This window comes from Desulfobacter curvatus DSM 3379, assembly GCF_000373985.1.
GTDB classification, from domain to species: Bacteria; Desulfobacterota; Desulfobacteria; order Desulfobacterales; family Desulfobacteraceae; genus Desulfobacter; species Desulfobacter curvatus.
The window spans coordinates 1-53,601 of sequence record NZ_KB893062.1 but is presented as its reverse complement, the minus strand read 5'-3'; the positions used below and the strand labels follow the sequence as shown (position 1 = coordinate 53,601).

Sequence of the window (53,601 nt, the reverse complement as noted above, 5' to 3'; positions counted from 1 at the left end):
GGAACAGAATTTATGCACTCAAAAAGCATTTATTGATATAAAAAAACCGGACAAGATAATTGACGCGAACCGGACAAAGTAATTGACATTTGATAATCATATCGAGTTTTCCATTTCTCACGTACAGAGATATTACATAAAATGTAAGTTCCAATTAATGAAAGAATGATAGCAAAAATTATAATATATCTATTACGCCAAAACGTAGCAGCAAGCATTAAAATTGCAGGTAGGATTAAAGATAAATACCACCAAACATTATATTTTGCAGCGATCATTTCTTCCATGGTTTAAAAAATAATCGCGGTGCTGACCGGCGCTGTGCGCCGATCAAGCAAACGATAGTTTGATTGATCGGTGTGCAGTGACCGGTCCAGTACCTTGTTCAGGCGCCAGAGGCGACTGGACAAGGTACTGGACGAAGTCAGCACCGCGATTCACGGCGGCGGAGCCGCCGTGAACAAGTGATTATGTAGTTTTTTTTCTGTATAACTCCAACAAATAACATGTACAAACCCTTTATCAATAAAGGATAAAATTGACAATCATTTTATACCAGTGTTATAAAATTTTCTAACGGGATAACATTCAAATTGTGGAGTTAAACAGCAAATGGCATTAATTCAGATTAATCAAAATGTGCTGGCCGCTTATAACCGGGAATTGATTTTCAGAAATATCCCGGAAAATGAGCACTGGCACTATGTGAAATGGTTGAGGTACTATCTGGATTTTTGCAATAAATACAAGTTCAATCCTGCTGACGTCGGTAGTGTCCCCCATTTTATTGAAAAATTACATTCAAAAAGGCAGTCGACGTTTCAAAAGCAACAGGCACAAAAAGCAATAAAAATATATTTCGGGCTCATTACCCGGGAACAACAAAGCAAGCAGACTTATCTAAACTCTGATGCAGGTAAAATAATCCGCGATAAAATTAATGAGGCTCCGCAATCATATCAGGGTGAAGTTCAAGGTAATCGTGCCGTTTATTCACCACAGCCTGAAATACAGTCTGCGATCACACCATCAAACCCTGCTGTAAAGCCTGATGCAATCAGTGATATGGAAACAGGACAGTCATGGGAGGCTGAATTTAAACAATTGGCTGATGAAATCAATGTCCGCCATTATTCCTCTAAAACATTAAAATCTTACCGCTTATACGTGCGACAGTTCCAGACATACACCCGATCGAAATCTCCATCGCTCCTGAATGTCAATGATGTGAAAGGTTTTTTAACCCATCTTGCCGTTGAAAAAAAGTATCGGCTTCATCACAGAACCTGGCATTCAATTCATTGCTTTTCTTTTTTCGGCACGTGATTCAAAAAGAGTTCGGAAAAATTGATGGCGTGGTTCGAGCGAAAAGACGACCATATATACCGGTGGTCTTGTCTATAGAAGAAGTGAACACAATTATTTCGGTTCTGAGGCACCCTTATGATTTGGTTGTGAAAATGCTTTACGGATGCGGTTTGCGGCTGTTCGAATGTCTGAACTTACGGATTAATAATTTCAATTTTGATGCTGGAATATTAACGGTCCATGACGGAAAAGGGAAAAAAGACAGAACGATTCCCATACCACAAGTTCTGTATGATGAGTTAAAGCATCAGATTGATAACGTACACGCGCTGCACCAGAAAGACCTTTCCGATAAGTACGATGGTGCCTTTATGTTTGATAGTATCGAGAAGAAATATAAAAATGCAGGAAAAGAATTTATATGGCAATGGTTTTTTCCGGCTAAAACGCTTACAGAAGTGGAGGGTAGCCATGAAATCCGAAGATACCACCTCCATGAATCCCACGTTCAGAAAGCTATTAAAAAAGCAGTCAACAAAGCAAGGTTAACAAAAAGGGCAACTGCACACACCTTCCGGCATAGCTACGCCAGTCATCTACTTCAGGCAAATTATGACATCCGAACTATCCAGGAGCTTTTAGGCCATAGTGATGTCAGAACCACAATGATTTATACACATACCGTGAAATCCAGAACCATCAAAGAGCGCAGAAGCCCACTTGACTTTTAGATCTCTGGCTATCGACAAACGAGGTGAGCAATCATGGTATCAAAGTTGACCGACCCTGATCCCCAAGCAGGCAGAAATAACGAAAGTAGTCAACGTCGATCCAATAAAGATTTGGGAGTTAATAAGACCTACGTCGCTCTATTGCGTTAAGGGAGTTTACTGTTTTTTAATACGAAAAATTAATACAAACAAAATTGTTGATTTCTTCAGGTGGTTATAATGGCAAAACTGGTTAACTTTTTTTAAAAAGTTAACCATAATTTTAAAGAACTATCCCTTCCCCCCCAAAAAAAATTGTCCCCGGGATTATTTTACCCTTTTACAACGCCGAGAGGGCGAAGCTTATGCAGGGGCTTGATCAAATCGAGCTGTGCTTCAATTACGGTTTCAATATTTTTATATGCCTGGGGTGCTTCCCCAAGGTCGTACATCCCCTTGGCTTTGCCGCGCCTGACCTTACTCCAGCGGTCGTAAACGATGCCTTGCATGGCCTGGTCACAGTTTTCGGGTGTGAGTTCTCTGGTTGCCTGCAGCCGCCCCAGGACCCGCCCTGCACCATGGGAACAGGACATGAACGACTCAGGATTACCCAAACCTTCGACAATGAAGGAAGGGGTTCCCATTGAACCGGGAATAATTCCGGTCTCTCCTTGTTTGGCTGAGGTCGCCCCTTTTCTATGGATCCACACATTCTTATTGAAATGATTTTCCAGGGCCGCATAGTTATGGTGAATATTAACTTCATTTCCAAATTCAGTCCCGGGGAAGACCTCCGTAAAGGCATCCTTAAACCGAGTCATGATTTTTCTGCGGTTTTCCCGGGCATAAGAGAGTGCAAAATTCATATCATTGATATAATTTTGTCCTTCCGTTGTATCTGTCGGCAGGAATGCCAAGTCGGTTCCTGGTGTATCTGCGTGCCACTTTTGATTCAGTTTAACAGCGATGTCATTATAAAAGCGTGCTATAACATTGCCCAGATGCCGGGAGCCGGAGTGACTCATCAGCCAGATCCGGTCGTCATCGCCGGCCTGGATTTCAATAAAATGGTTGCCGCCGCCAAGGCTGCCTAAATTTTTAAAGGCAAGTTTTTTAACATGGGACGAGTACCATCCTCGTTCCTCATACGCTTCTATATCATCAAGGTTTTCCCATGTCTGTGGTTCTTTATGGGCGTTGCCTTCCCCACAGGGAACATATTTTTTAACCAATGTAACAACCTCTCTTAAGTTGTTCCGGCTGGTTTCGGACACTGGGAGGTTGGTTCTTATCGATCCCATGCCACAACCGATATCCACGCCCACGGCATTAGGGATAACAGCATTGTCTGCGGCAATTACGCCGCCGATGGGCATGCCGTAACCCGGATGACAGTCCGGCATCAGCGATACATGGTGGAAAATAACAGGGTGCATGGCCAGGTTTTCGGCTTGTTTCATTGCAAGTTCTTCGATATTTGAACACCAGGATTTAATAGGGACTTTATATTTATCTTCTTTTTTTACCCATTCCATTTTTTTATTCCTCTTTATTTCTCAACTGATATCTGCCAACGGCGCTCATCAATTTCTGCGCAGTTGATATTCAGATCTAAAAATTGTTTCACTACTTCAATGTTTGTCATTGTATGACGGCTGGGTGGCTGGGTAATGAATGTGCCGCCACCGGCCATGGCCAAAGGGATTAACAACTGGTCCGCAAGATGTTTCCCCACAGGGGCATCAGCAGCCAGATAACTTTTCACCTGACCCACACATCTTTTGGCGACTTTTTCAGCGGTAACCCCTTTGACCCCAAACCCGGTAAACACCTCCGTTAGATTTTCGCTTTCCACGGACAGCGTCAACACGTTCCCCGGTCCATGTGAGTAGGGGATGTTCACAATCTCACAGTCTTCCCAGCCCAATAGCTTTTTGACTATTTTAATTTCTCTTGCTGCAATATTTTCTGGCAGGTTCGCCACAAATGCCTTCGCCGTTTTATTTAAGATCTCACCCCGCTGGGTGAGATCTATTTCCCCAAGCGGGGAGGGGGTAATCTCTACTTTAATTTTCCCTCCACCGGCCGGGTAGAAACCGGGGCGAATCAACGACGCTGACACGGTCGGCCCCATCTCGTTGATGAGCCTGAGGAATGTCTGATCGAGAAAATCAAAAGGAGGGGCAAACGGGTTATGGGTGCCTCCTTCCAGTATGACCTCTGACGGCCCATCTGCCACCAGCAATGCCGGTAATATTGCCTGAAGTACCAAGGTGCAGCTTCCTGCTGTTCCGATGGCAAAATTATACTTGCCGGGAGTTATGGCGCGTGGCTCAAATTTAAGAGACTGTGAGCCGATGTTCGCACCTTCTGCCTTTGCATTGCCCACCTTGACTGCGGCATTGACACAGGTCAGGTGCTGCCGCATCAGTCCCGGCTTTTTTCTCCCGGCCCGGATCTCTTTTATTATAAAAGGGTTGCCTGTAACCAGGGATAGGGCAAGGGATGTCCTCAAAATTTGTCCGCCACCTTCTCCAAGCATTCCATTAATACTCAGCATGATATTTTCCTTTTCACTGCTTTAAAAGCGCTAAGATCACAGCAGGTTCACAACACGATCCGCAAGCCCTTTTTCTCCAAGCACAACACTCATTTTTGAGTTTGATACCACCTTTTTTAAAGTAAACCAATTACCGGAGCAGGAATCGAACCTGCAACTCTCGTGTCCTTTGCACGATGCTCTACCCATTGAGCTATCCATTCAGATGCCGTTCCATCGGCAGAACCCATGTCCGGAACACTCAGTATTTACAACTTTACTTGAATACTGTGTGCCGCTGGCCCGGTGGCATCTGCTTTTTGTGTAAAGCAACGGGTGTGCCAGTTACTGAAAAAATATTTACTGAAATTATAACTATCTGAAAAATAATGATTATAACGAAATTTAGAGAGGTTCGAAACTTGACATGGTATATCGGTTTTCTGTAAAATATAGATAATTTTATATACAATATAGATAAATAGATATGAAAAAGACAGTTGTAATCGGGATTTTAGGCCCCGTACTTGATAGAGGAGAAAATGCATCACGGTGGGAACACTGGCGGCCAAGTGTGGCGATATGCCAACACAGCGATTTTTTGGTAGACCGCTTTGAGCTCCTTTACCAGAAAAGCTATACCCGCCTGATGAAGCGGATAAGAGACGATATCCGGGATGTTTCTCCGGAAACGGAAGTGATTCCCGTTGAAACCGATTTCACCGATCCGTGGGATTTTGAAGAGGTTTATGGTGTGTTGCACGATTTTGCCAAAGGGTATCACTTTGATCCTGAAAATGAAGATTACCTGATTCATATCACCACAGGAACCCATGTTGCCCAGATATGTCTTTTCCTCCTCATTGAATCAAACTATCTGTCGGGCCGGTTATTGCAGACAAGTCCTCCCCCAAGAAAAAGGAACCATGATCTAAGCGGGGAATATAGAATCATTGATTTGGATCTTTCCCGGTATGATCAGATTGCCATGCGATTCGAGCAGGAGATGAAAGATGATATCTCCTTTTTAAAATCCGGCATAGAAACACGGAATCCATCGTTTAATAATCTGATTGAACAAATCGAACGTGTCGCCATCAATTCGGTTGACCCGGTTTTGATAACAGGTCCCACCGGTGCCGGTAAATCCCGTCTGGCCAGAAGGGTGTATGAATTGAAAAAAGCCAGACGCCAGTTAAAGGGGCGTTTTGTGGAGGTCAATTGTGCGACCTTGAGAGGTGATGGGGCCATGTCCGCTCTTTTCGGGCATAAAAAGGGCTCCTTTACAGGGGCGACCAGCGACAGGGACGGCCTTTTGAAAACAGCAGATAACGGCATGCTGTTTTTAGACGAAGTCGGCGAACTTGGCCTGGACGAGCAGTCCATGCTGCTCCGGGCTGTTGAGGAAAAACAGTTTCTTCCTGTGGGGTCCGATACCGAGGCCCATAGCAACTTCCAATTGATTTGCGGGACCAACCGGGACCTGTTTCAAGATGTCATGGAAAAAAGATTCCGGGAGGATCTTCTTTCCAGAATAAATCTATGGACTTTTGAAATGCCGGGGCTGAATAAGCGGCCTGAAGATATTGAGCCGAATTTGAACTACGAACTTGACCGTTTTGCCGAAAGAACCAAGCGGCACATTACATTCAATAAAGAGGCCCGGGGTATATTTCTAAAATTTGCAACCTCCCCCGAAGCGCTTTGGCCTGCAAATTTTCGAGATCTTAACGGCGCCGTTACCAGAATGGCAACGCTTGCACCCGGCGGCAGGATCACGGACCTGGTCGTCAAAGATGAAATTCATAGACTATCCGTTAGATGGGGGTCAGCTCAGAAACAAATTGATGACGGCATATTGGTGGATCTGATCGGGGAAGAACGAACGGCTGCGCTTGATCGATTTGAAAAAGTACAACTTGCCGATGTTATCCGGACCTGCCAAACTTCCAAGAATATTGCCCAGGCGGGCAGGACTCTTTTTGCAGCCTCAAGAAAAAAAAAGGCACGTTCAAATGATTCGGATCGGCTGAGAAAGTATCTATCAAAATATCAAATCCAATGGCGGGATATACATAATCGTTTTTAAGGAAGTGCATTAATCCCGGAAAGCCCATTTTGGGATCAAAATGGGCCGCCGAGGTTTGTTTTGATAAATCTTTCAACACTCGTTGTGGGCTCAGTCTGGGTATCGATAGACCAGGTCGGCCAATGACCGTTATTTTATTGCAACAAGTTCAACAGTGAAAATTAATGTCGAGTACGGTTCAATCGTTCCCCCACTGCCGGCTGATCCATAGGCAAGTTCAGATGGAATATACAATTCGTATTTTGATCCCTCAGCCATAAGCTGAAGCGCTTCCGTCCAACCTTTAATGACACCATTGAGGGGGAAAGTTGTTGTTTGTTCACGTTGGTACGAACTGTCAAAGATTTTACCATCAAGGGTCTTGCCTTCATAATGCGTTTCAACGGTATCTGTGGCAGCCGGCTTTTTTCCGGTACCTTCAATGATCACTTTATACTGAAGTCCGCTTTCAGTGGTTTGAACCCCCTCTTTTTTACCATTTTCTTCAAGAAATTTGTTCCCGGCTTCAATATTCTTTTTTTCTGATTCCATCCGTTTTGCCTGTTTTTTGTCTTCCATTGCCCTTTGAAAATTTTGCATAATGTGCCGCATTTCACCAACAGGCATTTCTGATTCTTTGCCGTTAAACGCCTCAATAAATGAATCCGTAAAAATTTTAGGATCAATTTCAAATCCCTGTCTTCTAAAATCGCCGCCTACACTTTGTCCAAGCACATAACTGACCTTATCTAAATCAACTTTCATTTTAATTCCTTATATGTTTTCTGGATAAAAATTCGATTAATATACACAAAAAGCGATCCGGTTGCATTAAGTAAAAATCCGGCCTGAATTATTCCGATCCGCTACAGCTAACGGATTATAGCCCGTCTGTGCGGCCCAAAGGGGAGGGTAGGCAGATTATCTTTTAAAGCGCACTTTGCCGTCTACCATTGTCAAGAGGACATCCGAAGCCCTTGCGGCATATACTATCCCTGAATAGGGGTCATGCATGGGGGTCATGTGAAGACCGGTTGTGTCTACCACGATGATGTCCGCAGCCTTCCCCGGGCGTATGGAACCTGTTACATCCCCCAGTCCCAGGGCCGTTGCCCCGTCAATGGTAGCCATTTTCAGGCAGGTACGGGCATCCATAACGCAGGGATCCAGGCGCACCGCCTTATGCAGTTTGGCGGCTGTGTCCATTTCGGAAAACATGTCCTGGTCGTTGTTGGACGCGCACCCGTCCGTGCCAAGGCCCACGGTCAGACCGGCTGCGGTCATGTCCGGCACCGGTGCTACCCCGGATGCCAGTTTCATGTTGGATTCCGGGCAGTGGATTACCCCGCACCCTCGCTTGGCAATAACTTCAATGTCCTTTTCGTCCAGCCACACACAGTGGACTAAAAGGGTGTCCGGATCAAGGATACCCAGGCTGTCCAGATAGGCGATAACGGACAGGCCTCTGCTCTCTTTGATCATACCCGGCTCGGCCCGGGTCTCTGCCGCATGGATCTGGAACAGGACCCCATTATCCCGGGCAAGGTTTTTTCCTGCCGTAAGCGTCTGTTTTGAGCAGGTGTAGGGGGAATGGCAGAAAATTGACGGGGTCACCCGGGGAGAGAGGGCGCGGGTTTTTTCGATAAAGTTTTTGGCATGCGCAATGTTGATGGAAGGATCAGGGACGCCCGGGGCAGGGTAGTCAATCACGCCCTGGCCGGCCACGGCCCGGATACCGGCGTCTGCCATGGCCTGGGCCGCATGGCTTTCAAGAAAATAGCCGTCACAGCATGTGGTGATGCCGCCGGCCAGCATCTCCCGGCAGGAGTGGGCCGTCCATTTCGCCACGGATTCCGGGTTTATCTCCCTTGCCTCGGCAGGAAAAATATGCTCATGGAGCCAGACATCCAGGGGCAGATCATCGGCCAGCCCCCGGAACATGGACATGGGGGTATGGGTATGTCCGTTCACAAGTCCGGGCATAATGATCCCGCCGCCGGCATCAATCAGGGCCGCCCCCTCCCAATTCCGACCGGGAACAGCCGGGCCGCATTCAGCAATTTTATCCCCTTTGATACGGACAAAGGCGTTTTTAATGACAGGCAACCCCTGTTCCATGGTCAAAAGCGTACCGTTATGTATGACAATTTCATTTTCCATTGTATGGCTTCCTAATGTATTCTTAAGAGAACAGTTGACATCGGTTGTATAATGACAAAATTTGGTGCCGACTTTGTCATGAAATGTGTGTTTATTACGGTACATGACCTCTGCCGGGCCTCAATTGATGCAACCATAACAAACATATCATTTGAAATCATATGAAAATAAAAAAAGTAACGGTTTTCAGGGAAAACCTGGAATTAACGCGGCCTTACACCATTGCCTATGATACCTTCACCCATGTGGAAAATTTGTTTGTTCTCCTTGAAACTGACACGGGGCTTGTGGGCATCGGGGCAGGGTCTCCGGCTGAAGATGTCACCGGTGAAAGTATTGATGCCTGTGAGAAGGCGTTAAACGAACAGGCATGCGCCCTTTTTGAAGGCATGGATTTGGCAGATGCCGTTTCCCGGCTTAAAATCATGGAAACAAAGATGGCGGCAACGCCTGCAGCCATGGCAGCCATGGATATTGCCCTGCACGATCTCATGGGCAAGGCCTTGAACCGCCCCCTGGTGGAGATCCTGGGACGGGTGCACACCGCCATGCCCACATCCATCACCATCGGCATAAAAAGCCTTGACGAGATGCTGGCCGAAGCGGATGAATATACCGGCCGGGGATTCAAGATCCTCAAGGTAAAAACAGGCATGGATGTGGATCAGGACATCGAACGGGTCTGCCGCCTTAAGGCATACGTCAATGCGGATGTCCGCATCCGGGTGGACGCCAACCAGGGATACGACGTGGAGCAGTATAAAAAATTTCTGGCAGGCACGAAGGGAACGAATCTGGAATTTGTGGAGCAGCCCCTCCATGTGAACAAAACAGCGGCCATGGCAGATCTGTCCGAAGATGAGCGGAATTTTTCCATGGCTGACGAAAGTCTGCACAAACCTGCCGACGCATACGCCCTGATCCATCCACCCCTGCCCTTTGGGCTGTTCAACATTAAGCTGATGAAATGCGGCGGTATTGCACAGGGCCTGGAAATTGCCCGGATCGCCCGGCACTGCGGCATCAAACTGATGTGGGGGTGCATGGACGAAAGCCGTGCAAGCATTGCCGCCGCCCTTCATGCTGCCTTTGCAAGCCCTGCCACCCGATACCTGGATCTTGACGGCAGCCTGGATCTTGCCAAAGACATGGTGGATCAAGGATTTATCATTGAAGATGGAGTGATGCGTCTGACGGATCGGCCGGGCTTGGGAGTCCGTATCCTTTAACAATTAACACAAAAAAGATTAAATGATACCATGAACCAAACTCAGATAGAAAATAGTAACCAGACTTATATGGGAACCGCCGTGGTCCTGACCCGGGGGCTGTTCCACCTTAATGATGCCAAAACCGCCCACGGCCTTGTGCGGGGAACGGAACGGTTCAAGATCTTGGGCGTCATTGACGAGGTCAATTCCGGAAAGGATGCCGGCGTTGTGCTGGACGGTATTCCAAGGGATATTCCCATTTTCCCCAGTGTCCGGGCATTCACCGACGCCGGCGGTATAGCCCCGGATTATGCAGTCATCGGGGTGGCTCTGTGCGGCGGACGGCTGGATGAAGATTGGCAGAGGCTTGTTCTGGCTGTCATGTCCCAGGGGATTTCCATTGTAAACGGACTGCATATGCCTTTATCAGATATCCCAGCGTTTAAGACAGCCGCCGAAAAATACAATGTTGAGATCATTGACTTCAGGCGCAGCAAACCCTTTGACCAGCTCAAATACTGGACCGGAAAAGTCTTTGAGATCGCCACGCCCAGAATCGCCGTACTGGGGACGGATTGCGCAGTGGGTAAACGCACCACCAGCCGGATGCTCATGCAGATGTGCCGGTCAAAGGGGATTAAAACGGAATTTATTTTCACCGGGCAGACCGGTTGGCTCCAGGGCTCCCCGTATGGATTTATTTTGGATGCTACACCCAATGATTTTGTTTGCGGCGAGCTTGAAGCGGCCATTGTAGAATGTGCGGAAAAATCCAATCCGGACCTCATGATTCTGGAGGGGCAGTCTGCTCTTCGCAATCCTTTAGGTCCCTGCGGCGCGGAATTTATTGTGTCCGCTGGCGCAAAGGGGGTGATCCTGCAGCATGCGCCTTTCAGAAAATTTTTTGACACGGTGGAGGCCTTTGGTTGCCGCCTGCCCACGGTCGAAGATGAGATCAAGCTCATTGAAATGTACGGGGCCAAGGTGATTGCTGTGACATTGAACGGTGAAGGCGGCAGCCGGGAAGACCTTATTGGGTATACAGAGCAATTGAAGACAACCACGCAACTGCCGGTGCTTGATCCCCTGAATGATGATCTGTCAACGCTTTTGCCGGTCGTCCGTGCGTTCATTGATCATTATGGTACCGGGAAACGATAAGCCTCGGGTAAAAGATCCATGGATTATTCTTATCGATTCAGACCCGCCATACCACATCTGCCTTGACACTTGATTACCTGTTAAATAGGATGGCCGTAATGCTGTCCGAAGGCAGCCGCTACGCAGTGTTTGTTCGACATACAAAATCCTAAGCCACGAAGGCGACCGAGATCCTTTTTAATTTAAAGGCGTCGGACCTTTGCGGCTTTTTTTATTTCAAGGAGTTAACATGAAAACAAAACTTGCATTGGTATGTGCCGGCCTGTTTTTGATGTTGTCTGTTTTTCCGGCAAATGCAAAAGACATTTTGGACAGCATGGGTAAAACAGTAGTGGTACCGGACCACGTCAGCCGCATTATCTGCTCGGGTCCGGGCGCCTTGCGTCTGATCACCTATCTCAATGCCCAGGATCTGGTGGTGGCGGTGGATGATATGGAAACGGCCAGGAATCAATTTGATGCACGGCCCTATGCCATTGCCAATCCCCGGTACAAAACGCTGCCGGTATTCGGTGAGTTCAGGGGAAACGATGATCCTGAAAAAATTTTGGGGCTTTCAACACCGCCCCAGGTTATCTTTAAAACCTATGCGGGCATGGGGTATGACCCGGTTGAGTTATCACAAAAAACCGGTATCCCGGTGGTGGTGCTCGGATATAGCAATCTTGCCGCTCAAAGGGATGTTATTTACAACAGTCTACGGATCATCGGCCGGGTGCTGGACCGGGAAGAGCGGGCCGAGGCACTGATCGGCTTTTTTAACAACCAGATCGCTGAACTCAACCAGCGCACCGCAGCCATTGAAAATAAAAAGACGTGTTTTGTCGGTGGCATTGCCCATAAAGGCCCCCATGGGTTTTTGTCCACAGAACCTAATTATCCGCCCTTTGAGTTCGTGAATGCCGCCAACATTGCAAGGACATCTGAAGTTAAAATGCAAACCCTCACCCAGTCAACGTTTTCCAAAGAGAAACTGCTGGAGGAAAATCCTGACGTTTTGTTCCTGGACCTTTCCACCCTGCAGATGGGAGAAGGCCATGGCGGGCTTTATGAACTGAAAACAGATCCTGTATTCCAGGCATTGGATGCTGTGCTAAATGGCCGGGTATACGGGGTGCTGCCCTATAATTGGTACACCCAGAATTTTGGTTCCATCCTGGCCGATGCCTGGTATGTGGGAAAGGTGCTATATCCGGACCAGTTTGCCGATGTGGACCCGGCCAAAAAAGCAGACGAAATTTATGATTTTCTGTTATCCGCCAACGTATATGCAGACATGGATGCCCTGTTCCGGAACACGGCATTCAAGCCGGTTGATTTGGGGTCAAAATAAAGGGCATGCATTTTGATCATGGCGGTGTGCCCAAGGCCTATGTCGGGTATATTCGTAAAAAATCCTGGTTGCTTTTTGCCCTGTTCAGTCTGATGGTCGGACTGTTTCTCATCTCTTTGTCCAAAGGGGCCGTAAAACTTCCCCTGCTGGACGTGGTGCGGACATTGATGCTGGAGGCGCCGTCCCGAAAGGCGGATCTGATCGTATGGCAAATCCGGCTGCCCCAGACGGTCATCGCGATTTTAAGCGGGGCGGGCCTGGCGGTTTCCGGTGCCGTGATGCAGTCGGTATTGAAAAACCCCTTGGCCTCACCTTTCACCCTGGGCATCTCCCATGCGGCCGCATTCGGGGCGGCACTGTCCGTGATCATCATGGGCACCGGGGTGATGGCATCATCCTCCGGTGATGCCGTGGCCATTTCAAGTCCGGTGATCACCGTGGCAACGGCTTTTTCATTTTCCATTCTCACCGCGTTGATCATCATCTTTATATCCGGCAAAAAAGGGGCATCCGCCCAGGTGATGGTGCTCACCGGCGTGGCATTGGGCTCCCTTTTTATCGCCGGAACCATGCTGCTGCAATTTTTTGCCGATGATGTGCAACTGGCAGCCATGGTGTTCTGGACGTTCGGGGACCTGGCCCGGGCGGACTGGAATGACATTGCGCTGGTGGCCCCGGTTGTGTTTGTACTGCTATGTTTTTTCCTGGTAAAATCCCGGGATTACAACGGCATGGCCCTTGGGGATGAAAGCGCCAAAGGCATCGGCATACGGGTGGAATGGGTACGGCTTTCCGGTATGCTGGCCGCCTCTTTGACGACTGCTTTGATCATCAGCTTTGTGGGCATTATCAGTTTTGTGGGCCTGGTTGCCCCTCACATTGTGCGGCGCATCATCGGCGACGACCATCGGTTTCTGCTGCCGGCATGCATTCTGGCCGGGGCCTTGATTCTTCTGGCAGCAGACATGACGGCGCGCCTTGTTATGCTGCCCCATGTGCTGCCGGTCTCTATTTTTACCGCATTTTTAGGGGCACCGGTTTTTATTTACCTTATTACTAAAGGCGATCCCAGATGATCCTGAACGTGGACCAAATTGGTTTTAAGTATAAATCCGTTAAAATTCTTGAGGAGATCAGTTTTTCCATCCCCCGGGGTGAAATCACCGTAATTTTAGGGCCCAACGGCGTGGGAAAAACCACACTACTCAAATGCCTAAATAAAATTTTAACCCCGTCAACAGGCCGGATTCATGTAAAAAATAAATCTTTAAAAGCCATGGATATTCGCCAAATTGCCAAAGAGATCAGCTACGTGGCCCAGTATAATGAAGCAGGCAAGATTACGGTGTTTGACGCTGTCCTCATGGGGCGATATCCCCATATGCGGTTTACAGCCACCAAAGAAGATTTGGCAAAAGTCGGGTCGGTGCTGGCGCATCTGAACCTGACCCACATGGCCCTTAAAAACCTGTATGAACTTTCCGGCGGAGAGTTGCAGCAGGTGGCCATTGCCAGGGCCCTGGTCCAGGAGACCGATATCCTGCTGCTGGACGAACCCACCTCCAGTCTGGACTTAAAAAATCAGACGCGGATTTTAAGCCTTGTCCGGGATATTGCACAGGACCACAACCTTGCGGTGATCATGACCATGCATGACCTGAATTCGGCCCTTCGATATGCGGACCGGTATCTCTGTTTAAAAAATCACACGGTGTTCGGGGCGGGAAAAATTGAAGAGATCCGCTCAGACCTGCTTACAAAAGTCTACGGACTGCCGGTTGAAATTATCCGGCATAAGGGCTACCCCCTGGTTGTTCCCCTTGAAGACGCCTCCAAAGCAGCATAGGCGCTTTTAGATCGTATGTTAGAATTGTATTAGATGTGAGCATTGTGGGGCATTTTAACGGTGTATCCGGGACTGTCAACGTTTTCCTTTCCCATGAAATGTGGTACATGTGACTGCAAGAAAATGGATTTAGCCCATTGGCCTTGCAGGTTCTTTAGATAGATCCATATTGACATAATTGTGCAACAAGGTGCTTTTTGAAATCAATTCACCCGGACATACATGAAAAAGAGCGGCAACGGTTTAATGTCTGTATTACCACTGAGTTAAATGCCACACAAAAAGAGTGGATAACCCGTCCAGAAAGCGTCTATCCCCGGCAGGGGGCTGTTCTGGCGGTGCACTGGCATCCGGAATTCATTCCCATTGAGTTCATCCGGGAACGGGTGAACCACCTCTATCCCAATAGACGGGAGGAGTTGGTCATCCCCACCCAGCACAACCAGATCATGGAATATGGCGGGCATGCCGGCGTGGAGGTAGACTGCTATTCCAGCGGGTTTCACAGCAAGGTTCAACTGTTGATCCATTTCCGAAAAGACACGCTGGCGCAGGCCTCGGTTTTTAAAAATATCCTTAAACACACCTTTACATACAGATCTTCCCAGCTTTTTAATTATTTGCGTGCATTGACCCGGCCCGATGACCAAATTCTGCAATGGGCAGCCAGGGAAACCGGTGCCACACCGGAGGTCATCAAGCTGGCCAGACACCAGGCCCGGCAACTGGAAACACTGCTGGACGAAAACTACGATACAGTGCCGCCTGCGTTTATCAAAAATAAGCTCATTCGCGATTATGTGGATCTTTTGAGAACGGATCATGACCGTGATTTGATTGATCGTACCCAAACTTTTTTGCGGGCTGTTAAATATAAGGTGAAAGAAGGGTTCCCGTTAAGCTATTTTTACCGCACAAGTGAAGTGATTGAAGAGGCAAGGGCGTTGGGTGCCGGCATTGTCATTCCCCATCCGGAACAGTTCTGGCCCATTCTTCTGGCAGACTATGATGTGGACGGATATGAAGTGTGGAACCCGCAGTCCCAGGAATATACGGAGTTTTTGGTGACGGTTTTAAACCGGCGTAACAAGCAGGTGAATAATTCAAGGCCGTTGCTGGTGTTCATGGGCGATGACACCCATTTCAGTGAAAAGGTAAGAGATCCTGAAGCCAGGGACCGGGAAAAAGCCGCCAGGGAGATAGGATTTCAACCGGCATGGGAAGATATGCAGATTCAAAAGCAATTGCTCAAGGCCGGTATGGACCGGACCTGGGTCATCCGGGAGTATGCTGCCCGCCTGAAGGGGTGAATTTTATATGAAACTAGAGACAAGAAACAAGAGGGCGAAGCGCCTGCGGCGCCTATTTTAGCCTTGCATTGTTGGTGTCTTTAGTTTCATTGTTTGTTGTGGGCTTGCGGCCCGTGGCCGTTATACGAAAATAGACATGGAAAGTTATATATATGGCAAAACAAAAATTTTCATATGATTCGATCCAGGATGTCGCTTCTGTACGAAGATATCTGAAATCGATCATCCGCTCCATTGATGAAGGCAAAATCACCCTGACCTCAGAGGATGACTGTATTGATCTTAAAATACGTAATCTGCTTCATTTTTCCATTGAAGCACGCAAAAAAGGGAATAAAAACAGGTTGACTCTGGAAATGCGGTGGACGGATAAAAAAGAGTTTCAACTCGAGGATGATGCCAAGCCTGTGAAAATTTCTTCCTGATGAACCGGATCAATCATGGCCATTGAACCCAAGGCAAACCAGGATATTCATTTTCTTCTTATTGAGGTGATGGGGCAGGTGGCAACCACCGCGTTTTATCTCAATAGCTTTGACCAGACCCATGGATTGCGGGTGCTGGAGCGTGAAGGCTATATTGACAACCTGAAAGTCACGGTTGAAAATGGCTATTTTTCACTGATCCTCACCCAGCCGGATCGCGGACAAAACGAGGTGAACAGGGCCAGGGCGGTTCATGCCATCAGTACCAACCTTCAGCAAATTTCAAGCTTCAGCGTTAACATTGTTCGCCAGGTGGAATATCTGTTTGACCGTTCCCTGTGGCTGACCTTTGATGCCAAATCCATGTTTGGCCTTATTGAAAAGTGCCTGGAACAGGTACTGCCGGCCCTGGATGACAAGGACATCGGCCTTGCATTGAGTATTTGCCATTGCGAGTATGAAATAGACCGGCTTTATCTGAAAAATTTTAAACGCATCATGGCTGAACTCCGTGATGGAGAATCCATAGAATCATATATCACCATTCTTTTTATTTTCAGGTATATGGAACGAATCGGGGACGCTTTGCTCAAGATCGGGGAAGCCATCCTGTTTGCCATCCTTGGCGAAAAGATCCGTATCCGGCAATTTGAAGCCCTGCAGCAGACCCTTGCCAAATCCGACATGGATATCTCCCTGGACCGTCTCAGCCTGCACTCCTATTGGGGGACAAGATCCGGCTGTAATATAAGTAAAGTGGCCAATGAACCCACCAGCGTGGCAACAGGCCCTGCAAAACAGGCCATATTTAAAACAGGCAGCTTAAAAAAAATTGGGCAGGAAAAGGAGAACCTTGACAGGTGGCAGGGTATCGCCCCGGGACTTGCACCCAGGGTCCTGACCTTCCACCAGGAGGACGAAAATACAGGCGCGTTACTGGTGGAATTTTTTTCAGGCAATAATCTTCAGGAAATTGTCCTGGGTGACAACAGCAATTTGACCGGCAATGCCTTGAACGCGTTACGTAAAGTGTTGGGAGAAAAAGTCTGGCCATCGACAAAAAAAGTCGGCGCCATGGAAACTTCGTATATGGATCAGGTGCTTAAACGGCTTGATTCCATTCTCCAGGTGCATAGTTATCTGCGCAGGCAGCAAACTTTAGGGGACCTTGAAGTTGACTCCACCGCCACCCTGGTGGAAAAGTGCATGCGCATTGAACGGCTGCTGCCGGCCCCTTTCAGTGTATTTATCCACGGCGACTTCAATGTCAATAATATTATCTATGATGAAAATACAGATACCATACATTTCATTGACGTCCACAGGTCCAAAAGCGCAGACTATATCCAGGATGTGGCCGTGTACCTGATCTCCAATTTTCGCCTGCCTGTATTTGAGTCACCGGTGAGGGACCAGATTAATATGGCCATTCGCGATTTTTATGGGTTTGCGAAAACCTTTGCCCATGAACATCATGACACCACCTTTGATGTGCGGCTGGCCATTGCGCTGGCACGGTCCTTTTATACCTCCACCCGGTTTCAGCTTAACTCAGAATTTGTAAAAGATATGGTGATGCGCGCCAATTTCCTGCTTGAAAAGGTGATTGTTTTCAATGAGGGACAAGAAAGCTGGCAGGCGTTTCTTTTCCCGGAGGAGGTGTTGTACCTGTGATATCTGAGCTTTATCTATATGTCTGTGAACTGCCAGATGACATGCTGTCCGACGAACAAAAGCGGGTAGGCCAACGGGTGGGTGCCTATCTTGCCGGACAAAAGATCCCAATTAATAGGGTGTTGTACCAGAACGCTGATGTGTATGAGGAACTTGCCCATAAGCTGACAAAGGCCATGGGAAAAGGAACGTACCTGGCAAAACGCGTGGACATGGGCAATTGGCAGGATTTTAATCAGGTAGTCACGGCAATCACAAAAGCCGGAGAATCGGACAACAATATTCTGGTGATTGGATCGCATGAGAATTTACCGGTTGTGCAGACAGATACGTTGGTCCGGCTGAAAAACATCCAACCGTCTGTGACATCCGGCAAGTGGTCAACACAGCTTTCAATTTCCTGTGAAGATCTGCCGGCGCTATTCCCCTTTCCTTTTCCCGATGGCCCGGAACAAAGGCCACGTCCTGCTTATTATTATACCCAGTCAGCCGTGATTCCCTTTGAACAGACGGACCAGGGGCTGCAGGTTCTGGTAATCGGGTCAAGCAAACGAAAACATCTTGTGGTGCCCAAAGGGATTCATGAGCCGGGACTTTCTGCCCAGGAATCGGCAGCCAAAGAGTCCTTGGAGGAAGCCGGAGTAATGGGCCCGGTATCTGAAAAAGCCATTGGCAGTTACACCTATCCCAAGTGGGGCGCTGAATGCACGGTTTGTGTGTATGCGCAACAGGTGGCCGAGGTTCTGCCGGAATCCCAATGGCAGGAACGGCACAGGGGACGGCAATGGATGGCGCCCAAACAGGCGGCAGCAAAGGTAAAGCAGCCTGAACTTGGACAGATGATAGAGCGGTTGGAACAGTTTCTACGTGAGGAGTTGAAATGAAAATTGGTGTTGTGGGCGTAAAGGACGGATGGTCATCCAAAGCGCTGGCAGATGCGGTGGCCCAGGCCACAGGCTTCGGATTACTCATCGACATGGCGCACGTCCGTCTGGATATGCCTTCGGGGAAGGCGTGGTATGAAGACATTGATTTAAGCACATTGGATGCGCTGATCATAAAAAAGATCGGCACGGCCTATTCCCCCCAATTACTGGACCGGCTGGAAATCTTAAGGCTTTTAGAAGAAAGGGGGCTGCCCATATTTTCCAGCCCGGCTAAAATTTTAGGGGTTCTTAACAGAATTTCATGTACCGTAACGCTTCAGGCCGGCAATATCCCCATGCCTTTGACCAGCGTTACCGAAGATGTGGATATGGCAGTGGATGCTGTGGATACATATGGCCAGGCCGTGTTTAAACCGTTGTTTTCCACAAAAGCCAAAGGGATGTGTGTCATCAAAAAAGGTGATGCCTGCCGTGGGAAAGTTCTTCGGTTTCAACAGGCGAACCCTTTGATGTACATCCAACAAAAAATTGACCTGGGAGAACAGGACCTTGGTATTGTGTTCCTTGGGGGAAAATATCTGTCTACCTATGCCCGCTGCCGTGGGGAAGGGGCGTGGAATACAACCACTGCTTCGGGCGGACGGTACAAGGCATTTGATCCTGATCCGCAAATTATTGAACTTGCCCGCAACGCCCAGGCATTGTTTGGCCTTGATTTTACCTGCGTGGATGTGGCCCTGACCCCCCAGGGGCCCATGGTTTTTGAAGTCTCCGCCTTTGGTGGTTTCAAGGGGCTGTCAAAAGCCAGGTCCATTGACGCTGCAAAGGAGTATACCGCCTATGTCATCAACACCATCTCAAAATGAGACTGCCTGTAATCTGGCAGATCTGGTTGATTCACTGTCAAAAGATGTCAGGTATACAGAACCGTTTCTGTTGACCCTGGATGATTGTACCATTGAAATCAAATGCAGCAGTGAGGCGTTTAAAAAAGAACTTACCCGCTACTTTCTGCCGCTGCTGGGCACCCCCCATGGCCGGGTAAAGATTCATATCCAGGCCATTGAGGGCCCGGGTCCCTCCCTGAGCTGTCCGTTAACTCCCCAGAAACCCGGCCCGGGAAAGACAAAAATCAAAGAAGAGTGGGCCTTGCTGGATACCGGGCGTGTGGTACGGAAAGTTAACTCAGGTATCATCATGGTGTTTGGCGGGGATCAAAATCTGGTGGCAGGCCCCTGTCTTTCCTACCCAAATCAGGTGATCAACTTTATCAATAACCGGTTCATTGAGTATAAGCTCAATAAAGGTGGGCTGCTTGGCCATGCCGCAGCGGTCTTCAGCAACGGCCTTGGTATTGCCGTGGCCGGATTTTCAGGTATGGGAAAGTCCACACTGGCCCTGCACCTGATGAATGTCGGGGCTGATTTTGTATCCAATGACCGGCTGGTGATGGAAAAAACCGGGGGACATCTTGTGATGTCCGGTGTGGCCAAATGGCCCCGTATTAATCCGGGCACTGCACTGAACAATCCATCTCTTTGCGGGGTGTTGACGGCCCAAGAGCAGGCGGATTTTAAAAAGCTGCCCCAGGAAGCGTTATGGCGTCTGGAACACAAATATGATGTGATGATTGATCAATGCTATGGCCCGGCCCGGTTCCGGCTGAACGCACCATTGGACAGGCTAGTGCTGCTCAACTGGCGGCTGGGTGCAGGACCCATGAAATCTGAAGAGATAAAGCTTGCCCATCACAGGCCGCTGCTGCAAGCCATTATGAAAGATACAGGGTTGTTTTATCTGCCTGCTAAGGGGTTGCCCCAAAATCCGTCTGAAGATCAGTATCTTGATCTGCTTGCGCCCTGCCGGGTCTTGGCTCTGTCCGGGGGTGCTGATTTTGATCAGGCTACCCGGACAATCATGGATTGGTTATCATAGCATCCGAGTGAATAAATGGGGCAAGGGTGTGCGGTTCCAGGCACAGAGTCAGGCTGTCAGGTGTGCACGCAGCAGTCTTGAGCTGGTCCGGAGATAACCACAGGACCTCAGCCTGGTGGGAGTCAGGCTTTAGCCCCATCTGTGGGGTGTAGCCGGCAGGAAGCGTGCACTTAAACCCGAACTCTACCTTATGCCGGAGAGGTTTACCGGGTGTGTGGGACGTTTTGATGTATTCACAAATATAGTGCAGCTGACCCGGTACAACAGTGGCTGCGATCTCTTCTTCACATTCTCTGATCAGCGCTGAGGCAATACTTTCTCCGGGCTCCTGGCTGCCACCGGGCAGGGTGAACACAAAAGAACCGTCTTCATATACTTTCTTGAGCATCAGGATGGCGCCGTTGTCATTATAACAAACCGCCTTGGCCGTGTTGCGAATTTCAGGATTAATTTGTTCCATAATTTTTAATTATCACTTACATTATAACAGCCATGGGCTGACCTGGTCTATCAGCACCCAGGCCCAGCCCACAACGAATGTTGAAAGATCTGAGTAAGTTACCCAGACTTTCTTATAAACAATGATGATAATGATTTCAACAGAGAAGTCATCCACCTCTCATTATCTGAATCACAATTTTAAGGATTAATACACCTCAATACAGGCCAGGGAGAATAAAATGGATTTTGAATTAAGCAAAGAGCTGCAAATGCTCCAGAAAGAGATCCGAAAATTTGCAAAAAAAGAGATCGTTCCCTTTGCAGACCAGTGGGATGAGGAACATTATTTGCCCATTAAAGAGGTGATACGTCCTTTGGGGGAAATGGGATATTTCGGCACCGTGATTCCCGAAGAATATGGTGGTGAAGATTTGGGTTTTCTGGCTGCCATGATTGTGACCGAGGAGTTGGCCAAGGCCTCCTCATCCCTGCGGGTCCAGGTGAATATGCAGGTGCTGGGCTGTGCGTACACCATTTATAAATACGGCAATGAAGAAGTCCGCAAAAAATATGTGGAGAAATTGTGCACGGCCGAATACATCGGCGGGTTCGGCATCACCGAACCGGATGCAGGTTCTGATGTCATGAACATTGCTTCCACCGCCGAAGACAAGGGCGATCACTGGGTGCTTAACGGTAACAAAACCTGGATTTCTAATGCCGATGTGGCAGATTGCATGCTTTACTATGCCTATACGGATAAAGCTGCCGGTTCCAAAGGACTGTCCGCCTTTGTGATTGAACCCAAAAATTTTGACGGCGTCACAACCTCTTCTTTGGAGAAGCTGGGCTCCCATTCTTCTCCCACAGGGGAACTGTTTTTGGATAATGTTAAGGTGCCCAAGGAAAATATCCTTGGCAAACCCGGTGATGGTGCTAAAATTGTATTTTCATCTTTGAACCAGACCCGTTTGTCTGCAGCTGCCGGCGGCGTGGGATTGGCCCAGGCCTGTTTGGACGAAGCCGTGAAATACTGTAATCAGAGAAAACAGTTCGGCAAAAAAATCGGCGAATTCCAGATGAACCAGGACATGATCGCCCAGATGGCAACGGAAATCGAAGCTGCCCGGCTGCTTGTTCACAAAGCGGCCTGGGCCAAGGACCAGGGCCGGCTGAACAACGGTATGGATGTGGCTATGGCCAAATACATGGCCGGCGAAGTGGCGTATAAATGTGCCAACTACGCCATGAGAATTTTGGGTGCCTACGGCTATTCCACTGAATATCCCGTGGCCCGTTATTACCGGGATGCGCCCACCTATGCCATGGTGGAAGGTTCCGCCAATATCTGCAAATGGATTATTGCCCTGGATCAGTTGGGTATCAGAAAAGCGAACAGATAATTATTTAAATAAGGAGATACACATGCCTGAAGACGTATTGGCACCCCTGTCAGGAAAAATTGTCAGCTTAAGTGTTGAACCTGGCGTGGCCATAGAAGAGGACGACGAAATTCTGGTTATAGAAGCCATGAAAATGGAAACCCCCATATTTGCGCCTTGCTCCGGCACTATCTCTAAGATCGTCGTCAAGGAGGGGGATGCGGTGGCAGAGGATGATCTTTTGGCTGTTATCGATTGATCCGGCGTCAAAGGAAAAATAAATGAAATCCTATTTTGAAAACATGACGCCCTTTGGCAAAGCACTTAAAAAGGGGACCATAAAGCGTACCCAGAATAACTACGAACAGGTGCTTGCGGCGGAAAAAAATATTTTAGCCGCCGTGGACGAGGTTAAGAATGCAGGACTTCCCGAAGAAAAAATCAACCAGCGCGGCCAGATGACCGTATGGCAACGCCTGGAGTATATCGTGGACCCGGGTACTTGGACCCCGCTTCATACGCTTTATAATCCTGCGGACAATGTTGAGGGCACCACCAATGTCATTGATGGTCTTGGAAAAATTGCAGGCAAATGGGCGGTTGTGATCGGTTTTGACAATAAAGTCATGGCCGGTGCCTGGCTGGCTGGTCAGTCCGAGAACATTTTGCGGGTTACAGACCTTGCAAAACGGCTCAATATTCCATTGGTCTGGCTGGTGAATTGCAGCGGGGCCAAGCTTACCGAACAGGAAAAATTTTATGCCGACCGAAGGGGTTCCGGTACCCCGTTTTTCAGGCATGCCGAACTTGAGCAGGACGGCATTCCCGTGTTGGCGGCAATTTACGGGACCAACCCTGCCGGCGGCGGTTACCAGTCCATCAGTCCCACGGTTTTGTTTGCCCATGAAAAGTGCAATATGGCCGTTGGAGGCGCCGGCATTGTCAGCGGCATGGCCCCCCAGGGCGGGTTTACCGTGGATATGGCCGAAGCCCTGGTCCAAAGAGCCAAAGAACACCGGGAAAAGCCGCCCGGATCAGTAGCCACCCATTATGATCACACCGGTTTTTTTCGCTTTGTGTACAAGGAAGAAAAAGAGGTGCTGGACGGCGTTAGAGATTATATGAAAAAGCTGCCGGCCTATGATCCTGAATTTTTCAGGGTGACCCAGCCCAAGGCGCCTGCGTTTGATGCTGAAGAGGTCCTACGTCTTCTGCCCATCGCCTCCAAGACCGTATATGATTTTGACGATATTTTAGCAAGGCTTGTGGACGGCTCCGAGCATATGGAATATCGTCCCGACTACGGTCCTGAGATCTACACCGGGCTCTGCAAGGTGGACGGATTGCTTGTGGCCTGCATCGGAAACCGCCAGGGGTATCTTGGCAAGGGGTATCCTGAATACGCCGATTATCCCGGTATGGGTGCCAAGCTGTACCGCCAGGGGCTTTTAAAGATGAACGAATTTGTGACCCTTTGCGGCCGGGACAGGATTCCTGTGATCTGGTTCCAGGACACCTCCGGCATTGATGTGGGAGATATTGCCGAAAAAGCCGAGCTTTTAGGTTTGGGCCAGGCCCTGGTCTACTCCATCCAGCAGTCGGGGCTTCCCATGATGCTTGCCATTTTGCGCAAAGGAACGGCCGCTGCCCACTATGTCATGGGCGGTCCCCAGGCCAACCGGAACAATGCCTTTACCCTGGGTACCTGTGCTACTGAAATTTGTGTTATGCACGGAGAGACGGCTGCGGTGGCCACCTATGCAAGGCGGCTTGTCAAGGAGAAGGAAGCGGGCCGGGATCTTGAACCCGTGGTGGAGAAAATGAACGCCCTTGCCCAGAAATACAAGGACACGTCCACCCCATTATATTGTGCAAAACACGGCATGGTGGATGAGGTGGTACGGCTTGCCGACCTGCGGCATTATATGCAGGCCTTTGCAGGTGCTGCCTACCAGAATCCCAAATCCATCTGTCCCCAGCATCAGATGATCCTGCCCAGAATCATGCGGGACCATGCGGCGATAAAGGAAAAGGAATAAATCATGGGAGATGGGGTCAGGGTGTTTCTCACAGGTTGTTTGGGGGTCTTCACTGGCATGGCCTTTCTTTACCTTTCCATCAAGATTACAGGAGCGGCAGTCACCGCACTGGAATCAAGAAAGAAAGTCAAGGAAACTGCAGGGCATGGAGGGGATAAATGAGCGATTTGTATTCCCTGTTTCAGACCACGGGTTTGTTTTATGTCACCCCGGGCATTGTGGTCATGTGGATCATTGGATTGACCCTGATTTACCTTGCCGTTTCAAAATCCTATGAACCCCTTTTGCTGCTGCCCATCGGGTTCGGAATCATCCTGGTGAACCTGCCTTTGGCCGGACTTATGACCCCCCATGAAGGGCTGCTCTGGAAATTTTACGAGTATGGTATCCATTGGGAGATCATTCCACCGGTAATATTCTTGGGATTAGGGGCGCTCACGGATTTTGGGCCGCTTATTGCCAACCCCAGGCTGATTTTTCTTGGTGCCGGGGCCCAGGCAGGGGTATACATCACCTTTTTTGCGGCCCAGGCCTTTGGATTTGACCTGAAAGCGGCGGCAACCATCGGTATCATCGGCGGTGCTGACGGGCCCACCACCATATTTCTGGCAACCAAGCTGGCTCCCTCCCTTTTAGGGGTTTGTGCCGTGGCCGCCTATTCTTACATGGCCCTTGTGCCCATTATCCAACCCCCGGTGATGAAGCTTTTGACCACCGCAGACGAAAGACGAATTCGCATGACCAAGGGCAGAAAGGTGGGAAAGCTTGAAAAGATTCTGTTTCCTATTGTCTCCACCTTCGTAATCATCTTGCTGGTTCCGGCATCAGCGCCGTTGATCGCCATGTTTATGCTGGGCAACCTGTTCAGGGAGTCCGGCGTGGTAGAGCGTCTCCATAACGCCGCCCAGAATGAACTGATGAATATTGTTACCATCTTTCTTGGGGTGCCCGTGGGCGCCACCATGAATGCAGAGAATTTTTTAAGACCCCAGGTGATATTTGTCTTTTGCCTTGGGCTTTTTGCCTTTGTGGTTTCCACCATGACAGGGGTGCTTTTGGCTAAACTCATGAATCTTTTTTCCAAAAATAAAATTAATCCGCTGCTGGGAGCGGCAGGTGTCTCGGCCGTACCCATGGCTGCCAGGGTGGTTCATAAGGTAGGTATGGAAGCGGATAAGAAAAATTATCTGCTCATGTATGCCATGGGACCCAATGTAGCGGGTGTTATCGGCACTGTGATTGCAGCGGGTATTTTTCTAACCCTTTTAGGGGGGTGACCCTCCTGCGTTTTTCGCCTCCCTGGCACACTAAACAAGGAATCAGAGAGTCACCCGGTCTTCATGGAGGGGTAGTGTGCAAATTTTTTATGAAACTATAGACAAGATACAAGGTGTCGAAGCGCCTGCGGCGCCCATTTTATCCCTGAATTGTTGGTGTCTTTAGTTCCATTGTTTGTTGTGGGTTGAGTCTGGGTGTCCATAGATCAGGTCAACCCATGGCTGTTATTCCGGAAGTGGGCAGGCCAGCATCTCTTCCCTGATTACCTCAAATAAATCACAGAATCTGAGGACACCGGTGACCGTGTCGCCGTTTTTCACGATCAGGGGCTGATGGACACCCATAACATATTCATGCAGCGCTTTTTCCAGGGAATCGTCCTCCTGGAGATATTCAAATTCGACAGGTACATGCATAATTTCGGCAACCTTGATATTGGCACCGCGCTCACAAATACTTTTAATGGGCTCCATCCAGAGGTTAAAATCCCGCATGGCATTAATCACATAATCCTTGGTCAGTGTTCCGTCTTTATAGTTTTGGAACAGTTTTTTATAGTTGGGCTCAAGCGCTCTGAAAATATCAAGCATTGTCACTTTTCCCTTGAACTTGCCATTGTCGTCAACGACAATAACATCCCTGTGGGATTGGCGGCTATCTGATTTGGTTTTTTCCAAGACCTGGAATACATCATAAACAGTATCCGTTTCCTTGAGGGTCACATAATCAAGTAAGGGGGTCATAACCGTTTTTATCAGAATTTCTTTCATGGCATTCTCCTCAAAAGGTATTAATGGCCTTAATGATGATGACTTTTTATGAGAAAGTCTGTGTAACCTATGTAGATCTTGCCGCTTTCGTTGTAGGCCGAACCACGGTGAAAAAATTAGGTCAGCCTGTTGCGGTTCTATAAGAAAGTCTGGGTAAGTTACTCAGATCTTTCAAGCTTTGTTGTGGGCTATGCCTGGCAGCTGATATGTCAGGTCAGCCTGTGGCTGTTTATATGAAAGTCTCCAGCAACTAACTGGATTCTTTCTATCTTTAGTTGTGGGCCGAATCCTGGGTGTAGATAGACCAAAGCCGGCCCATGGCCGTTATATGAGAGTCCAAATAAGTTGATGAAGTATTTTCATGTTTTGTTGTGGGATGACCTTTTGGTGTTTGATAGATCAGGTCAACCCTAACCGCTATTTAAATTATATGAGAAAAATATGGGAAGTCAAGCTTTATAGACCCTTTGATTAGGATTACCCTGCAAAACCGGTTTTTAATCTTGTGTCTTTTGAAAGAATCAATTATGGTTAATACCTTTTGAACTATGGTGATTATGATAGATTCCCTTTGATAGGAATATGTTGAGAACAGTGTTGATATAGACAAAAACCGAATGCGTCCGACCAATGAACCCATCCCCGGGGATGACCCGGGACCGTCCGGGGCCAAACCTGTTATCCCGGTTTTTACCACGGATATATTAAACCGGAGTACCGCTGTTGATCTAAGCAGCGGAAAGATGCAGCCCCCTTGGGACGGACTGGCAAAATATCTTAACAGTCTGGGAACCGCAGAGCTGTCCCAGCGCTGGAAAAAAGCGCGGCAGATTATTCACGAGCACGGATCTGCCTACAATGTTTTCAATCCGAAAACCGCCACAGAACGGCCCTGGGCCCTTGATCCCATCCCTTTGCCCATTTCAAGCCATACCTGGCAGACCCTTGAGCACGGCATCCAGCAGCGTACAAAACTTTTGGCTTTGATTTTTAAAGACATCTACGGCCGCCAGGATTTTATCAGAAACCGGTTAATTCCTGCGGAGCTGATATTTGGCAATCCAGGATTTCTTCGTCAGTGCCGGTTTGGTCCGGATCGCGTTACCCCGGATCATCACCTTTTTTCTTCGGATCTCATTTGCCTGGCCGATGGCCGCTGGCAGGTGGCGTCCCATGGCACCCAGGCGCCGGCCGGAACCGGGTATGCCCTGGAAAACCGCGTGATCCTCACCCGGATTCTGCCCAGAATGTTTCACTATAGAAAAGTCCAGCGCCTGGCCCCTTTTTTTAAGTATTTGAATTTGTCTTTGATGGAAATTTCGGGTCAAAGACAGCAGGAGCCCCGCATCGTAATGCTCTGTGAAGGCCCTTCCGGTACCCATTATTTTGAGCAGGTTTTTCTGGCAAGGTATCTGGGCTATACTCTGGTGGAGGCCAATGACTTAACTACCAGAGGGGATTGGGTGTTTCTCAAGACCCTGGGTGGACTCCAGCGGGTGGATGTTATTTTGCGTCAAATTCCGGATTATACCTGTGATCCCCTGCTGGGCACAAGCCAGGCATTTCCGGGTATCCCCGGTTTGGTTCAGGCGGTTAGGGCAGGCAATGTGGCCATAAGCAATTCGCTTGGATCCGGTGTGCTTGAGTCTCCGGGTTTGTTTGCCCTGATGCCGGAGTTATGCCGGGATATTCTGGGTGAGCCCCTGATCCTTGAAAATACGGATTCATTCTGGTTGGGAATACCGGAGACTCAGCATCGGGTGGTGGAAGAGATAAAAAGCGGTGCCCGGCCCATAACCCTTTATAGTGCATTTAGCCCGGCCCACACCCAGGTGGTGCATACCCGGTCCCTGACCGGTCCTAAAAAACAAGAATTGATCACAGCTATTCAGGCCACGCCCTATGCCTGGGCAGGACGCTATCCGGTTGAACCGTTTACCGTACCGGTCTGGTCCGAACAGGGGGTAAAAAACAGGTACACGGCTGTGCGTATGTTCTCTTCTTCCATTACGGAGAATGCCGTCACAGCGGCTGCAAAAATTTCCGACCAGGTGGAAACTGCTGTTATGTCCGGCGGGCTGGCCCGGGTGGCAAATGACCCGGAGGCCCTTGTTCTGTCCGGTACCCGGGGAAAAGGGCAGGGGGCTAAAGATGTATGGTGCCTGTCCGAGCGGCCCACAGAATTCAAAAGCATGCTTCACCGGTTTTCCACCCCCTTTGAAATTCACAGGGGAAGTGATTTGCCCAGCCGGGTGGCTGATAACATGCTGTGGCTGGGGCGGTACATGGAACGTACAGAGGGGATGCTGCGGGTGATTCGAAGCGTTTTGATGCGGGTGCACAGCGAAACCCAACTGGACAAGGTCAGTGAAATGCCGTTTTTTCTCAGAGCCATGGCCAATTTGAAAATTATCTCTGAAGATCTTGGCCGGCCTGATGCCTCGTTTTCAGTAAGCCTTATTGAAAAAGAGTTATACCGGTCCATCTATGGGGTTCAGATACAAAGCAGTATTCTTAACTGTCTGAACAATGCCATCCAGGTGGCAGACCGTGTAAGGGACAGACTCTCTGATGATTCCTGGCAGATTTTTGGGCGCATTGAAAAAGGATTGGTCCGGATCAATCCTAAAAATCAGAGCGCTGAGATTTTGGAAATGCTCAGCGATATTATCCTGAACATGTCTGCCTTTGCAGGCCTTGCCCTGGAAAGCATGACCCGGGGGATGGGATGGCGGTTCATGGACATGGGCCGTCGGATTGAGCGGGCCCTTCACATGACAACCGTCATGAGCAGTCTGATCCAGGGGCATACGATTCCGAACGCCAACGACCTTGAAGCAGTGCTGGAGGTCGCGGACAGCCGCATTACTTATCACACCCGGTACCGGACCACCATTCACATGGAACCCTTGGTGGACCTGCTTCTGCTGGATGAGATAAATCCAAGATCTGTGGGATTTCAGCTGGCAGCCCTTCACGTACACTTGGAAAATTTGCCCAGGTCTCAACCGTTTCCTTTCCGGACAAAGGAAGAAAAGATTATTCTGGATCTCACTACCCGGCTGCGCCTGGCAGACACACAGGAGTTGATGACACTTGGGCAAAAGCATGTGCTGCCCAACCTGGATACGCTTTTGGAAAAATTGAACAATGATTTGCAAGAGTTTGCCGACAGCATCACCCAGCACTACTTAAGCCGGATTGAAACGGAAAAACAGCTCAATGGCCAGTTTGAGAATAAGGGGATCCCTGTGGTCGGAATGGTGAACAATGAAATATAAAATCAGCCACCGGACCCATTACCAATATGAGTCGCCTGCCTCGCTGTCCCATAGTGAACTGGTGCTGATACCCAGGAATTCAGAATACCAGACCTGTACCTACAGCCGGGTTTCTCTGAAACCGGAACCGTCTGCACGGTCCATGCGCCAGGATTATTTTGGTAATACCGTGGTCAATATTTGTCTGGAAAGCCCCCATTCCGAGCTTGATATCCTGGCTGAGGCCGAGGTCGCGCTTCATCCGGCAGCCCGGCTGGTGCCGGATCAGACCCCTCCCTGGGAACAGGTGAAAGAGACGATGATGCGGTATGAAACGGTTAGGGATCTGGAAGCCTTTGAATTTATTTTTGCCTCTCCCATGATCCAGCCCGATAGAGCGGTTGCACAATGGGCTGCTGAAATATTTGCGCCGGGCACCCCGGTACTTCGCGCCGCCCTTGATTTGACCCACAGGATTTTTACCGAATTCGCCTACGACCCCAATGCCACCTCTACATCTACACCCCTTTCCAAGGCTTTTGAAATAAAACGGGGGGTGTGTCAGGACTTTGCCCATGTGGGCATTGCCTGCCTTCGGGCCATGGGGCTTGCTGCCCGGTATGTCAGCGGTTATCTGAACACCCAGCCCCCGCCCGGAAAACCAAAACTGGTGGGTGCTGATGCCTCCCATGCCTGGTTCTCCATTTATATCCCGGGTGTTGGGTGGGTGGATATGGACCCCACCAACGATGTTATGCCCATTGATCAGCATATTACACTGGCATGGGGCCGGGATTATGGGGATGTCACCCCGGTCCGGGGCACGGTGCTTGGCGGCGGCAACCACCGTCTCCAGGTGGCTGTAGATGTGGAGCAGCAGTAACAGGGCTCACAGCTTGACGGGGTTCTAATCAAAAATAAAACAGACTGGAAAATTAATTTTTCCAGTCTGTTTTTGGTCTGGTTGTTCGGACGCCGGAACGTGTTCCGGGCTTCCGTTGCTATTTTTGAGCGGGAATTACTGTGGCCAGATATTCACTGATAATTTTCCCCATGTCCATGGGCAGCGATTGATCATTGCTGCCGCCGGACCATGCCGCAGCAAAAGCATTGTTGGAAGTGGATATGATCTTTTCCTGGACAATGTTGCCCAGAGCGGCATCTTTAAGTTTCAGGTAGACAACCATGTAGGAAGACCCCGCCATGGCCCCTGCCCATATACGTGCACCGGAACTGGCAATGCGCATATCCAGGATTTTACCTTCCACAACAAGTGAATTGCCCGCAGGTACGGCACTGTTGGATTCAACGATACGCTTAAACAGATTTTTGCTTTTAAGATTGCTGACCAGGGAGAGCTGGAAATAATTCAAGGCGTCCGCATAATCGCGCCTGAACTCATCAGAGGCTTGGAAGTTGTTTATAATAACCGTTGCATATGGACCTGCGCTGAGAGGCGCTTCTTTTTGGACCAACTCAATTGTAGCGTTCTCAATGGTGGGAACGTTTGGTGCCTGTTCCAAAGTTTGGGACTTGTAACTACCGCCTCCGCAACCGGATAATATCACTGCGAAAACAACCATCATTCCCAGCATCAGTGCAGGTATTTCTTTTTTCATGTGTTCTCCCTAACGTCAATGTTGTTGTCAAGAATCAAATTATCCCAGCAGGTTCACTAGGTTATTTTGGGCATCATTGGATTTATTCAAGGCATAGATGTTCGCATCCCTAAGCAGTTTCATTTGGTTTAGAATGATGCTTTCTTCTGCAATGTCTACATCCCTGATTTCAGATTCTGAGGCCATCTGGTTGATCCGGGTGGTGGATAGGTTATTGATATCCGAAGTGTACTGGTTCTGGGTGGCACCCACCGAGGACCGGTTCCGGCCAACCTGGTCTATAGCAAGGTCCAGGGTTTCAAGGGCTTTTTGGGCTCCTTCCGGAGTGGTGATATCAATGTCGGACAAAAAGCCTGTTTCCTGGGAGCCAAGGGTTGATGTATACGCGGACGAGATTGAAAATCCGTTTCTGTTGAAATCACCGTCCAAAAGATTTTGTCCGTTATAGGATGTCGTGTCTACAATATCATCAATGGCATCCAGAGAACCTTGAATATTAGACTGGATGGCGTTCAGGCTCTCCTGGGAATGACTCCCGCCTGCAGCATCCACTGCCTGGGTTCTGATATCCCGGAGCAGATCGGTGATCTGTCCCAACGCGCCGTCAGCGGTTTGGGTGATGGAGACGTTGTCGTTAAAATTCTGAATGTCCTGGCCGGCCGCCAGAGATTGACTTCTCAAGCTGTTGGCAATGGTCATGCCGGCGGCATCGTCTGCCGCCGAGTTGATTTTTCTGCCCGTTGCGATTCGTTCCAGGGAGTTCGTCAACCCGGTGTTGGTCTTTTCAAGCATTTTTGCGGCGAGTAATGCCGTTGGGTTTTGGTTGATGGTAAGTTTCATGGGACCTCCCCGCTTTTGATAGTGTTGCATTATCTATATGATAATGTCTAAATAATACAGCAGGATATATGTAAATTCAATGTAAAATTTTTCTTTTTAATCTTTTTCGAATCATTTAAATCGGCACTTGTTCAAAGAAACTTGAATCTGCATTTGATTAAAAAAAGATGACAAAACCATGATATCTGTCCGGTTTTGTTTACCGGTATTCTAAATTTTTTCACTTGTTTCGGCGGATTGTGTGTCATGTGCCGAAAGAACCGTCTCTTGGCTGCATGACCTGTCAAATGGGCTGATACCCGGGGAAATCCCCTTGACACAAATCTTTTCAACTCGATATAGTGAAGTAAAGATTAAATCTATCTTTTTCGTTTTGGACCTAATATTTGTGTCCTGCTATAAAGTTGCCCGGTGAATGATTTACCCACTGCTTGACCCGCTACCATTTGTAGTCGACAGCTTGTCGCAAGGCTTTTGTAAAAGGAGAATGGTTATGTTTAGTAAAATTTTACTGGCAACAACACCTGCAGATGAAAGCAAGGGTGCGTCTAATTTATCCTTTGCCCTGGCAAGGCCCAGCCGGTCGAAGCTGTTTATCTTTCACGCCTATGGCCTGCCCGAGGAGGGGTGGAGCGCCATTCGGTACCTGTTGCCCAGCGGCAAGGTGGAAGAGGTGAAAAAAGAGCTGGAAGACTATTTCTCGCCCCAATTGTCAAAAATTAAAAATTACGAAGTCCAGGTGGTGCCGGGCATTCCCCAGGACGAAATTTTACGGTTTGCCCGGAAAAAAAATGTGGACCTCATTGTCATGGGTCCCCACAGGGTGGCGGAAAACCAGCCCAGGATCTGGGGGCTGACCGGTTCCACCCTGCAAAAGGTGAGTTTAAAGGCCAGATGCCCCGTGATGATTGTTCCCCCGGATGTGCCGCCGATTTTCCCGGTGGATGACGTGGTGTTGTCGGAACAGGACCGGAAAAATTTTTCAATCCTCATTGTTGATGATGAACTGTCCATGCGCGATTCCTTAAGGGAATGGCTGGAGGAAGAGGGCTTTTATGCAGACATGGCGGAATCAGGCCCTGCAGCCCTTGAAATGCTTGGGAAAAAACAATACCAGCTCATGCTTACGGATATCAAGATGCCGGAGATGGACGGGGTGACCCTTTTGACCCGGGTAAAACAAAACTATCCGGCCATGGCCGTGGTTATGATGACAGCCTATGCTACCATTGATACGGCGTTGAGCGCCATGAAAACAGGTGCCCTGGATTACCTGGTCAAACCCTTTGATCCGGATTTGCTCATTCCCACGGTGATGAAGATCCACCAGGATTATGAAATGATCCGGGGCCGCCTTAGAATGGCCTTTCAGAACATTGTCCTGGCCATGGATTTTTCTGAGCCCGCCCTTTGCGCCTTTAACTATGCCTTTGAAATTGCGAAGTTTTACAACGCCTCACTTCATATTTTTTATGCTATGCCCCTGCTGGAAAATGATGAATATCCATCTGCAGAAAAAATTGAAGCCCAAATTCAAGAGGCCGTTGAAAAGATGAAGTCCCTGTTTGGAACAAAGCTTGCCGGGGTGGTGGGCTATACCATAGACGCCTGGGAAGGTGCCCCCCATGTGGAGATCCTGAAGTTTGCCAGAATTTGTCATGCCGATCTGATTGTCATGGCCCACCATTCCAAGGAGAAGGACCCGGAAAAAGCGGTGCTCGGTTCCACGGTCATTAAGGTGGCGGGCGGGGCGTTTTGTCCGGTACTGAGTATTAACCGGGATTTTGTTCCCAAACCGGCTATTTGATGAAAAAGTATAAATTCCAGGAGCAGATTATCAACCGCTCCATGAACGGCATCATTGCCTGCGGAATGGATGAGTTCATCAGGATTATTAACCCCGCAGCCCAGGAGATGTTTGGGTACACGGCAGCCCAGGTGGTGGGGAAAAAGAAGATGAAAGATCTGATGCCGGCCGGAGAAAATGAACGGATTGTTGAGGCCCTTAAAAGCGAGCGGTACGGGGGCAAGGACCGGATCAATATGATAGAGGCCGTGATGCAGTCCGGCAAGGGGCATCAGATTCCGGTCCGGGTGTCGGCCACTGTCATGTCCGATGCCGGCGATGACAACGGTTTGCTGTTCTGTGTCAGGGATCTGCGCGAGATGCGCCGCATGGAACGGGAGATGGCGGATCAGGAAAAGACGTTGCACCAGGACAAGATTATGTCTTTGGGTAAACTTGCTGCCAGCGTGGTGCATGAGATCAACAACCCTTTGTCCGGGATTCTTAATTATTTGAGGCTGATGGCCAAACTGCTTGACAAGGGTCAGATAGTAGAGAAACAGGACAAATTCTCAAGCTTTTTGGATATTGCCATCTCTGAAATCAGCCGGTGTTCGGACATTCTTTCCAATCTTTTGACCTTTTCACGCAAAGCCCCCATTTCCTACGGTCCTGTCCAGGTCAAAGATCTGGTAGAGCGGTGCGTAAAAATCAGCAATCACAAATTCGAACTCCAGAATATCCAACTGCATGTGGATATTGAAGATAGCATCCCGAACATTCTGGCGGATGCCAACCAGATCCAGCAGTGCCTCATTAACCTGATGTTCAATGCCATGGATGCCATAGACGGCCCGGGGCAGGTGTGGCTTACCGCAGGGTTTGATTCCGGCAAACAACAGGTCTTTATCCATGTGAAAGATTCGGGCAAAGGCATCAGCCAGAAGGTTCTCCCCCATATATTCGAACCCTTTTTCTCCACCAAAGATGAGGGACATGGGGTGGGCTTGGGCCTTTCCACCGTATACGGCATCATGCGAAGCCACGGCGGTGATATCCGGGTGGCGGACACTTCTGAAAAAGGTACCTGCTTTGTCCTTGAGTTTAACAAGCTTGTTTAGACAATTCAAAGAGAGCCTTGCCCACCGATTGGTCCGGGCGTTAGGCCTTCCTTACGGGGAGATAGGTGAGCTTACCAAGAAGATTAAGGTCAAAGAGCAAGTGCTTGATGAGCAGCGCAGGGAATACCAGCGGCTGTTTGAGTCAGTGCCCTGCCTGATTACGGTCCAGAATGAAGCCCTTGAACTGGTTCAGTTCAACAGGGAATTTGGGGAACGCTTTCATCCCAGGATCGGGGGATTTATGCTACTACGCATACAAAAACAGGTCCGAACCCTGCGACAACTGTCCTGTCTTGGAGACATTCCGGGACGGCAAACCCCATAACAGCGAACAAAGCGGTGTCACAAAAAACGGACAAATTTGCTATTGGACATTGAGAACCGCACCCATCACCGGGGCTGACGGTAAGGTCAAAAGGGTGATGGAAATTTCTGTGGATATCACCGAACAGCTCATTACCGAGCAGCAGCTGATTCAGGCCGGCAAAATGGCTACCTTGGGAGAGATGGCCACCGGTGTTGCCCATGAACTGAATCAGCCGTTGTCTGTTATCAAGAGCGCTTCCAACTATATCATGCGAAAGGTCAAGGCCAATGAGCCGATTCCGGATGAGATCATGGCCACCATGACCGAGGAGATTGACGGCCAGGTGAACCGGGTAGAAAAAATCATTAACCATCTGCGCGAATTCGGCAGAAAATCTGATGCCGCCAAGGAAGAAACCAATGTGAACAGGGCCCTGGTCAAGGCCTGTGATCTCTTTAGAGAGCAGCTTTCGCTACGGCAAATTGAGGTGGTGCAGAATTTGGATAATGTTCTGCCCATGATATTGGCCGATGAAAACTGCCTGGAACAGGTGTTCATCAACCTGCTGATCAATGCCAGGGACGCCATTGAAGAACGGTTTGAGCAATTTGAACAAAAAGACCGGACGCCTGAACTTGCCAAACAGATATTTTTGACCACACGGGTATCCGATAAATGGGTGATCATTGAGATTGAAGATACGGGCACCGGCATCCTGCCCCATGTCGCTGATAAAATATTTGAACCCTTTTTCACCACCAAGGCGGCAGGCAAAGGCACGGGCCTTGGCCTGTCCATTGGTTACGGCATCATCAAGGATTACGGCGGGACCATTACCCCAGACAGGGGCCAGGCAAACGGGGCCTTGTTTACCATCCGATTTCCTTTTCTTTCCGGTCGATAATTCCTGTATCAATTAAAATTGTATTGACGCGTATAATTGTCATTGATAAACCTTAGCATAGGTTTGTTAATTTAGGGTAGGAGATTTTAAGATGAAAAAACTGTTGCCGGGGCTGGTGGTCATTGGCATTTCTTTGTTGTTTATACTTGAAGCCGGAGCAGATGAGCTTTTCCTTTATGCCGGTGCCGGGTTGAGAAAACCCACGGATAAAATCATTGCACAATTTGAACAAGAGACCGGGCACAAGGTTGTTGTGGACTATAGTGGATCAGGTAAGCAGATGGCCAAATACCAGACAGTACTGCGCGGGGATCTGTTCATGCCGGGTTCCTATTTTTATATCGATAAACTCAAGGAAAGGGGCTTGGTGCTTTCGGACAGCCGGGTGGTCCTGCACACCCCGGTGATCGCCGTGAATAAGAAAGGGGGGCATGCTGTTAAGACCCTGGAAGATATGGCCGCACCGGGCATCAAACTGGCCATGGGTGATCCCAAAGCTATGGCTCTGGGCCGGACCAGCATGGATATAATTAAAAATGCAGGCCTTGAAAAACAATTTCTGGATAATGTGGCCGTCTATGGCGCCACGGTTAATCAGCTTACCCTTTATGTGGTGCAGGGGGCTGTGGATGCCGCCATTGTGGCCCGGGCCAATGCCTTTATGCACCAGGATACCCTGGATATGTTTGACATCCCCACAAAATATTACACCCCGGAGATCATCGGCATTGCCGTGCTGAAGACCGCTAAAGATGCCACCCTGGCAGAACAGTTCAAAGCATTTGTTTCTGGCCCCCGGGGAACCGCTTATTTCACAAGGTCCGGTTTTGTGGCCCTGCCCCAATGATCCGTCTGTTCTACGGCATTCTTGTTATTTGTTGTCTCGGAGTTCTGGGGGTTTTATATGCCCTGGCTGTCCAGATGGGGATTACCGATCTTTTCCGGATCCTTTTTATCCAAGAGGCCCGGTTTGCACTTAAATTGAGTCTTACGACATCGGTATCGTCGGTGGGGATCGCCATGGTCCTTGGGCTTCCGGTGGCCTATCTCATGGCAAGGCGGACTTTTCCCGGCAAATTTATCGTGGATTCACTGTTGGATATCCCCATGGTCATGACCCCGCTGGTTACCGGCATGGGCCTGCTCTTTTTGCTGGGGCCAAATATTGCCGGGCAGTGGCTGCAAAAAATCGGCATTGATTTTCTGTTTACCCCGGCCGGAGCTGTCCTGGCCCAGACTTTCATTGCCACGCCTCTTGTTATCAGAAGCGTGCGCGCCACCTTTGAGGGTATTGACGAAAAATATGAACAGGCCGGCGCCATGCTGGGGCTGTCCGATCTCCGGGTGTTCTGTTTCATTGTCCTGCCCATGGCCCGCAGCGGCATTCTTGCCGGGGCCGTTTTGGCCTGGGCCAGGACCTTGGGGGAGTTCGGTGCGACCTTGATGGTGGCCGGGGCGTCCCGGATGAGAACCGAGACCCTGCCCATTGCTGTTTACCTGAATTTGACCAGCGGAGAGATTGAGCTGGCCGTTACCTGTGCCTGGCTTCTGATCTGCCTTGGGGTGGTGCTGCTCATGGCGCTTAAATGGCTGGGTGTGCGCCAGAAAGCCATGAATTACTGACAGGAGTTATCGTATGAGCCATCTGATTGTAGATAATCTTGAGTCCCGGTTTGTCAGTGTTGACCGGCTTGAGATTCAAAAAGGCGAATTGATGGTGCTTATCGGACCCTCCGGTGCCGGTAAATCCTCTCTTTTGAATGTTCTGGCTGGGTTTACTCCCCATACCGGACAGATTTTGCTGGGGGGAAAGGCTGTCCATACCCTGCCGCCCCATCGCCGTAAAATCGGCTATCTGTTCCAGGACCTCTATCTTTTCCCCCACATGACTGTATTCCAGAATTTGAAAATCGCCATGCAGACCCGGCGGCTGAAGAAACATCAAGTCCAGGAAGAAATTGACACCCTTCTTGGGCTGTTCCGGATAACAGACCTGGCCAAAAGCTACCCGGGGCAGATCAGCGGCGGAGAAAAACAGCGGGTTGCCATGGCCAGGGCCATGGCGAGCAAACCGGACCTTTTGCTGCTGGACGAGCCCTTGTCCCACCTGGATTACAGGACAGCCCGGTATCTGCGGGAACAATTCAAACGGGTTCAACAGCAGTTCGGCCTGACCACCTTATTTGTGACCCACGACCTGCACGAGGCCCGGGAACTTGGCGACCGGATACTTGTTATGGAAAAGGGGCATCTGCGGTTTTTCGGCCAGGCCGGCGATCCGGTAAAAGGGGACGTTTTTCAAATGCCCCGGGACCTTCCCACCAATTTTTTCCAAGAACCTTTTGTGGTTTAATTTTGCGTTTTAAGACCTCTCCTACGCTTCTTTCACCCGATACCAGGCCGCCACCATGCAGGGCAAAACGAATAATGTCAGGATCGTGGCACCCAAAAGTCCACCACCAATGCTTATGGCCATGGGAGCCCAGAATTTGTCTACGGCCAGGGGCACCATACCCAGGATGGTGGATGCTGCTGTGAGCATAATGGGCCTGAACCGGAACACCGTAGCCCTGATAATGGCATGGTACCGGCTCTCTCCGGCAACCACCTGGCGTTCGATCTGGTCCATGAGGATCACCGAATTGCGGATAATAATGCCTGACAGGGCAAAGATGCCCAGCTGGGATAGAAAGCCCATGGGCATGTCAAAAATCAGAAGGGATGCAATCACGCCCATCAGTCCCAGAGGTGCTGTCAAAAGTGTCAGGATCATGTTTGGGATATTTTGCAATTGAATCATCAAAAGAATCACAATAATCATGGACATTGCCGGTATCATCTCCAGAATATAGCCCGTGGCTTTTTTGCTTTGCTCTGCAAGGCCGCCGATATCAATGGCATAGCCTTCAGGAAGGTCCTCCCGAACAGATTTCAGGGCGTCATACACTTTTTGGCTGGCATCGTTGCCGGTGACGCCGGCCACCGTGTCTGCCTGCACCGTAATGGTGGGCAACAGGTTGCGGCGCCATATCAGGCCCTCTTCCATGCCGAAACGGATGTCGGCAATCTGCTCCAGGGGAATGGTTCTGCCCTGGCCCACATGGATGGGAAGTGTCCGGATATCATCTAAAGCCTGCCGGTCGCCTGCGGACAGGCGTAATACGATATCAACGGTTTTATCCTTTTCCCTGAATTCACTGACCGGGATGCCCGAGAGCTGGGACTGAATGGCCAGTGCCAGATCGGAACTTGCGACCCCAAGCATCCTGGCCTTGTCCTGGTCCACACGTAATTGAAGCTTTTTGGTCTTTTCATACCAGTTAAAATTGATCGCTTTTAAATTCGGGTCTGCGGCCATCACGTCTTTGACTTTGTCCGCAAGTTTTCGCACCTTTTCATAGTTACGTCCTGATACGCGCAGCATCACAGGATAGGGCTCCGGCGGACCCATCTGGAGGGTCTTGATATAGCCCCGGACATTGGGAAAGGAATTGTCCAGAAGTTCCTGAATTTGGTTCTCAAGCTGTTTCCGTTCATCCAGTCCCTTGGCTACGATGATAAGCTGGACAAAGTTCGACTGGGGCATGACCGGGTCAAAGGTCAATAGAAAACGTGGTCCGCCAAAGCCCATATAACAGGCAAAATGGTCAATGTTCGGGTTGCTGGAAATGGCGTTCATAAAGGCCTTGGCCTGCTTATCCGTGGCCTGGATAGAGGCCCCTTCTGGCAAAGTCAAATCCACCACCAGCTCCGGACGCACAGAGCCCGGGAAAAACTCTTCCCTGACATATTTAAAACTGTATAGGGCAAAAACAAAACCTGCGGCAGTGAAAATCAGCACCACATACCTGAACCGCAGGCACCAGACCAGAATCCGCCTGAATACCCGGTAAAAGACTTTATTATAAATGTCTCTTTCCTTTTCTCCTTCCTTTGTGGGATTGGCCTTGATCAGATACGTCCCGAACAGCGGGGTTACCATGACTGACACCACCCATGAAATGATCAGGGCCAGGCCGATGACCGGGAAAATGGTCCTGCAGTACTCCGAAGAAACGCCATTTGCAAAACCAATAGGAATAAATCCGGTACAGGTGGTAAGGGTCCCGGTGAGCATGGGAAAGGCCGTAACGGTGTAGGCAAAGCAGGCGGCCTTTACCTTATCCCATCCCTGTTCCAGTTTCACCACCATCATCTCCACGGAGATCATGGCATCGTCCACCAGAAGACCTAAAGAAATAATCAGTGCGCCTAAAGAGACCCGGTGCAGGTCAATGCCGGCCATTTTCAAGGAAAGAAAGGTGGCGGCAACCACTAAAGGAATACAAAGCGCCACCACCATACCCGAACGAAGGCCAAGGCTTAAAAGGCTGATCACGATAATAATGGCAATGGCCTCGGCCAGGGTTTTGATAAATTCGTCAATGGCGTCCTTGACCACCATGGGCTGGTTAGCCACCTGGTGAATGTCAAACCCCAGGGGCATGTTTTGTTTGATTCGTGTAACGGCCGCTTCAAGGTCTTGTCCCAGTTTGAGAATATTGTCCCCATCTTCCATGGAAACGGCAATGCCGATGGCAGGTTTCCCGTTGTAATACATCTTGGGTTCGCTGGGGTCTGCATAGGTCCGCCGGATCGTGGCAATATCCCCCAGCCGGAAGGTGCGCTCCAGCACCCTGATGGGCAGTTTCCGCAGGGCTGCAACGTTGTCAAAAAGGCCTGTAACCCGGATAAACACATTATCTGTCGAGGTTTCCAGCATGCCCGACGGGGTCACGGTGTTCTGCTTTTTGATGACCGCGGCCACAAGCCGGGGGTCAATACCCATGCGGGCCAATTTTTTGCTGTCCATTTCAATATATATTTTTTCCGGCTGAACCCCTTCCAGTGTCACCTTTCTAACGCTTTTGATCCTCAGAAGGTCCTGGCGGATATCTTCGGCCTTTTCCCGCATCTGTTCGTAGGAAAACCCGTCTGAGGTCAGGGCATAAATATTGCCGTAAACATCATCAAACCGGTCGTTGAAATAGGGGCCTAAAATGCCTTGGGGCAGGTCATCCTTCATGTTGTTGACCGTGTTGCGCACCTCAAGCCAGGTGGGCCGGATGTCGCCGGCATGCACGGTGTCCTTGATGTTGACATAGATGACCGCTTGCTGGGGCTTGGAATAGCTTTCAAGGTAATCCAGACCCGGGATATCCTGCAGTTCCTTTTCAATTTTATCCGTAACCTGCTGTTCCACCTCGGTTGCCGACGCACCGGGCCAGCCCACGCCGATTATCATCTTGCGTATGGTAAAATTGGGGTCTTCCATACGTCCCATGCCCTGGTAGGCATAGACGCCGGCCAACGCCGTTAAAACAATACAGAACCAGATAAGCTGCCGGTGGTTCAAGGACCATTGGGTTAGATTGAAGTGTTTCATTTCTATCGCTCTTTGCCTGGGAGTTGGGTCCGGACCTGCTGGCCTTCCGAAAGCTTGTGTACGCCGGTGGTGATAATTTCATCGCCCGGGGACAGACCTTCAATGACCTGGATCTCTTCGCCGTGCCCGGCTTTACCCAGCTTGATTTGTTGCAGCCTGGCCTTGTGATCTTCAACTACCCATACCATGGGCGCATCGCCGGCCTGATAAACAGCGGACAGCGGGATAAAAATCCGGCTGCTGCCGGCCTCAGGTGTGGCACTGACCGCAGAGGCCGTCATGCCCAGCCGAACAGTGTCCGGGGGGTTGATAAGGGTGATGCGGGTCTTGTAGGTCCGGGTAATGGGATCTGCCACAGGCGACACATACCGGACATATCCCTGCACCGTCAGGCCGGGAAGCGCCCAGAAACTGACGTGGAAAGGGGCGTCCGGGCTGAATTGTGCCACCTGGTTCTCGGGCACAAAGATTTCAACCTCCCGCTGGTCTCCTTTGGCCATGATGACCACAGGCATGCCTGCTGCCACCACCTGACCGGTTTCGGCCCGGATATCCAGGACCACACCATCATCGTCAGCCTTGAGATTACAATAGTCGAGCTGGTTTTTCGCCTGGGTAAACTGGGCCCGGGCCTGCTTTAATACCGCCCTGGCCGAGTCTGCGCTGTTCTGGTAACGGTCAATCTCAGCCTTGCTCATGTAATCCTGTTCATAAAGGGCGTTAAAGCGGTTGAGCAGGTCTGCAGCCAGATTATACTGGCTTGTGGCCGCATCCACCTGGGCTTTGGCCGCCGTCACCGCTTCTTGGATATCCTTGGGGTCCACCTGCATGAGCAGATCGCCTGCCTTGACCCGGGTGCCGGTTTCCACATGGCGGGCAATGATTTTGCCCGGGACCCGGAATCCTAATGCGGCCTCGTACCGTCCCCGGACCTCACCTGAAAACAGATGCGCCGGCCGGGTATTTTGGGGGGAAATGGTCATGCTGGTGACAAGGGGTGCTGGTTCGGTCGAGGCCTGTTTGCCTTCTTGGTCCGGAGAATTGTTACACCCGGATGCGGTCAGTACGAATAGCACACAAAAGACCAACGCCGTTAAAAAAAAGTTTTTTCTGCCTTGTTTCATCAGGGGTTACTCCTTTCCCATGGCGCGTTCCAGTTCCGCAACCGCAATGTTATACATACTTAAGGCGTGAATATGATTGGTTTTTGCCCGGGTCAGGGACACTTCGGCATCCAGCCGTTCCAAAGAGGTGCTTAACCCCACCCGGTAACGGGTCCGGGCGGCATCCAGGGCCTCTTGGGCCGTATCCAGGGATTTTTCGGCCACGTCAATGGATTCAAAAGCGGCCTGGGCATCGTGGTATGCTTTCTCCACCTCCAGGCGAATGCCCCTGAATATCTGCTTTTTTGCGGTCCGGGCCTTTTCAAGCCCCCGGGCGGCCTGGGCTTTTTTATGGCTGGTACGGCCGCTGTCAAACAGATCAATGCTGGCCACGATGCCGATCTGGGCGGAAGGATCCTCGTTTTCAGGTTCGTAACGGTGGGCTGCCCCCACCAGAGCCAGGGTGGGCAGATGGCCACTTTGGGCAATGGCGATCTGCTCTTTTGCCATCCGGATCTGTGCATCGACAGCGCCGATCTCAGGCCGGTTCCCCTCACCGGTTTCAATACAGGCCTTAAGATCCCGGGGCATGGGCAGGGTCTGGTGGGTATCATCATAGGTGTAGCGGGTATCCATGTCCACGCCGAGCACATAGTTCAAGGAGGTCTGGGCAAGATCCACATTATTATGGGCATATAACTGCTGCTGCCTTAAATCCGCCAGTTTTTCCTTAGCCCGCAAAAGATCCAGTTTGGGAACAATTTTTTGATCATGAAAGGCGGTTGCCTCCCGGACGTGCCCGGTCATGCTCTCCACTGCCTCGTCCAGGGCCCCGGCCATCTGCCGGCTCAGGATCACGGTGTAAAATGCTTTTCTGGCAGACAACGCCAGATCATTGTCCGAGGCATTCAGATTTTTCCGGGCATTTTCCAGGTTGGCCTGGGCCAGGCGGCGGGTGGCGGTCAGTTTATTGCCCGTATACAAAGGCTGGGTCACCTTGATCCCTCCGCCGTAATAGGTGCGGCGGTCACTGGGCACGCTTGTTTCCGGCACCTTGCCATAAGTCATGTCCGACAGGGCATTGTTCAGCTTTGCCAGGCCCTGGTTTGTCTGCACAATAGTGGGTGTGTCATTATACCTGTAAAGGCCTCCTTGAAGCGTCAAAGTGGGGCCAAACTCGGCCTGGGCCCGGGCAAGCCCCTCATCGGCAATTTCAACATCCTTTGCCGCCATGCGCCGCTGCAGGCTGTTTTCAAGGGCAATCTGCACCGCCCGGTCCACGGTCAGCTGCTCCTGGGCCGGGCATGTTCCCGTCAGGCATGACAGCGTCAGGGTAGCGGATATAAGTAAAAACATTGACCGGGTTGTAATTATGGTCTTCTTCATGTTTAGTCTCTTCTTATTTTCCTCATGTTTCACGGCTATCAGCTTCGGGACGCAGGGCAGCAATCACCAGGTGTTGCACCTGGGGGACAAGCTGGTTAAAACCACTGATATCAGCTGGGGTTTCTGATGGGTCCAGGGCCGCCATGATTTCATTTCTCACCGGCTGGGTTAGATGATTCAGAATAAGCGAACCAATGATCATAGTATGAACGGCAAGGGGATTTGTTTGTACAAAAACGCCTTTTTCCACACCTTCGTCAAGTATTGCCTGGACAATCCTGACGGTCACACTCACCTCTTCAAAAATAGCCGGGCCGAAATTGGCCCACCCGGACACCATCTCCCGTATCATGATCCGGGTGAAATGGGGATGGGCATCCATGATGGCGGCAACGCTGGCGATATAAGTTGTTAATTTGTCTTCGGGCGTGGCTTTGGACTGGATGTCCTTGTGGAGCTGTGCTGCCCGGTCCTGGTAGATGTCATGGATAACCGCCTGGTACAGGGCCAGTTTATTTCCGATCCGGTAATAAATCATGGCCTTGTTTACCCCGGCTTTGCGGGCAATGGCATCAACCCGGGCGCCGTTATATCCACGGGTGGCAAAAACCAGTAACGCTGCATTTAAAATTTTGCGCACAGACTGGTCTTTTTTATGCGCTCTGATGCCGGCATCCGCCATTGCTGATTCCTTTTTGCCTAAAATTTTTTTGTATCAGAATTTGAAAAAATTTAACCATCCGTTTAAAATAACCGGTTAGTTTATGTTTGTCCAGGGTGGATGGGGGAAAAGCAGCATAAGGATCAAAATTAAATAGTCTTGGGTTCTGAAAAGTATATTTTCTTTACACAATTTAACAAAGTTGATACACGATCTTTAGTTCAGTATAGTTCTATGCGCTCTGACATTTTTTTTTATTGGAGTCTTTGGATACAGATATGAATAATGACCCATTTAAGTTTTGAGATTCCCGGATATCGTGTGGGAATCCGTATCACTGGAAATTGTTCTGCTCAATACAGAAGAGTCACTGGCTGGGTGCTCCAAAGTACCTAAAAAGATCCCGACTGCAGCTGTTGTTGATATAGCTCTTGGAGAGACGACCGAGGATCGGTAAGAAGCTATCTATATAATATGCTTTAAGAATTGTGTATATTTGTTGTCGGTGGTTTTTGTGATGCGCCGCTCGCCCGGTAAAACAGAACGTTATTTTATAGGTGAAAATAAATGTTCGAAAAGCAAAGTTGGTTCATATTTGCGTTGGTTGGCATGATAAGCTTCGCTTGTATGGCGCTGAGTCTCAAGAAATTAACTTATGATTTGCCAACTTCTGTTATCCTCTTATATTTATTTGCATTTACCACCCCGGCTTATCTGATTTACAATGTTACGACCGGAACGCCTTTAAATATAAATTGTACTGCCTTACTTTTCTTGTTGTTGGCATCTGTTTTCGCATTTATTGGAAATTTGTGCGATGTTGAAGCGCTTCGGTTGGCGCCGAATGCCGGCTATGCATCCGCCATCAAATCGGGACAAATTATTGTCATAACATTGATGGCATTTTTATTATTTAAAGATCAACGAATTACCTTATCCGGTTTGATTGGTGTTGCATTGATTTTTGCCGGTGTTTTCCTGCTTTCATATCAAAGATAATCCGGATAGGGCGCCTCTTCACTTAAGATCCTCCCACACTATTCGGCGCATGTCGTGTTTACCAAAGCTGTTCGGCTGATCAGAAGATCAATTGCCTGGCAAATTATTTTATACCCGGTTTATATCCTGGAGATGTTTACATGTGAAAAAGAAGTGACAGGAAAGACAAAAAAAGTTAAAAAATGCAGAAATATAAATGGGTGCCTGTCTGTGGGTAACGGACTAACGGCCATGGGCCGACCTGGTTTATAAGCACCCAGGCTCAACCCACAACAAAACATGAAAGTAATTTAGCAACTTATTGATACTTTCATATAAACCGCGGAATAGACCGCAGGGCTGAAATTATACCATTGGACTTGATCCGGGAAATACCAGCAAAAGGAGTAATGATCACATGAGTCTTAAAAAGGATATTCAAGCCCGAATAATTCATGCCGTTGAAACCGTAAAGCAGACCAATCCCATGGCAGGATCAGTTACCAACACCGTGACCATCAATTTTGTTGCCAATGCCCAACTTGCCGTGGGTGGTTCGGCAGCCATGGTTTATTTACCGGATGAAGCCCAATTCCTGGCCCAGGCCGGTGGTGCCGCCTACATAAACGTGGGCACCCTCTCACCGGTCTATGAAAAGACGTTGCCCGCCATGGCAAAAACGCTGCACCACAGTGGAAAACCATGGGTTTTGGATCCTGTGGCCATCGGCATTGGTGAGCTTCGTACCCGGCTGTTGCTGGATTTTAAACCCTGTAAACCCAGTATCATCCGTGGCAATGCCTCTGAAATTATTGCCCTGGCCGGGTTATGGGGGCTGGCCGGGGGTACAAAAACATCCAATGTCCGGGGTGTGGATTCCCAGGACCCGGTAAGTGCGGCCAAGGATGCCGCCGTGGCACTGGCTATATGGACCGGCGGGGCTGTGGCTGTTTCGGGCAAGCAGGATTTGATTACCGATGGAACTGTTGCAGCCATTTGTTATGGCGGCTCGCACTTTATGGAAAGAATCACCGGCTCAGGCTGTTCTTTAGGGGGCGTCATGGCTGTTTATGCAACGGCAACATCCGCGTTTATCGCGGCGTTGACGGGTTCGGCGGTTTACAACCTGGCCGGTTGCCGCGCAGCTGAAAAAACAGATGCCCCGGCAAGTTTTCAGGTTCACTTTCTGGATGAGCTGTATAAAGCAAAACCCAGGGAAATTGCAGATAACCCATTTGAGATTGAGGAGGTTTAATATATGAATACATTGGTTGCAGTTGCCATAGCCCCCAGCGGTACCGGGGATGAGCTTAGCAATGAGGTGGCGCAAGTGATAAAAATCATCAGGGAATCAGGTCTTAAAAATCGAACCAATTCCATGTTCACGGAGATTGAAGGCCCTTGGGATGACGTGATGAAGGTGGTAAAGGACGCAACATTTGTTCTGGCCGAAAAAGGCATTCGTACGGAGGTTGTTTTGAAGGCAGATGTACGTCCTGGATTTACGGACATGATGACGTCCAAAGTGGATAAGGTGAATGGTATTTTGCAAGGGACGGATGCGCATGAGAAGTAAACTGGATATTTCAGCATATTTTGTGGTGGGACCGGAGAATACCAAAGGCCGGCCTGTGACGCCCATTATCCGGGATGCCGTGAACGCCGGTTTTACATGCGTGCAGGTCCGGTCAAAAACGGCATCTGCAAGGGAATTGATTGAATTAACCGGTCAGGCGGCCGAGGTCATCGCTCAAGCCGGCAAATCCGACATTGTGACCCTGTTGGTGAATGACCGCCTTGACGTGGCGCTGGCAGCAAAAAAACAAGGAATACAAGTTGACGGCATCCATGTGGGCCAAACGGATATCCCTGTGGAGGTCTGCCGGGAATATTTAGGTCCTGATGCTGTTGTGGGCTTGTCCGCCAGAACCCATGAACTGTTCGAATACATAAAAAATGCCGATGTCAGCCTGATCGACTATTTTGGCGCAGGCCCCCTGCATGAAACAACGACCAAGCCGGACAGCGGACTTGATATAGACGGAAAAAGAATTACAAGAAGCATTGACGATATTACAACGCTTGCCCAACTCAGTTCAATTCCCGTCGTGGTTGGCGGCGGCGTCAAACTTGCCGACATACCGGAGCTTGCCTGGACAGGCGTTGCCGGATTTTTTGTTGTATCTGCGATATCTGAGGCAGATGACCCAGGGCACGAAGCCGCAAACCTGGTTGAAAGCTGGAACAGTCATAAGCGGTAATATATTGAATAAAGGAAATTAAATGAATATCGACGACATTTACATTCAACTAAAAGAGGCCTTAAAATCAGAAATCGTCCGCCACGATCTGGCAGACAAAAGAATTGACATCAAGTGCAAACCTTTGTCCGTAGAAGAGGCCATCGGTACACCGGAACATGATGACTACCCCATTGTCAAAGGCAAAGAGGTGATGATGGCGGCAACATTTGATGGGGCTGTGGGGCAGTCGTTCACAGACGAGTATACGGATATCTCTTTGTCTGTAAATGGCCTGCTTGAATTGGACCACACAAAGACCAGTGACCGGGCTATTTTCATTGCAGGGCTTAATGCGGTTTATAGATCCTTAGATCTTTGTGAAAAAACAATACATTGCAAGGATCAGGAACCGGTGGAGTGCGCCAAGAATCTGATTGAGCAACCGCAGTTTTCAGGGAAAAAGATTCTTCTGGTCGGACTTCAGCCCAGATTTTTGGAATATCTTGCCAAACAGAACACGATGCGGGTACTGGATCTTGACCCGGACAACGTGGGCACCGAAAAGTTTGGTGTGCCCATAGAATCCGGGGAAAACTTCGAGGAAGCCCTTGACTGGTGTGACATGATATTTGCCACCGGGTCCACCATTGTGAACGGCACCATTACCACTTTTTTAAATTCCGGCAAACCTGCTGTGTTTTTCGGGGTGACCATCAGTGCCCCGGCCAAGATTTTGGGACTTTCAAGCTATTGCCGTTGCGGGCACTGAGGAGACCTGCCCTGACCGGCAGGATGTTTCCGGGCCCTATTGGATATTTTATTTCACCATCAAGGACATGAAGCGCATGAAGAATATAGACCGAAAAATTAAGCTTCATCTCCTTCATGCCCTTGAAGGTTTTAATTCGAAAATTATCTTAATTTTATGAAATTGGAATAAAACCATCAAGAAAGAGGGATAAAAAACATGGGTGAGAACCAATTGATTATTCGGTGTACGAAATGCGGGGCAAAGAACCGGGTGCCTGAAAACAGGATTTCGGAAAACCCCAAGTGCGGCAAGTGCGGAACAATCTTGCCGCTTGAAATTTTTGATGCCCCTGTAAACGTTACGGATGCCAATTTTGACCGGGAGGTCATGCAGTCATCCCTGCCGGTGCTGGTGGATTGCTGGGCCCCCTGGTGCGGTCCCTGCCGGGCTGTGGGGCCCATAATGGATAGTCTGGCAAAAACGTATAAGGGGCGCCTTAAAATAGCCAAGGTTAATGTGGACGAAAATCCGGGAACCGGATCAAAATACCGCATTCAAAGCATTCCTACCATGCTTTTCGTGAAAGACGGCCGTCTGGTCGATCAGGTCACAGGGGCTTTGCCTAAGGAGGCTTTGGAAGCCCGCATTAAATCATTCATCTGATCAAATCCCTTGCCGGGTTTATTCCGTCAAGGGATTTATTTTTGCTTTGCAGAAGTCGACTATTTATACGTCCATGATGGCAATATATTTCCCGTAGAGGTGAAAAGCGGCCTAAGGGAAAATTGAAAAGTCTTCATCTTTTTATGCAGGAGCATCCGGATATTAAAACCGGATATGTGATGTCGCCCATTGTATTTGAAAGACAACGTTTAGATAATATAATTTTTATTCCCATTTACACCCGCTTTGAGTAGCTGTAACGGCTCGGAATAATTCAGGCCGGGAAATAAGAGTACCGAGCCTTAATTCTGCCATTTCTCGCCTTTCTGAGATCATTGACAGTCCGCTTTTATACCATCATTGAACTCCCCAGGAAAAATCGAATCGTTAGGAATTGAAAACCGGGCGATACACATAATAGTACTCTCTTTATAGAGATTGGTTTGATACCATTGGTGGCTGGTCAAATATTTCTACCAAATATGAAAGCACCCATCTATCTTTGAAGATCAAGCTGTTTTTTAAATTCCGACGGCGTTACACCATATAACGCTTTAAATTTTTGATAGAAGTTCCCGATACTTGAGAATCCGCTTTCCAAGGCGGCTTCCGTAATGCTTTTCCCTGTTTTCGAAAGTATGGCACCCGCCGTCTGCAGCCTTCGCATGTTCATATATTCAACAATACTGATGCTTGTGAATTTTCTAAATTCCCTGGTAAGCAAGCTTCTGGACATGCCGAACTCGGATGCGATTATATCAAGGGTGAGTTGTTCTGTCAGATTGTCGTCTATCCAGTTGCAGATACGATCCACCGTGTCTCCATGACGTCCCTGGCTGTCCATGTCGCCTGCTCCCTGGTTTTTGAAATGAATGGCCAGGATAAGACCGATTCTGCCCCAGATAATATCAAGGTCCTTTTTTTCTGTCTCCCCGAGAGCGTCCGGGATCTTGTCAAAAAGAGCTGAAAACTCACTGTTTTCTTCATGGTCGGAAAAAACCGCCGGGGTCTTTTTAATATTTTGGAGCCAGTTTGATAATGAGGAGGAAAGATGAATGGCAGCATCCGCAGCCGTAAGGCACAGAATTTTTAAATCCGCCGACTCATCCTGTCCGAAAAGGAATCGATGCCTGCTTTCCGGCAGGATGAGAATGAAGCGGCCGCCTTGAAATGAAATATCCTGATTGTCAAAAATGATATGTCCCCGCCCTTTTCGGCAGTACAGCAACTCATATACTTCATGGGAATGCCACCCTAAAGATTCCTTAAGATCCAGTGTCATGCTCCAGTACATAATAATTTACCCGATTCGATAATAATTGTAGCCAATAATGAAAGACTGTAGAGAACCATTCTGCTATCATGCTTTCATTATATGGTATAATATACCCGAAATGATAATTTATCAATTTTTAAGTAATGGAGAATCAAAATGGCAGAACAGAACACACACGTTATCCACGCTTTTAGGCAGATGTGGGGCAACTATCCGGAATTGGTCCTTCTGCTGAACCAAAAACATGAGATCGTTGCCGTGAACAAAGTGGCCCAGGACCTTGGGATAGAACCCGGCATCAACTGCTTCTCCCTGAACGGGACAGGCCGGATGTGCAAGGGGTGCAAAGCCCCGGTGATGCGCAAGCAAGGCAAAGCCCAAAGAGATGTAGTCCACAATGACACCCTTGGCATTGTGGATTCATACTGGATCCCGGTGGATGACAGTGACGGCCTTTACGTTCATTTCGGCAACAATATTACGCAATGGGCAGATCCCCAAAAAGTTTCCGGGACAAAAGACGCGTGACTCGGACCAATAAGGGGTGCCCCTGACAATATAAAGAAAACATCCGGGGGGGGGGGCAATGCTTTATGCCTGCGTCCCCGGACCACTTCATAAAAACGTCTAACTGATGGAATTTAAAATAAATAAAGACTTCTATGCTTTTTCGGCTGACAGCCTGTAGGGCAAAGCGGTCAGTATGGATGTTTACCGGGGAAAAGCGGGGCTTGTGGTTAATACAGCCAGTAAATGCGGCCTGACCGCTGGAATCGCTCTACCGGGAATATAAGGACAACGGCCTGATCATCCTGGGATTTCCGTGCAACCAGTTTGGCCGCCAGGAGCCCGGGGATGAAAAGTCCATTTCAGAAGGGAATCCGAGGTGCAGGTCTTGACCGTTTATGAAAGGAGTATATCGTGGAAAAATATAAAATGGATCCGCTATTATTGAAGGTTGCCACCTTGGCCTGTTTCATCCTGGCCGGGCTGACCCTGATGCCCTGGCCATATGCCCGGGATATATCCGTGCTGGGTTACCGGGCATTATGCCCGTTTAGCCCCATCAGCACCGGCCTGATGTGTTATGCCGGCATCATGGTAAATGGGCACCGCCGCAGAGTCCGATAGCTGTTTTTCCGTATGGGATTCCCAGTTTTTTCATTTTTTCCCCTCAGGGTGCTCGGGTGAAGACCACGCAGGTGCACGGAAACATCCTGGCCCTCAATCTTTCACCCAGCTTAAGTCAGCGCTTTTTTGAGGACTGATCCTTTCTGTTTCTGGCGTTATTATTTTTCTATCTGAATTCTATGGAACCTTTTTTTGCCTGCCCTTAAAATAATTTCTCCATCTTTAAGATGGTCGGAAGTAACTAATACATCAAAGGCTGCAATCGTCTCTCCATTAATATATGCTCCACCCTGATTAATCAGGCGTCTTGCCTCCCCACCAGATTTGGTAAGCCCGGTGTGGAAGAAAAGTTCATAGGCTGGAATTCCCTTCGCAAACTTTTTGAAGGGCACACAGGTTGTAGGTAGTGCAATTGAGCTTTTATTGCTGTTTTCCCTGGGGATGCTGGATGAAGGCAGAATCTTTTCAGAAATGATACGATTCCCAAAAACAGCAGAAGAAGAGGCTTGAGCTTTTACGGCAGCTTCCCTGCCGTGGGCCAGACAAGTGCTCTCAAACGCCAGGATTTCTTTTCCTGATTTAATTCGGCATCAATCAATTTGTTGACCTGCTTGATTTCCGGCATAGGGAGAAAAGTAAAAAGTGATAGAAAACGCTCCACATCCCTGTCATCTGTACTCATCCAAAATTGGTAGTATTCATAGGACGATGTTTTTTTAGGATCAAGCCAGACAGCATTACCAGCAGTTTTTCCCATTTTGCTCCCGTCACTTTTGGTAATCAATTTGTAGGTGATACCAAATGCCGTTTTTTGTCTGCTTTTGCGAATCAGTTCAACACCTGCAAGTATATTTCCCCATTGATCACTTCCCCCCATTTGAAGCATGCAGTTATGCCCGTCAAAAAGTGTTAAAAATCGAATGCCTGCAACAGCATGTAATTAAACTCAATGAAACTTAATCCACCTTCGGATTCAATTCTGTGGCGATAGCTTTCTGCTTTGATCATTTTATTTATACTGAAATGCCGACCAATATCCCTGAGAAAGGGAATATATTCAAGAGATGCAAGCCAATCGGCATTATTTGCCAGAATGGCCTTACCTTCGTCAAAATCAAGAAATCTCGACAGTTGTTTTTTGATACTTTGAACGTTTTTTTCAATGGTATCTAAAGTCATCATCTGCCGCATCTCATTTTTTCCGATAGGATCACCTATACGGCCTGTATCCCCTCCGACAAGGGCTATTGGGATGTGCCCATTCCGCTGCATATGCGCAAGGGACATGATTGGAACCAGATGCCCCACGTGAAGGCTGTCGGCAGTGGGGTCAAAGCCTATATAGCAATGCCTGTTTTCCTTTGTCAGGTAACCTTCCAATTCTTCCTCATGAGTTTGGTTGTCGATAAAACCACGTTCTTTTAAAATATCTATAGTTCCGGTCATATGACTTGATACTTTCATCAATTTCATATAGTATAATCNCTCCGAAGTTTACCTAAAATAAGGAGCAGAGCCATGGCCCAAGGCAAAGCGCTTACACCAGAAGAGAAAAAAGCAATAGTGGCCCTAAAAAAATATTTTGACCGCACTATAGATGATCTTGAGGAACAGAAAGAATTAAGTGCGCAGAGGGTGTCAAATGCTCTTGGGTTTGGTTTAGCGACGGT

53 protein-coding genes are annotated in these 53,601 nt (G+C 49.1%); 37 read left to right on the top strand and 16 right to left on the bottom strand.

Going from position 1 to position 53,601, the window contains the following annotated elements; translation table 11 throughout:
* Positions 1 to 612 precede the first annotated feature (612 nt).
* Positions 613 to 1,326 carry a phage integrase N-terminal SAM-like domain-containing protein gene (locus tag B147_RS32925; protein ID WP_245569018.1) on the top strand — a complete coding sequence of 238 codons (714 nt, stop codon included), beginning with the start codon at positions 613 to 615 and terminating at the stop codon, positions 1,324 to 1,326.
* Positions 1,302 to 2,039 (top strand): integron integrase, encoded by a 738-nt coding sequence (locus B147_RS32920; RefSeq protein WP_342662114.1) that lies wholly within the window; start codon positions 1,302 to 1,304, stop codon positions 2,037 to 2,039. The genes B147_RS32925 and B147_RS32920 overlap by 25 nt, the downstream gene beginning before the upstream one ends.
* A 311-nt stretch (positions 2,040 to 2,350) precedes the next feature.
* Here the strand turns inward: B147_RS32920 and B147_RS0114205 are convergent, their stop codons facing one another.
* Entirely contained in the window at positions 2,351 to 3,553 is a 1,203-nt protein-coding gene (locus tag B147_RS0114205) for an RtcB family protein (protein ID WP_020587863.1), read from the bottom strand.
* A 14-nt stretch (positions 3,554 to 3,567) separates the two neighbouring features.
* Positions 3,568 to 4,578, bottom strand: a complete 1,011-nt coding sequence (gene rtcA / locus B147_RS0114200) for an RNA 3'-terminal phosphate cyclase (RefSeq protein ID WP_020587862.1) — start codon at positions 4,576 to 4,578, stop codon at positions 3,568 to 3,570.
* A 466-nt stretch (positions 4,579 to 5,044) separates the two neighbouring features.
* Between rtcA and rtcR the strand changes: the two genes are divergently transcribed.
* Positions 5,045 to 6,646, top strand: coding sequence for an RNA repair transcriptional activator RtcR (gene rtcR / locus B147_RS0114190; protein ID WP_020587861.1), 1,602 nt, complete (start codon positions 5,045 to 5,047; stop codon positions 6,644 to 6,646).
* 129 nt (positions 6,647 to 6,775) lie between these two features.
* Here rtcR and bamJ read toward each other — a convergent pair whose 3' ends face one another.
* Positions 6,776 to 7,390 carry a BamJ family beta-barrel-assembly machinery protein gene (gene bamJ / locus B147_RS0114185; protein WP_020587860.1) on the bottom strand — a complete coding sequence of 205 codons (615 nt, stop codon included), beginning with the start codon at positions 7,388 to 7,390 and terminating at the stop codon, positions 6,776 to 6,778.
* A 156-nt stretch (positions 7,391 to 7,546) separates the two neighbouring features.
* On the bottom strand, positions 7,547 to 8,785 hold the full coding sequence (locus B147_RS0114180) for an amidohydrolase family protein (protein ID WP_020587859.1): 1,239 nt from the start codon (positions 8,783 to 8,785) through the stop codon (positions 7,547 to 7,549).
* 161 nt (positions 8,786 to 8,946) lie between these two features.
* Here B147_RS0114180 and B147_RS0114170 point away from each other — a divergent pair, with 161 nt between their 5' ends.
* The 11 genes from B147_RS0114170 (at position 8,947) to B147_RS0114120 (ending at position 20,567) form a co-directional block, all read left to right on the top strand.
* Complete coding sequence (locus tag B147_RS0114170) at positions 8,947 to 10,014, top strand: mandelate racemase/muconate lactonizing enzyme family protein (RefSeq protein WP_020587857.1); 1,068 nt, start codon at positions 8,947 to 8,949, stop codon at positions 10,012 to 10,014.
* A gap of 30 nt (positions 10,015 to 10,044) precedes the next feature.
* Positions 10,045 to 11,157, top strand: a complete 1,113-nt coding sequence (locus tag B147_RS0114165) for an N-acetyltransferase DgcN family protein (RefSeq protein ID WP_020587856.1) — start codon at positions 10,045 to 10,047, stop codon at positions 11,155 to 11,157.
* Between the two features lie 229 nt (positions 11,158 to 11,386).
* Positions 11,387 to 12,490 (top strand): iron ABC transporter substrate-binding protein, encoded by a 1,104-nt coding sequence (locus B147_RS0114160; protein ID WP_020587855.1) that lies wholly within the window; start codon positions 11,387 to 11,389, stop codon positions 12,488 to 12,490.
* Between the two features lie 5 nt (positions 12,491 to 12,495).
* Positions 12,496 to 13,566: a FecCD family ABC transporter permease gene (locus tag B147_RS0114155; RefSeq protein WP_020587854.1), complete on the top strand. Its 1,071-nt coding sequence runs from the start codon at positions 12,496 to 12,498 to the stop codon at positions 13,564 to 13,566.
* On the top strand, positions 13,563 to 14,336 hold the full coding sequence (locus B147_RS0114150; protein WP_020587853.1) for an ABC transporter ATP-binding protein: 774 nt from the start codon (positions 13,563 to 13,565) through the stop codon (positions 14,334 to 14,336). Before B147_RS0114155 ends, B147_RS0114150 begins: the two co-directional genes overlap by 4 nt.
* Positions 14,337 to 14,533: 197 nt before the next feature.
* Positions 14,534 to 15,646 carry a hypothetical protein gene (locus tag B147_RS0114145; protein WP_020587852.1) on the top strand — a complete coding sequence of 371 codons (1,113 nt, stop codon included), beginning with the start codon at positions 14,534 to 14,536 and terminating at the stop codon, positions 15,644 to 15,646.
* Between the two features lie 152 nt (positions 15,647 to 15,798).
* Entirely contained in the window at positions 15,799 to 16,071 is a 273-nt protein-coding gene (locus tag B147_RS0114140) for an amphi-Trp domain-containing protein (protein ID WP_020587851.1), read from the top strand.
* Between the two features lie 15 nt (positions 16,072 to 16,086).
* Positions 16,087 to 17,745, top strand: coding sequence for a PhoU domain-containing protein (locus tag B147_RS0114135; RefSeq protein ID WP_020587850.1), 1,659 nt, complete (start codon positions 16,087 to 16,089; stop codon positions 17,743 to 17,745).
* Positions 17,742 to 18,629, top strand: coding sequence for an NUDIX hydrolase (locus B147_RS30315; RefSeq protein WP_020587849.1), 888 nt, complete (start codon positions 17,742 to 17,744; stop codon positions 18,627 to 18,629). Before B147_RS0114135 ends, B147_RS30315 begins: the two co-directional genes overlap by 4 nt.
* Entirely contained in the window at positions 18,626 to 19,498 is an 873-nt protein-coding gene (locus tag B147_RS0114125) for a GAK system ATP-grasp enzyme (protein ID WP_020587848.1), read from the top strand. Before B147_RS30315 ends, B147_RS0114125 begins: the two co-directional genes overlap by 4 nt.
* A complete protein-coding gene (locus B147_RS0114120) occupies positions 19,473 to 20,567 on the top strand; it encodes an HprK-related kinase B (protein WP_020587847.1) in 1,095 nt (364 codons plus the stop codon). The genes B147_RS0114125 and B147_RS0114120 overlap by 26 nt, the downstream gene beginning before the upstream one ends.
* Here the strand turns inward: B147_RS0114120 and B147_RS28415 are convergent.
* On the bottom strand, positions 20,548 to 21,027 hold the full coding sequence (locus tag B147_RS28415; RefSeq protein ID WP_020587846.1) for an NUDIX domain-containing protein: 480 nt from the start codon (positions 21,025 to 21,027) through the stop codon (positions 20,548 to 20,550). The two genes, B147_RS0114120 and B147_RS28415, sit on opposite strands and share 20 nt — an antisense overlap.
* Positions 21,028 to 21,247: 220 nt before the next feature.
* Here B147_RS28415 and acd point away from each other — a divergent pair, with 220 nt between their 5' ends.
* From acd to B147_RS0114090, 5 genes are read left to right on the top strand one after another with little or no spacing between them, the layout of a single operon-like run.
* Positions 21,248 to 22,411 (top strand): glutaryl-CoA dehydrogenase Acd, encoded by a 1,164-nt coding sequence (gene acd / locus B147_RS0114110; RefSeq protein ID WP_020587845.1) that lies wholly within the window; start codon positions 21,248 to 21,250, stop codon positions 22,409 to 22,411.
* A gap of 22 nt (positions 22,412 to 22,433) precedes the next feature.
* Positions 22,434 to 22,649, top strand: coding sequence for a biotin/lipoyl-containing protein (locus B147_RS0114105; RefSeq protein ID WP_020587844.1), 216 nt, complete (start codon positions 22,434 to 22,436; stop codon positions 22,647 to 22,649).
* Between the two features lie 22 nt (positions 22,650 to 22,671).
* On the top strand, positions 22,672 to 24,429 hold the full coding sequence (locus B147_RS0114100) for an acyl-CoA carboxylase subunit beta (protein WP_020587843.1): 1,758 nt from the start codon (positions 22,672 to 22,674) through the stop codon (positions 24,427 to 24,429).
* Between the two features lie 3 nt (positions 24,430 to 24,432).
* Positions 24,433 to 24,591, top strand: a complete 159-nt coding sequence (locus B147_RS32165) for a hypothetical protein (protein WP_020587842.1) — start codon at positions 24,433 to 24,435, stop codon at positions 24,589 to 24,591.
* Entirely contained in the window at positions 24,588 to 25,706 is a 1,119-nt protein-coding gene (locus B147_RS0114090; protein ID WP_020587841.1) for a sodium ion-translocating decarboxylase subunit beta, read from the top strand. The genes B147_RS32165 and B147_RS0114090 overlap by 4 nt, the downstream gene beginning before the upstream one ends.
* Before the next feature lie 225 nt (positions 25,707 to 25,931).
* On the opposite strand, the gene B147_RS0114085 is transcribed toward B147_RS0114090, so the two are convergent.
* Positions 25,932 to 26,477 carry a CBS domain-containing protein gene (locus tag B147_RS0114085; protein ID WP_020587840.1) on the bottom strand — a complete coding sequence of 182 codons (546 nt, stop codon included), beginning with the start codon at positions 26,475 to 26,477 and terminating at the stop codon, positions 25,932 to 25,934.
* Positions 26,478 to 27,094: 617 nt separating this feature from the next.
* Here B147_RS0114085 and B147_RS0114080 point away from each other — a divergent pair.
* Together B147_RS0114080 and B147_RS0114075 are read left to right on the top strand one after the other, a co-directional pair.
* Positions 27,095 to 29,758: a circularly permuted type 2 ATP-grasp protein gene (locus B147_RS0114080; RefSeq protein ID WP_020587839.1), complete on the top strand. Its 2,664-nt coding sequence runs from the start codon at positions 27,095 to 27,097 to the stop codon at positions 29,756 to 29,758.
* Positions 29,748 to 30,620 carry a transglutaminase family protein gene (locus tag B147_RS0114075; RefSeq protein WP_020587838.1) on the top strand — a complete coding sequence of 291 codons (873 nt, stop codon included), beginning with the start codon at positions 29,748 to 29,750 and terminating at the stop codon, positions 30,618 to 30,620. The genes B147_RS0114080 and B147_RS0114075 overlap by 11 nt, the downstream gene beginning before the upstream one ends.
* A gap of 118 nt (positions 30,621 to 30,738) precedes the next feature.
* On the opposite strand, the gene B147_RS0114070 is transcribed toward B147_RS0114075, so the two are convergent.
* Both B147_RS0114070 and B147_RS0114065 read right to left on the bottom strand, forming a co-directional pair.
* Positions 30,739 to 31,356 carry a DUF4410 domain-containing protein gene (locus B147_RS0114070; protein ID WP_020587837.1) on the bottom strand — a complete coding sequence of 206 codons (618 nt, stop codon included), beginning with the start codon at positions 31,354 to 31,356 and terminating at the stop codon, positions 30,739 to 30,741.
* A gap of 39 nt (positions 31,357 to 31,395) precedes the next feature.
* Positions 31,396 to 32,196 (bottom strand): flagellin, encoded by an 801-nt coding sequence (locus B147_RS0114065; protein ID WP_020587836.1) that lies wholly within the window; start codon positions 32,194 to 32,196, stop codon positions 31,396 to 31,398.
* Positions 32,197 to 32,689: 493 nt separating this feature from the next.
* Here B147_RS0114065 and B147_RS30310 point away from each other — a divergent pair, with 493 nt between their 5' ends.
* The 7 genes from B147_RS30310 to B147_RS28395 all read left to right on the top strand — a co-directional run bounded on the left by B147_RS30310 (position 32,690) and on the right by B147_RS28395 (position 38,667).
* Positions 32,690 to 34,003 (top strand): universal stress protein, encoded by a 1,314-nt coding sequence (locus tag B147_RS30310; RefSeq protein ID WP_020587835.1) that lies wholly within the window; start codon positions 32,690 to 32,692, stop codon positions 34,001 to 34,003.
* Positions 34,003 to 35,103, top strand: coding sequence for a two-component system sensor histidine kinase NtrB (locus B147_RS28400; protein WP_020587834.1), 1,101 nt, complete (start codon positions 34,003 to 34,005; stop codon positions 35,101 to 35,103). The genes B147_RS30310 and B147_RS28400 overlap by 1 nt, the downstream gene beginning before the upstream one ends.
* The gene (locus B147_RS32160) at positions 35,096 to 35,428 is read left to right on the top strand and encodes a hypothetical protein (protein WP_026259660.1); all 333 of its coding nucleotides are present in this window, start codon (positions 35,096 to 35,098) and stop codon (positions 35,426 to 35,428) included. The genes B147_RS28400 and B147_RS32160 overlap by 8 nt, the downstream gene beginning before the upstream one ends.
* Positions 35,397 to 36,314 carry a PAS domain-containing sensor histidine kinase gene (locus tag B147_RS0114040; protein ID WP_033397401.1) on the top strand — a complete coding sequence of 306 codons (918 nt, stop codon included), beginning with the start codon at positions 35,397 to 35,399 and terminating at the stop codon, positions 36,312 to 36,314. The genes B147_RS32160 and B147_RS0114040 overlap by 32 nt, the downstream gene beginning before the upstream one ends.
* 91 nt (positions 36,315 to 36,405) lie before the next feature.
* The gene (gene modA, locus B147_RS0114035; protein ID WP_020587833.1) at positions 36,406 to 37,161 is read left to right on the top strand and encodes a molybdate ABC transporter substrate-binding protein; all 756 of its coding nucleotides are present in this window, start codon (positions 36,406 to 36,408) and stop codon (positions 37,159 to 37,161) included.
* Entirely contained in the window at positions 37,158 to 37,937 is a 780-nt protein-coding gene (locus B147_RS0114030) for an ABC transporter permease (protein ID WP_020587832.1), read from the top strand. Before modA ends, B147_RS0114030 begins: the two co-directional genes overlap by 4 nt.
* Before the next feature lie 13 nt (positions 37,938 to 37,950).
* Positions 37,951 to 38,667: an ABC transporter ATP-binding protein gene (locus B147_RS28395; RefSeq protein WP_020587831.1), complete on the top strand. Its 717-nt coding sequence runs from the start codon at positions 37,951 to 37,953 to the stop codon at positions 38,665 to 38,667.
* 21 nt (positions 38,668 to 38,688) lie between these two features.
* Here the strand turns inward: B147_RS28395 and B147_RS0114020 are convergent, their stop codons facing one another.
* From B147_RS0114020 to B147_RS0114005, 4 genes are read right to left on the bottom strand one after another with little or no spacing between them, the layout of a single operon-like run.
* Positions 38,689 to 41,739 carry an efflux RND transporter permease subunit gene (locus tag B147_RS0114020; protein ID WP_020587830.1) on the bottom strand — a complete coding sequence of 1,017 codons (3,051 nt, stop codon included), beginning with the start codon at positions 41,737 to 41,739 and terminating at the stop codon, positions 38,689 to 38,691.
* A gap of 2 nt (positions 41,740 to 41,741) precedes the next feature.
* Complete coding sequence (locus B147_RS0114015; RefSeq protein ID WP_020587829.1) at positions 41,742 to 42,863, bottom strand: efflux RND transporter periplasmic adaptor subunit; 1,122 nt, start codon at positions 42,861 to 42,863, stop codon at positions 41,742 to 41,744.
* Between the two features lie 6 nt (positions 42,864 to 42,869).
* Positions 42,870 to 44,228, bottom strand: a complete 1,359-nt coding sequence (locus B147_RS0114010) for a TolC family protein (RefSeq protein WP_020587828.1) — start codon at positions 44,226 to 44,228, stop codon at positions 42,870 to 42,872.
* A gap of 22 nt (positions 44,229 to 44,250) precedes the next feature.
* Positions 44,251 to 44,910, bottom strand: coding sequence for a TetR/AcrR family transcriptional regulator (locus B147_RS0114005; protein WP_020587827.1), 660 nt, complete (start codon positions 44,908 to 44,910; stop codon positions 44,251 to 44,253).
* 546 nt (positions 44,911 to 45,456) lie between these two features.
* On the opposite strand from B147_RS0114005, the gene B147_RS0114000 reads away from it, so the two are divergent.
* The 6 genes from B147_RS0114000 (at position 45,457) to trxC (ending at position 49,524) form a co-directional block, all read left to right on the top strand.
* On the top strand, positions 45,457 to 45,888 hold the full coding sequence (locus B147_RS0114000) for an EamA family transporter (protein WP_020587826.1): 432 nt from the start codon (positions 45,457 to 45,459) through the stop codon (positions 45,886 to 45,888).
* Between the two features lie 397 nt (positions 45,889 to 46,285).
* Positions 46,286 to 47,122, top strand: coding sequence for a hydroxyethylthiazole kinase (gene thiM / locus B147_RS0113990; RefSeq protein ID WP_020587824.1), 837 nt, complete (start codon positions 46,286 to 46,288; stop codon positions 47,120 to 47,122).
* 3 nt (positions 47,123 to 47,125) lie between these two features.
* Entirely contained in the window at positions 47,126 to 47,443 is a 318-nt protein-coding gene (locus B147_RS0113985; protein WP_020587823.1) for an MTH1187 family thiamine-binding protein, read from the top strand.
* On the top strand, positions 47,433 to 48,128 hold the full coding sequence (locus tag B147_RS0113980) for a thiamine phosphate synthase (RefSeq protein ID WP_020587822.1): 696 nt from the start codon (positions 47,433 to 47,435) through the stop codon (positions 48,126 to 48,128). The genes B147_RS0113985 and B147_RS0113980 overlap by 11 nt, the downstream gene beginning before the upstream one ends.
* 22 nt (positions 48,129 to 48,150) lie before the next feature.
* Positions 48,151 to 48,879, top strand: a complete 729-nt coding sequence (locus B147_RS0113975) for a Rossmann-like domain-containing protein (protein WP_020587821.1) — start codon at positions 48,151 to 48,153, stop codon at positions 48,877 to 48,879.
* A 198-nt stretch (positions 48,880 to 49,077) separates the two neighbouring features.
* Positions 49,078 to 49,524 carry a thioredoxin TrxC gene (trxC, locus tag B147_RS0113970; RefSeq protein ID WP_020587820.1) on the top strand — a complete coding sequence of 149 codons (447 nt, stop codon included), beginning with the start codon at positions 49,078 to 49,080 and terminating at the stop codon, positions 49,522 to 49,524.
* A 496-nt stretch (positions 49,525 to 50,020) separates the two neighbouring features.
* Here trxC and B147_RS0113960 read toward each other — a convergent pair whose 3' ends face one another.
* Positions 50,021 to 50,818 carry an AraC family transcriptional regulator gene (locus B147_RS0113960; protein WP_083927897.1) on the bottom strand — a complete coding sequence of 266 codons (798 nt, stop codon included), beginning with the start codon at positions 50,816 to 50,818 and terminating at the stop codon, positions 50,021 to 50,023.
* Positions 50,819 to 50,956: 138 nt separating this feature from the next.
* Between B147_RS0113960 and B147_RS28390 the strand changes: the two genes are divergently transcribed.
* The 3 genes from B147_RS28390 (at position 50,957) to B147_RS0113950 (ending at position 51,931) form a co-directional block, all read left to right on the top strand.
* Positions 50,957 to 51,328 carry a hypothetical protein gene (locus B147_RS28390; RefSeq protein WP_020587817.1) on the top strand — a complete coding sequence of 124 codons (372 nt, stop codon included), beginning with the start codon at positions 50,957 to 50,959 and terminating at the stop codon, positions 51,326 to 51,328.
* A 239-nt stretch (positions 51,329 to 51,567) separates the two neighbouring features.
* On the top strand, positions 51,568 to 51,699 hold the full coding sequence (locus B147_RS33530) for a hypothetical protein (protein ID WP_425387030.1): 132 nt from the start codon (positions 51,568 to 51,570) through the stop codon (positions 51,697 to 51,699).
* A gap of 22 nt (positions 51,700 to 51,721) precedes the next feature.
* Positions 51,722 to 51,931, top strand: coding sequence for a hypothetical protein (locus tag B147_RS0113950; RefSeq protein WP_020587816.1), 210 nt, complete (start codon positions 51,722 to 51,724; stop codon positions 51,929 to 51,931).
* A gap of 158 nt (positions 51,932 to 52,089) precedes the next feature.
* Here the strand turns inward: B147_RS0113950 and B147_RS33525 are convergent, their stop codons facing one another.
* The 3 genes from B147_RS33525 to tyrS (B147_RS33325) form a co-directional block, all read right to left on the bottom strand.
* A complete protein-coding gene (locus B147_RS33525; protein ID WP_425387029.1) occupies positions 52,090 to 52,323 on the bottom strand; it encodes a hypothetical protein in 234 nt (77 codons plus the stop codon).
* Between the two features lie 122 nt (positions 52,324 to 52,445).
* Positions 52,446 to 52,817, bottom strand: a complete 372-nt coding sequence (gene tyrS / locus B147_RS33330; protein WP_342662113.1) for a tyrosine--tRNA ligase — start codon at positions 52,815 to 52,817, stop codon at positions 52,446 to 52,448.
* 23 nt (positions 52,818 to 52,840) lie between these two features.
* Positions 52,841 to 53,404 carry a tyrosine--tRNA ligase gene (gene tyrS, locus B147_RS33325; protein ID WP_342662112.1) on the bottom strand — a complete coding sequence of 188 codons (564 nt, stop codon included), beginning with the start codon at positions 53,402 to 53,404 and terminating at the stop codon, positions 52,841 to 52,843.
* Positions 53,405 to 53,601: the final 197 nt, after the last annotated feature.

Excerpts from the sequence above, each read along its gene's own strand:
- B147_RS0114205 (WP_020587863.1), bottom strand. The coding sequence starts at position 3,553 with ATGGAATGGGTAAAAAAAGAAGATAAATATAAAGTCCCTATTAAATCC.
- B147_RS0114155 (WP_020587854.1), top strand. The coding sequence starts at position 12,496 with ATGCATTTTGATCATGGCGGTGTGCCCAAGGCCTATGTCGGGTATATT.
- B147_RS0114125 (WP_020587848.1), top strand. The coding sequence starts at position 18,626 with ATGAAAATTGGTGTTGTGGGCGTAAAGGACGGATGGTCATCCAAAGCG.
- rtcA (WP_020587862.1), bottom strand. The coding sequence starts at position 4,578 with ATGCTGAGTATTAATGGAATGCTTGGAGAAGGTGGCGGACAAATTTTG.
- B147_RS0114165 (WP_020587856.1), top strand. The coding sequence starts at position 10,045 with ATGAACCAAACTCAGATAGAAAATAGTAACCAGACTTATATGGGAACC.
- B147_RS0114140 (WP_020587851.1), top strand. The coding sequence starts at position 15,799 with ATGGCAAAACAAAAATTTTCATATGATTCGATCCAGGATGTCGCTTCT.
- B147_RS0114180 (WP_020587859.1), bottom strand. The coding sequence starts at position 8,785 with ATGGAAAATGAAATTGTCATACATAACGGTACGCTTTTGACCATGGAA.
- B147_RS28390 (WP_020587817.1), top strand. The coding sequence starts at position 50,957 with ATGGCAGAACAGAACACACACGTTATCCACGCTTTTAGGCAGATGTGG.
- acd (WP_020587845.1), top strand. The coding sequence starts at position 21,248 with ATGGATTTTGAATTAAGCAAAGAGCTGCAAATGCTCCAGAAAGAGATC.
- B147_RS32925 (WP_245569018.1), top strand. The coding sequence starts at position 613 with ATGGCATTAATTCAGATTAATCAAAATGTGCTGGCCGCTTATAACCGG.
- B147_RS0113975 (WP_020587821.1), top strand. The coding sequence starts at position 48,151 with ATGAATATCGACGACATTTACATTCAACTAAAAGAGGCCTTAAAATCA.
- B147_RS0114160 (WP_020587855.1), top strand. The coding sequence starts at position 11,387 with ATGAAAACAAAACTTGCATTGGTATGTGCCGGCCTGTTTTTGATGTTG.
- B147_RS0114150 (WP_020587853.1), top strand. The coding sequence starts at position 13,563 with ATGATCCTGAACGTGGACCAAATTGGTTTTAAGTATAAATCCGTTAAA.
- B147_RS28415 (WP_020587846.1), bottom strand. The coding sequence starts at position 21,027 with ATGGAACAAATTAATCCTGAAATTCGCAACACGGCCAAGGCGGTTTGT.
- B147_RS32165 (WP_020587842.1), top strand. The coding sequence starts at position 24,433 with ATGGGAGATGGGGTCAGGGTGTTTCTCACAGGTTGTTTGGGGGTCTTC.
- B147_RS0114070 (WP_020587837.1), bottom strand. The coding sequence starts at position 31,356 with ATGAAAAAAGAAATACCTGCACTGATGCTGGGAATGATGGTTGTTTTC.
- B147_RS0114010 (WP_020587828.1), bottom strand. The coding sequence starts at position 44,228 with ATGAAGAAGACCATAATTACAACCCGGTCAATGTTTTTACTTATATCC.
- B147_RS0114075 (WP_020587838.1), top strand. The coding sequence starts at position 29,748 with ATGAAATATAAAATCAGCCACCGGACCCATTACCAATATGAGTCGCCT.
- B147_RS0114065 (WP_020587836.1), bottom strand. The coding sequence starts at position 32,196 with ATGAAACTTACCATCAACCAAAACCCAACGGCATTACTCGCCGCAAAA.
- B147_RS0113985 (WP_020587823.1), top strand. The coding sequence starts at position 47,126 with ATGAATACATTGGTTGCAGTTGCCATAGCCCCCAGCGGTACCGGGGAT.
- B147_RS0114085 (WP_020587840.1), bottom strand. The coding sequence starts at position 26,477 with ATGAAAGAAATTCTGATAAAAACGGTTATGACCCCCTTACTTGATTAT.
- B147_RS28400 (WP_020587834.1), top strand. The coding sequence starts at position 34,003 with ATGAAAAAGTATAAATTCCAGGAGCAGATTATCAACCGCTCCATGAAC.
- rtcR (WP_020587861.1), top strand. The coding sequence starts at position 5,045 with ATGAAAAAGACAGTTGTAATCGGGATTTTAGGCCCCGTACTTGATAGA.
- thiM (WP_020587824.1), top strand. The coding sequence starts at position 46,286 with ATGAGTCTTAAAAAGGATATTCAAGCCCGAATAATTCATGCCGTTGAA.
- tyrS (WP_342662112.1), bottom strand. The coding sequence starts at position 53,404 with ATGAAATTGATGAAAGTATCAAGTCATATGACCGGAACTATAGATATT.
- B147_RS0114005 (WP_020587827.1), bottom strand. The coding sequence starts at position 44,910 with ATGGCGGATGCCGGCATCAGAGCGCATAAAAAAGACCAGTCTGTGCGC.
- B147_RS30310 (WP_020587835.1), top strand. The coding sequence starts at position 32,690 with ATGTTTAGTAAAATTTTACTGGCAACAACACCTGCAGATGAAAGCAAG.
- B147_RS0114030 (WP_020587832.1), top strand. The coding sequence starts at position 37,158 with ATGATCCGTCTGTTCTACGGCATTCTTGTTATTTGTTGTCTCGGAGTT.
- B147_RS0114120 (WP_020587847.1), top strand. The coding sequence starts at position 19,473 with ATGTCATCAACACCATCTCAAAATGAGACTGCCTGTAATCTGGCAGAT.
- trxC (WP_020587820.1), top strand. The coding sequence starts at position 49,078 with ATGGGTGAGAACCAATTGATTATTCGGTGTACGAAATGCGGGGCAAAG.
- B147_RS0114100 (WP_020587843.1), top strand. The coding sequence starts at position 22,672 with ATGAAATCCTATTTTGAAAACATGACGCCCTTTGGCAAAGCACTTAAA.
- B147_RS0113960 (WP_083927897.1), bottom strand. The coding sequence starts at position 50,818 with ATGTACTGGAGCATGACACTGGATCTTAAGGAATCTTTAGGGTGGCAT.
- B147_RS0114170 (WP_020587857.1), top strand. The coding sequence starts at position 8,947 with ATGAAAATAAAAAAAGTAACGGTTTTCAGGGAAAACCTGGAATTAACG.
- B147_RS0114015 (WP_020587829.1), bottom strand. The coding sequence starts at position 42,863 with ATGAAACAAGGCAGAAAAAACTTTTTTTTAACGGCGTTGGTCTTTTGT.
- B147_RS28395 (WP_020587831.1), top strand. The coding sequence starts at position 37,951 with ATGAGCCATCTGATTGTAGATAATCTTGAGTCCCGGTTTGTCAGTGTT.
- B147_RS0114020 (WP_020587830.1), bottom strand. The coding sequence starts at position 41,739 with ATGAAACACTTCAATCTAACCCAATGGTCCTTGAACCACCGGCAGCTT.
- modA (WP_020587833.1), top strand. The coding sequence starts at position 36,406 with ATGAAAAAACTGTTGCCGGGGCTGGTGGTCATTGGCATTTCTTTGTTG.
- tyrS (WP_342662113.1), bottom strand. The coding sequence starts at position 52,817 with ATGCTTCAAATGGGGGGAAGTGATCAATGGGGAAATATACTTGCAGGT.
- B147_RS0114000 (WP_020587826.1), top strand. The coding sequence starts at position 45,457 with ATGTTCGAAAAGCAAAGTTGGTTCATATTTGCGTTGGTTGGCATGATA.
- bamJ (WP_020587860.1), bottom strand. The coding sequence starts at position 7,390 with ATGAAAGTTGATTTAGATAAGGTCAGTTATGTGCTTGGACAAAGTGTA.
- B147_RS0113980 (WP_020587822.1), top strand. The coding sequence starts at position 47,433 with ATGAGAAGTAAACTGGATATTTCAGCATATTTTGTGGTGGGACCGGAG.
- B147_RS0114080 (WP_020587839.1), top strand. The coding sequence starts at position 27,095 with ATGCGTCCGACCAATGAACCCATCCCCGGGGATGACCCGGGACCGTCC.
- B147_RS0114090 (WP_020587841.1), top strand. The coding sequence starts at position 24,588 with ATGAGCGATTTGTATTCCCTGTTTCAGACCACGGGTTTGTTTTATGTC.
- B147_RS0114135 (WP_020587850.1), top strand. The coding sequence starts at position 16,087 with ATGGCCATTGAACCCAAGGCAAACCAGGATATTCATTTTCTTCTTATT.
- B147_RS0114105 (WP_020587844.1), top strand. The coding sequence starts at position 22,434 with ATGCCTGAAGACGTATTGGCACCCCTGTCAGGAAAAATTGTCAGCTTA.